At 66.4% G+C, this 49,750-nt stretch carries 39 protein-coding genes and 1 pseudogene; 24 read left to right on the forward strand and 16 right to left on the reverse strand.

Annotation, left to right across the window (positions count from 1 at the left end):
- The 5 genes from pks2 to A5733_RS19320 all read left to right on the forward strand — a co-directional run.
- Nucleotides 1–5,431: type I polyketide synthase (pks2, locus tag A5733_RS19300; RefSeq protein WP_076241293.1), on the forward strand; the 5,431-nt coding region annotated here is incomplete at its 5' end.
- A 34-nt stretch (nucleotides 5,432–5,465) separates the two neighbouring features.
- Nucleotides 5,466–6,881, forward strand: coding sequence for a condensation domain-containing protein (locus tag A5733_RS19305; protein ID WP_076241294.1), 1,416 nt, complete (start codon nucleotides 5,466–5,468; stop codon nucleotides 6,879–6,881).
- Nucleotides 6,882–6,917: 36 nt separating this feature from the next.
- Nucleotides 6,918–8,639: an AMP-binding protein gene (locus A5733_RS19310; RefSeq protein WP_076241295.1), complete on the forward strand. Its 1,722-nt coding sequence runs from the start codon at nucleotides 6,918–6,920 to the stop codon at nucleotides 8,637–8,639.
- 28 nt (nucleotides 8,640–8,667) lie between these two features.
- Nucleotides 8,668–9,378, forward strand: coding sequence for a GAP family protein (locus tag A5733_RS19315; protein ID WP_076241296.1), 711 nt, complete (start codon nucleotides 8,668–8,670; stop codon nucleotides 9,376–9,378).
- 47 nt (nucleotides 9,379–9,425) lie between these two features.
- Nucleotides 9,426–10,625, forward strand: a complete 1,200-nt coding sequence (locus A5733_RS19320) for a PE-PPE domain-containing protein (RefSeq protein ID WP_076241297.1) — start codon at nucleotides 9,426–9,428, stop codon at nucleotides 10,623–10,625.
- Nucleotides 10,626–10,635: 10 nt separating this feature from the next.
- Here A5733_RS19320 and A5733_RS19325 read toward each other — a convergent pair whose 3' ends face one another.
- The 3 genes from A5733_RS19325 to A5733_RS19335 form a co-directional block, all read right to left on the reverse strand.
- Nucleotides 10,636–13,662: an RND family transporter gene (locus tag A5733_RS19325; protein ID WP_198938882.1), complete on the reverse strand. Its 3,027-nt coding sequence runs from the start codon at nucleotides 13,660–13,662 to the stop codon at nucleotides 10,636–10,638.
- A gap of 110 nt (nucleotides 13,663–13,772) precedes the next feature.
- The gene (locus A5733_RS19330) at nucleotides 13,773–14,507 is read right to left on the reverse strand and encodes a hypothetical protein (protein WP_076241298.1); all 735 of its coding nucleotides are present in this window, start codon (nucleotides 14,505–14,507) and stop codon (nucleotides 13,773–13,775) included.
- Between the two features lie 11 nt (nucleotides 14,508–14,518).
- The gene (locus A5733_RS19335) at nucleotides 14,519–14,887 is read right to left on the reverse strand and encodes a transcriptional regulator (RefSeq protein WP_076241321.1); all 369 of its coding nucleotides are present in this window, start codon (nucleotides 14,885–14,887) and stop codon (nucleotides 14,519–14,521) included.
- 136 nt (nucleotides 14,888–15,023) lie between these two features.
- On the opposite strand from A5733_RS19335, the gene A5733_RS19340 reads away from it, so the two are divergent.
- Nucleotides 15,024–15,587 (forward strand): hypothetical protein, encoded by a 564-nt coding sequence (locus A5733_RS19340; RefSeq protein WP_076241299.1) that lies wholly within the window; start codon nucleotides 15,024–15,026, stop codon nucleotides 15,585–15,587.
- A gap of 244 nt (nucleotides 15,588–15,831) precedes the next feature.
- The gene (gene ileS / locus A5733_RS19345; RefSeq protein ID WP_076241300.1) at nucleotides 15,832–18,975 is read left to right on the forward strand and encodes an isoleucine--tRNA ligase; all 3,144 of its coding nucleotides are present in this window, start codon (nucleotides 15,832–15,834) and stop codon (nucleotides 18,973–18,975) included.
- 55 nt (nucleotides 18,976–19,030) lie between these two features.
- On the opposite strand, the gene A5733_RS19350 is transcribed toward ileS, so the two are convergent.
- On the reverse strand, nucleotides 19,031–19,252 hold the full coding sequence (locus tag A5733_RS19350; protein ID WP_076241301.1) for an RNA-binding S4 domain-containing protein: 222 nt from the start codon (nucleotides 19,250–19,252) through the stop codon (nucleotides 19,031–19,033).
- 33 nt (nucleotides 19,253–19,285) lie between these two features.
- Here A5733_RS19350 and A5733_RS19355 point away from each other — a divergent pair, with 33 nt between their 5' ends.
- Entirely contained in the window at nucleotides 19,286–20,656 is a 1,371-nt protein-coding gene (locus A5733_RS19355) for a DNA polymerase IV (protein WP_076241302.1), read from the forward strand.
- A 7-nt stretch (nucleotides 20,657–20,663) separates the two neighbouring features.
- Here the strand turns inward: A5733_RS19355 and A5733_RS19360 are convergent, their stop codons facing one another.
- Both A5733_RS19360 and A5733_RS19365 read right to left on the reverse strand, forming a co-directional pair.
- Entirely contained in the window at nucleotides 20,664–21,134 is a 471-nt protein-coding gene (locus A5733_RS19360) for a hypothetical protein (protein ID WP_369830957.1), read from the reverse strand.
- Between the two features lie 23 nt (nucleotides 21,135–21,157).
- The gene (locus A5733_RS19365) at nucleotides 21,158–22,129 is read right to left on the reverse strand and encodes an asparaginase (RefSeq protein WP_233152734.1); all 972 of its coding nucleotides are present in this window, start codon (nucleotides 22,127–22,129) and stop codon (nucleotides 21,158–21,160) included.
- Nucleotides 22,130–22,204: 75 nt separating this feature from the next.
- Here A5733_RS19365 and lspA point away from each other — a divergent pair, with 75 nt between their 5' ends.
- From lspA to dnaE, 5 genes are all read left to right on the forward strand, one after another.
- The gene (lspA, locus tag A5733_RS19370; RefSeq protein ID WP_233152735.1) at nucleotides 22,205–22,831 is read left to right on the forward strand and encodes a signal peptidase II; all 627 of its coding nucleotides are present in this window, start codon (nucleotides 22,205–22,207) and stop codon (nucleotides 22,829–22,831) included.
- Complete coding sequence (locus tag A5733_RS19375; protein WP_067776512.1) at nucleotides 22,831–23,754, forward strand: RluA family pseudouridine synthase; 924 nt, start codon at nucleotides 22,831–22,833, stop codon at nucleotides 23,752–23,754. The genes lspA and A5733_RS19375 overlap by 1 nt, the downstream gene beginning before the upstream one ends.
- A gap of 50 nt (nucleotides 23,755–23,804) precedes the next feature.
- Nucleotides 23,805–24,704 carry an EamA family transporter RarD gene (gene rarD / locus A5733_RS19380; RefSeq protein WP_076241323.1) on the forward strand — a complete coding sequence of 300 codons (900 nt, stop codon included), beginning with the start codon at nucleotides 23,805–23,807 and terminating at the stop codon, nucleotides 24,702–24,704.
- A 67-nt stretch (nucleotides 24,705–24,771) separates the two neighbouring features.
- Nucleotides 24,772–25,476 (forward strand): TetR/AcrR family transcriptional regulator, encoded by a 705-nt coding sequence (locus A5733_RS19385; protein ID WP_076241305.1) that lies wholly within the window; start codon nucleotides 24,772–24,774, stop codon nucleotides 25,474–25,476.
- Between the two features lie 12 nt (nucleotides 25,477–25,488).
- Nucleotides 25,489–29,037: a DNA polymerase III subunit alpha gene (gene dnaE / locus A5733_RS19390; RefSeq protein ID WP_076241306.1), complete on the forward strand. Its 3,549-nt coding sequence runs from the start codon at nucleotides 25,489–25,491 to the stop codon at nucleotides 29,035–29,037.
- Between the two features lie 20 nt (nucleotides 29,038–29,057).
- Here the strand turns inward: dnaE and A5733_RS19395 are convergent.
- Nucleotides 29,058–29,489, reverse strand: a pseudogene (locus A5733_RS19395) (PPOX class F420-dependent oxidoreductase); the annotation flags it as partial.
- A gap of 58 nt (nucleotides 29,490–29,547) precedes the next feature.
- Here A5733_RS19395 and A5733_RS19400 point away from each other — a divergent pair.
- Entirely contained in the window at nucleotides 29,548–29,937 is a 390-nt protein-coding gene (locus A5733_RS19400) for a MerR family transcriptional regulator (protein WP_076241308.1), read from the forward strand.
- Between the two features lie 12 nt (nucleotides 29,938–29,949).
- On the opposite strand, the gene A5733_RS19405 is transcribed toward A5733_RS19400, so the two are convergent.
- From A5733_RS19405 to A5733_RS19415, 3 genes are all read right to left on the reverse strand, one after another.
- Nucleotides 29,950–30,783, reverse strand: coding sequence for a class I SAM-dependent methyltransferase (locus A5733_RS19405; RefSeq protein WP_076241309.1), 834 nt, complete (start codon nucleotides 30,781–30,783; stop codon nucleotides 29,950–29,952).
- 80 nt (nucleotides 30,784–30,863) lie between these two features.
- The gene (locus A5733_RS19410; protein WP_076241310.1) at nucleotides 30,864–31,094 is read right to left on the reverse strand and encodes a hypothetical protein; all 231 of its coding nucleotides are present in this window, start codon (nucleotides 31,092–31,094) and stop codon (nucleotides 30,864–30,866) included.
- Between the two features lie 74 nt (nucleotides 31,095–31,168).
- Nucleotides 31,169–31,558: a lipoprotein LpqH gene (locus tag A5733_RS19415; protein WP_233152736.1), complete on the reverse strand. Its 390-nt coding sequence runs from the start codon at nucleotides 31,556–31,558 to the stop codon at nucleotides 31,169–31,171.
- A 136-nt stretch (nucleotides 31,559–31,694) separates the two neighbouring features.
- Here A5733_RS19415 and A5733_RS19420 point away from each other — a divergent pair, with 136 nt between their 5' ends.
- Together A5733_RS19420 and ilvA are read left to right on the forward strand one after the other, a co-directional pair.
- Nucleotides 31,695–32,132, forward strand: a complete 438-nt coding sequence (locus tag A5733_RS19420; RefSeq protein WP_067776531.1) for a nitroreductase family deazaflavin-dependent oxidoreductase — start codon at nucleotides 31,695–31,697, stop codon at nucleotides 32,130–32,132.
- A gap of 28 nt (nucleotides 32,133–32,160) precedes the next feature.
- The gene (gene ilvA / locus A5733_RS19425; protein WP_076241311.1) at nucleotides 32,161–33,453 is read left to right on the forward strand and encodes a threonine ammonia-lyase IlvA; all 1,293 of its coding nucleotides are present in this window, start codon (nucleotides 32,161–32,163) and stop codon (nucleotides 33,451–33,453) included.
- A 29-nt stretch (nucleotides 33,454–33,482) separates the two neighbouring features.
- Here ilvA and A5733_RS19430 read toward each other — a convergent pair whose 3' ends face one another.
- On the reverse strand, nucleotides 33,483–34,589 hold the full coding sequence (locus tag A5733_RS19430) for an MFS transporter (RefSeq protein WP_233152737.1): 1,107 nt from the start codon (nucleotides 34,587–34,589) through the stop codon (nucleotides 33,483–33,485).
- 132 nt (nucleotides 34,590–34,721) lie between these two features.
- Here A5733_RS19430 and A5733_RS19435 point away from each other — a divergent pair, with 132 nt between their 5' ends.
- Nucleotides 34,722–35,180, forward strand: coding sequence for a helix-turn-helix domain-containing protein (locus A5733_RS19435; RefSeq protein ID WP_076241326.1), 459 nt, complete (start codon nucleotides 34,722–34,724; stop codon nucleotides 35,178–35,180).
- Nucleotides 35,181–35,226: 46 nt separating this feature from the next.
- On the opposite strand, the gene treZ is transcribed toward A5733_RS19435, so the two are convergent.
- The 4 genes from treZ to A5733_RS19455 are packed head-to-tail and all read right to left on the reverse strand — an operon-like array spanning nucleotide 35,227 to nucleotide 43,568.
- On the reverse strand, nucleotides 35,227–36,969 hold the full coding sequence (treZ, locus tag A5733_RS19440; RefSeq protein ID WP_076241312.1) for a malto-oligosyltrehalose trehalohydrolase: 1,743 nt from the start codon (nucleotides 36,967–36,969) through the stop codon (nucleotides 35,227–35,229).
- Nucleotides 36,962–39,229 (reverse strand): malto-oligosyltrehalose synthase, encoded by a 2,268-nt coding sequence (gene treY, locus A5733_RS19445; protein WP_076241313.1) that lies wholly within the window; start codon nucleotides 39,227–39,229, stop codon nucleotides 36,962–36,964. Before treY ends, treZ begins: the two co-directional genes overlap by 8 nt.
- Nucleotide 39,230: 1 nt before the next feature.
- Nucleotides 39,231–41,399: a glycogen debranching protein GlgX gene (gene glgX, locus A5733_RS19450; RefSeq protein ID WP_076241314.1), complete on the reverse strand. Its 2,169-nt coding sequence runs from the start codon at nucleotides 41,397–41,399 to the stop codon at nucleotides 39,231–39,233.
- A 3-nt stretch (nucleotides 41,400–41,402) separates the two neighbouring features.
- Complete coding sequence (locus A5733_RS19455; protein WP_067776549.1) at nucleotides 41,403–43,568, reverse strand: acyltransferase family protein; 2,166 nt, start codon at nucleotides 43,566–43,568, stop codon at nucleotides 41,403–41,405.
- A gap of 160 nt (nucleotides 43,569–43,728) precedes the next feature.
- Here A5733_RS19455 and A5733_RS19460 point away from each other — a divergent pair, with 160 nt between their 5' ends.
- Genes A5733_RS19460 through A5733_RS19475 form a run of 4 tightly spaced genes read left to right on the forward strand, consistent with a single transcriptional unit; the run spans nucleotide 43,729 to nucleotide 47,338 of the window.
- The gene (locus A5733_RS19460) at nucleotides 43,729–44,967 is read left to right on the forward strand and encodes an adenosylmethionine--8-amino-7-oxononanoate transaminase (protein ID WP_369830958.1); all 1,239 of its coding nucleotides are present in this window, start codon (nucleotides 43,729–43,731) and stop codon (nucleotides 44,965–44,967) included.
- 39 nt (nucleotides 44,968–45,006) lie between these two features.
- Entirely contained in the window at nucleotides 45,007–46,155 is a 1,149-nt protein-coding gene (locus A5733_RS19465; RefSeq protein ID WP_076241316.1) for an 8-amino-7-oxononanoate synthase, read from the forward strand.
- A complete protein-coding gene (bioD, locus tag A5733_RS19470) occupies nucleotides 46,152–46,829 on the forward strand; it encodes a dethiobiotin synthase (RefSeq protein ID WP_076241317.1) in 678 nt (225 codons plus the stop codon). The genes A5733_RS19465 and bioD overlap by 4 nt, the downstream gene beginning before the upstream one ends.
- Nucleotides 46,829–47,338 carry a 2'-5' RNA ligase family protein gene (locus tag A5733_RS19475; protein ID WP_076241318.1) on the forward strand — a complete coding sequence of 170 codons (510 nt, stop codon included), beginning with the start codon at nucleotides 46,829–46,831 and terminating at the stop codon, nucleotides 47,336–47,338. The genes bioD and A5733_RS19475 overlap by 1 nt, the downstream gene beginning before the upstream one ends.
- 10 nt (nucleotides 47,339–47,348) lie before the next feature.
- Here A5733_RS19475 and A5733_RS19480 read toward each other — a convergent pair whose 3' ends face one another.
- Nucleotides 47,349–47,966 (reverse strand): TetR family transcriptional regulator, encoded by a 618-nt coding sequence (locus A5733_RS19480; RefSeq protein ID WP_076241319.1) that lies wholly within the window; start codon nucleotides 47,964–47,966, stop codon nucleotides 47,349–47,351.
- A gap of 146 nt (nucleotides 47,967–48,112) precedes the next feature.
- On the opposite strand from A5733_RS19480, the gene bioB reads away from it, so the two are divergent.
- The 3 genes from bioB to A5733_RS19495 form a co-directional block, all read left to right on the forward strand.
- Complete coding sequence (gene bioB, locus A5733_RS19485) at nucleotides 48,113–49,120, forward strand: biotin synthase BioB (RefSeq protein ID WP_067776566.1); 1,008 nt, start codon at nucleotides 48,113–48,115, stop codon at nucleotides 49,118–49,120.
- 25 nt (nucleotides 49,121–49,145) lie between these two features.
- Nucleotides 49,146–49,391 carry a hypothetical protein gene (locus tag A5733_RS19490; protein ID WP_067776665.1) on the forward strand — a complete coding sequence of 82 codons (246 nt, stop codon included), beginning with the start codon at nucleotides 49,146–49,148 and terminating at the stop codon, nucleotides 49,389–49,391.
- Nucleotides 49,388–49,750, forward strand: a 363-nt coding sequence (locus tag A5733_RS19495) for a DUF2567 domain-containing protein (protein ID WP_142254092.1), incomplete at its 3' end; no start/stop codon positions are given. The genes A5733_RS19490 and A5733_RS19495, both read left to right, overlap by 4 nt.

Consider the following 49,750-nt stretch of genomic DNA (forward strand, 5'->3'; position numbering starts at 1 on the left):
CCCGCCCCCGGCCGCGCAGAGCGCCGTCTATCGGGCGGCGCTGTCGGCCGGCGGGATCGATCCCGCCACGGTCGGCATGATCGAAGCGCACGGAACGGGCACGCCGGTCGGCGATCCCATCGAGTTCGCGAGTCTGGCCGCGGTGTACGGCACCGGCGGACCCTGCGCGCTGGGATCGGTCAAGACCAACATCGGCCACGCCCAGTCCGCATCCGGTGCGATCGGCCTGATCAAGGCGGTGCTCGCGCTGCAGCACGGCGCCGTTCCGGCCAATCTGCATTTCACCGAGCTGCCCGAGCCGATGGCCCGGCTCAAGAGCTCACTGATCGTGCCGACCGAACTGATGGCATGGCCGCTCGAGGCGATTCATCCGCGTCGCGCGGCGGTGTCCTCCTACGGGTTGTCGGGCACCAACGTGCATGCCGTGCTCGAGCAGGCGCCCGACGCCGCAGCGGATTCCGCCGCCGCAACGCGGGGCGGATCGGAGCCGATGATCTTCGCGGTGTCGTCGACGTCGCCCGACGAACTGCGCCGCACTGCCGGCCGGTTGGCCAACTGGCTGGCTCACGAGGCAGGTGATCAGCCGCTGCCGGATCTGGCCTACACCCTCGCCAGGCGTCGGGCCCACCGGCCGTTCCGCGCCACGGTGACGGCGGCGAGCGCCGAGGAACTCGGGGCAGCCCTGCGAGAGGTCGCCGAGGGGGACGCCGTCTACGAGGCAGCGGTCGGTACCGGGGACCGTGGCCCGGTCTGGTTGTTCTCGGGCCAAGGCTCACAGTGGGCCGGGATGGGCGCGCAGTTGCTGGCCACCGAGCCGGCTTTTGCCGCGGCCATCGCCGAGCTGGAACCCCTCATCGCGGCAGAGTCGAACTTCTCTGTGACAGAGGCGATTTCACAATCGGTGCCGGTCGAGGGCATCGACCGGGTCCAGCCCACGATCTTCGCGATGCAGGTGGCGCTCGCTGCGGCGATGAAGGCCAGGGGAGTGCAGCCCGGGGCGGTGATCGGCCACTCGATGGGTGAGGCGGCGGCCGCGGTGGTGGCCGGTGCGTTGTCCCTGCAGGATGGGGTGCGGGTGATCTGCCGGCGGTCGGCTCTCATGACGCGCCTCTCCGGCTCCGGTGCCATGGCATCGGTGGAACTGCCTGCGCAGCACGTGTTGTCCGAACTTGCCGCACGGGGCATCACCGACGTGGTGATCTCGGTGATCGCCTCACCTCGGTCGACCGTGGTCGGCGGCACCACCGAGCGCATCCGGGAACTCATCGCCGACTGGGAACAGCGCGACATCATGGCCCGCGAGGTGGCCGTCGATGTGGCGTCGCACTCGCCGCAGGTCGACCCCATCCTCGACGAACTCGCCGAGGTGCTCACCGACCTGACCCCGCTGACCCCGACGGTTCCGTACTACTCGTCGACCTCGTATGACCCGCGGGACGAGCCGTACCTCGACGCCGACTACTGGGTCGACAACCTGCGCCATGCCGTGCGGTTCTCCGCGGCGGTGCAGGCTGCCCTCGAAGACGGCTATCGGGTGTTCGGCGAGCTGGCCCCGCACCCACTGCTGGTGCACCCGGCCGAGCAGGTGGCCCGCAGTTTGGACATCAACATCGCCGCGCTGGCGAGCATGCGACGCGAAACGCAGCTGCCGAAGGGTCTGTTGGGCTTGGTCGGTGACCTGCACAGTGCCGGTGCGGCAGTCGATTTCGCGACGCTCTACCCGGCCGGCAGCCTCGTCGACGCACCGCTTCCCACCTGGACCCGGCTGCCTCTGACGGTCAGCCGAGATTCGCGCGAACCTCATCCCGGCGGGGGACATCTGCTCAGCGTTCATCCGCTGCTCGGCGCACACGTCGTGCTGCCGGAGGATCCTGAGCGGCACATCTGGCAGGCCGATGTCGGTGTCGGAGCCCAGCCCTGGCTGGCCGACCACCAGGTCCACAACGTGCCCGCGCTGCCCGGCGCCGCGTATTGCGAAATGGCGTTGGCCGCCGGGCGCTCGTTGCTCGGCGACGCCTGCGAGGTGCGTGACATCACCTTCGACCAGATGCTGCTGCTCGACGAGCAGACCCCGGTCTCAGCCGAGGCGACGGGCAATGGTGACGGCGCGGTGCAATTCGTGGTCGAGACCGCGAAGCAGGGTGAGAGCATCCGGCGTGCCACGGCGATGATCGTCGAGACCGACCCGTCCGATGTTGTGGACCGCCATGACCTGACCGCTCTCAAGTCGGCCCATCCCCGCCGCATCGAGGGAGATGGACTGCGAAAGTGGTTCGCCCATAGAGGTATTCAGTACGGTCCGGCGTTCTCCGGGCTGGCGGCCGCCTACACCGCCGAGGACGTTGTCGGCAGCGTCCTGGCCGAGGTCGCCCTGCCGAGCGCGATCCGTTCCCAACAGGGCGCCTACCAGATTCATCCGGCTCTGCTCGACGTGTGTTTCCAATCCGTGGCGGCGTACGCCGAAGGGGCGGAACCCGGTGGGTTGCTGCTGCCACTCGGCGTGAAGAGCCTGCGTGCATCCGGTTCAACCCGCGCGGCGCACTACTGCCTGCTGCGGGTCACCGCCGCCGACGCGATCGGGGTGGAGGCTGATCTCGACCTGCTCGATGAGGACGGGACGGTCCTGCTGGCCGTCCGAGGGCTGCGCCTGGGCAGCGGGATGTCCGAGAGTGGTCGACGGGAACACATCTTCAACGAGCGCCTGCTGGCCGTCGAATGGCATGAGCAGGAAGTGCCCGAGATGCGGGAGTCCGCAGCGGGTCGGTGGTTGTTGATCACTCCTGACGCGAATGATCTGCTCACCGTCGAATTGGCCGACGCGCTGAGCGTCGACGCAGGCGAGGTGTCGACGGTGGTGTGGTCCGGCATCGGGATCGGTTCCGGCGACGCCGAGCTCCTGCGTGATCAGCTGGAAGCCGACACGTACAGCGACGTCGTCGTGTTGCCTGCGGCGGCGACCTCCGTTGCGGGAGACCGGGAATCGGCGTCGGGCGGCCTGGAGGTCGTGCAGCGTGCCGTGCGTATCGTGCAGGAACTCGGCGACCTCGAGGACTTGGTGCCCCGGCTGCATCTCATCACCCGCGACGCGCAGTCGGTGCTCCCAGGGGATCCGATCAACCTCGACCAGGTCGGGCTGCGCGGACTGGTCCGCGTCATCGGCAACGAACAACCGGGGTTACACGCCACCCAAATCGACATCGATGCGCGCACCGCGGCCAAGGACATCGCCCGGCAACTGCTCGCCGGCAGTCCCGAGGACGAGACGGCCTGGCGTGACGGCACTTGGTACACCGCGCGTCTCGGTGCGAGTCCGCTTGATGCCGACGACCGCGTCACCACCACCGTCGACCTGACCAGTGACGCTGTGCGCGTGGGGGTTCGGACGCCCGGTGACTTCGGATCGGTGGAGCTCACGGCCGTCGACCGGACCGTGCCCGACGCAGGTTGTGTCGAGGTCAGGGTCAGTGCGTCGAGCCTGAACTTCGTCGACGTCCTGGCGGCCTCGGGCCGCCACCCGATGCCGGCAGAGCAATCCACAACGCTGGGCCTTGATTTCGCCGGCGTCATCACAGCCGTCGGACCGGATGTCACCGATCACCAGGTCGGCGACCGGGTTGCCGGTGTGGCGGCCGGTTGCTGGGGCACCTTCGTCACCTGCCGGTCCGAACTCGCGGTCGGACTGCCCGATCACCTGTCGACCGATGTGGCCGCGGCGGTGCCCACTTCGCACGTGACCGCCTGGTATGCGCTGCATGACCTGGCGCGGGTCTGCGCACACGACAAGGTGCTGATCCACTCCGCCACTGGCGGTCTCGGCATGGCGGCCATCACCATCGCGCGTGAGTGCGGTGCTGAGGTGTTCGCCACAGCCGGCAGCCCCGAGCGTCGGCAGCGGTTGCGTGACATGGGAATCCAGCACGTCTACGATTCCCGCTCACTGAGCTTTGTCGACGAGATTCGCCGCGATACCGACGGATACGGTGTCGACATCGTGCTCAACTCGTCGACCGGTCCGGTGCAGCGGGCCGGGCTGGAACTGCTCGCCTTCGGCGGTCGGTTCATCGAGACCGGCGCGGTTGAGCCTCGCGGCGACGCAACCCTCACCCCGGCGATGATCCGGCAAGGCGTCTCCTTCCACGCGGTCGATGTGTCGACGTTGAGCCAACGGCGTCCCGACATCATTCGGCGCGTGCTGGACACCGTGTTCGCCAAGATCGGGGATGGCACGCTGCCCGTGCCCGAGGTCAGCTGCTACCCGCTGAACGAATGGCCGGCGGCGATCGAACTGATGAGCACGGCCGGACACACCGGCAAGCTCGTGCTGGAGGTGCCCGCCTCGGGCACGGCAACGGCCGTGGTGCCGCCCGAGAACGCCCCGGCCTTCCGCGCCGACGGCGCCTACGTCATCACCGGTGGCCTCGGTGGGCTCGGTCTCTTCCTTGCCGACAAGATGGCATCTGCGGGCTGTGGCCGGATCGTGCTCAACGCCAGGTCCCAACCTTCTGCGGAGGCAGCCGAGGAGCTCGACCGGATGCGGAACCTCGGCACCGAGGTGGAGCTGGTCACCGGCGACATCGCCGATCCGGCCACCGCCGCGGCGCTGGTTTCGGCCGCGACCGCGACCGGGCTGGCCCTGCGAGGCGTGTTGCATGCCGCAGCCGTGGTCGAGGATGCCACCCTGGCCAACATCACCGACGATCTGCTGGCCCGGGATTGGACGCCAAAGGCGTTGGGGGCGTGGAACCTGCACGAGGCGACGAGGACGGAATCGCTGGACTGGTTCTGCTGCTTCTCCTCCGCTGCGGCACTGGTCGGTTCACCCGGACAGGGCGCGTATGCGGCGGCGAACAGTTGGCTCGACGGATTCACCGCGTGGCGGCGGGCCCACGGCCTGCCGTCGAACGCGATCGCCTGGGGCCCCTGGGCCCAGATCGGCAAAGGCGCCGGATTCGCCGAAATGTCGGAATCGGCAATCGCACCCGATGAAGGTGCACACGCCTTCGAGACGATGCTGCGGCATGACCGCGGATACGCCGGCTACACGCCGATCGCGGGGGTGTCGTGGCTCGCCGACTTCGCCAAGCGCGTCCCGTTCGCGGAATCATTCCGTCCGGCGGACGACGGCGATTCCGATGCCGGCGGGTTCCTGAGTGAACTGTCCGCCAGCCCACGGGACGAATGGCCGTCGCGGCTGCGTCGTCTGGTCTCGGATCAGATCAGCGTGTTGCTGCGTCGGTCGATCGATCCGGACCGTCCGCTGGCCGAGTACGGCATCGACTCGCTGGGCAACCTCGAGATACGGACCAGGATCGAAACCGAGACCGGCGTCCGGATCAGTCCGGCGGACATCACGACGGTTCGCGGTCTCGCCGACAAGCTGTGCGAGAAGTTGATCGCCAATGCCGACACGGAGCTGACACCGACGGCGTGAAGCCGAAATCGGTTGAGTGTATAGAGGAGTCACGTTGCTGTTAGGGTCCGTTGCGATCGGTTCGATCGAAGAGTGGGAAGCTCCGCCCGGTGCGGCCGTTTCGTGGCGCGCCTCTCCGGGATCGTGCGCGAAGGCGGCGCAAGCGCCGGTCAGTGAGATACCGGTCAGTTACATGCAGGCCCAGCACCTGCGCGGGTTCGTCGACCAGCGCGCCAAGGGCCTTGACTACTCGCGGTTGGTGATCGTCACATGTGATGTGCCCGGCCAGTGCGATATCCGGGCGATGACGTATGTGGTCAACGCCCATGTGCGCAGGCACGATACGTTCCGCAGCTGGTTCGAGTACCACGACATCCACAACATCGTTCGGCACACGATGCCCAATCCGGCCGACATCAAGTTCGTGCCCACCCGGCACGGCGACCTGACGTCAGAGGAGCTACGTCAGCTGACCTTGTCGACACCGGATCCGCTGCACTGGGACTGCTTCACCTATGGCATCGTTCAGTACCCGGATCGGTTCACGATCTACGTGAGCATCGACCACCTGCACATGGATGCGACGTTCGCCGGCGTCACGCTCATGGAATTCCACGCCATGTACAGCACGCTGGTCGGCGGCGGTGCTCCGCTGGCGCTGCCGGAGGCAGGTAGTTACGATGCCTTCTGCCTGCGCCAGAAGGAGCTTCTCGGTTCCTTGACGCCCGACTCTCCCGAGGTTCGGGCCTGGGCCGGCTTCGCCGCCAACAACAACGGGAGTCTGCCGGATTTCCCGTTGCCCCTTGGTGATCCACTTGAACCGTGCGGTGCAGAGGTGTGGGTCGAGACCATCATGGACGAGGAGCAGACCGCCGACTTCGAGGCTTTGTGCGTCGATGCCGGGGCGCGCTTCATCGGCGGCATGCTCGCCTGCACCGGCCTGGTCGAGCATGAGTTGACCGGTGCCGAGACGTACTACGGCCTGACCCCGAGCGACACCAGGAAGACCACCGCCGACCTGATGACGATGGGTTGGTTCACCGGTTTGATCCCGATCACCGTTCCGATCGCGGAGAGGTCGTTCGCCGAAGCCGCCGTCGCCGCGCAGGAATCCTTCGATGCGGGGCGCGAACTCGTGGACGTACCGTTCTACCGGGTGCTCGAACTGCGACCCGAACTGGATTGGCCGCGACCGAATTTCCAGGTGATCAACTTTCTGGATGCCGGAGCGGCACCGTTGTCGGTGCTCCTCACGACCGAGCTGGAATCGATGCGGATCGGAATGTTCAGCGACGGTGTGTACTCGTATCAGATGACCATCTTCTTGGTGCGGCTGAAGGACCGTACCGCCGTGTCGGTGGTGTATCCGAACAATCCCGAGGCACACGAGTCCGTCGGCCGGTACGTCAAGGTACTCAAATCGACCTGTGCTCGGGTCCTGGAAAGCCTCGGCGCAGGGTCGCGCAGGTGAGTCACGGCATGAAGTCGAAACAGGAAGGCACACTTGGTGACTGAATCAACACTCAACGGCGTGCTGCGGGAACGCGCAAGCTTCCAGCCCAACGACGTCGCCTATACCTTTGTCGACTACGAGCGGGACTCGGATGGCGTCGAGGAGACCCTGACCTGGGGGCAGCTCTACCGTCGCATCCGAAACCTGGCGGCCGAACTGCAGACTCACGCCGCAGCGGGGGACCGCGCGGTGGTGCTGGCGCCGCAGGGGCTCGATTATGTGGTGGCGTTCTTGGCTTCGTTGGAAGCCGGTGTGGTCTCGGTTCCGCTGTCGACGCCGATGATCGGCGCGCACGATGAGCGGGTCACCGCCGTGCTCAGCGATGCGTCACCCACCGTCATCCTGACCACCTCCGCGATTGCGGAGACGGTCAGACCGTACGCGGTGGCACAGGGCGGTGATTCGGCGCCGGTCGTGCTCGAGGTCGACAAGCTCGACCTCGACTCCCGCAAGTCGGTGCGGTTACGGCGTGAGACGGCTCCGCAGACCGCCTACCTGCAGTACACCTCCGGCTCGACGCGGACACCGGCGGGCGTGATGGTGTCGAATCGCAACCTCACGGCCAATTTCGAGCAGATGATGGCCAGTTTCTACCCGGATTACAACCGGGTGCCGCCATCCGACACCACGGTGGTGACCTGGCTACCGCTCTACCACGACATGGGCATGATGGCCGGAATCGTCGCCCCGATTCTCGGCGGCTGGCGCACCGTGATGATGAGCCCACTGGCCTTTCTCGCCCGCCCGGCCCGTTGGATGCAGCAACTGGGCAGCGTGACCACCGGGCTGACTGCCGGGCCGAACTTCGCTTTCGACCTGGCCGCTGCCAAGACCACAGATGACGACATGGCGGGCTGCGATCTGGGCAACGTGTTGAGCATCATCAGTGGTGCCGAGCGCGTACACGAAGCAACGGTCGAGCGCTTCAGCAAGCGATTCGCTTCTTTCAACCTGGCGCCGAAGGTGATTCGGCCTTCGTACGGTCTGGCTGAGGCCACGTTGTACGTCGCCACGCGAGAGCCGGGAAGGCCGCCGCACGTGGTCCACTTCGAGCCGGAGAAGTTGGCAGCCGGGCACGCCGAACGATGCACACGCGGAACAGCCTTGATCAGTTACGGCACCCCGCAGAGTCCGGCCGTGCGGATCGTCGATCCCGACACCCGTTCCGAAGTCCCGGCCGGGATGATCGGAGAGATCTGGGCCCAAGGGGAGAACATCTCGGTCGGGTACTGGAACCGCCCGGGCGAAACCGAGGAGACGTTCGGCGCGGAGGTCGCCGGGGTACTGGGGACCTGGTTGCGGACAGGCGATCTGGGCTTCATCTCCGAAGGCGAGTTGTTCATCATCGGCAGGGTCAAGGATCTGCTGATCGTTCGAGGCCGCAACCACTACCCGGATGACATCGAGGCCACGGTGTCGTCGATCTCGCGGGGCCGGGTGGCCGCGATCGCGGTGAACCAGGACGAGGAAGAGAAACTCGTCGCCGTCATCGAGGTCAAGAAACGGTCCGGCGAATCGCCTGAGGAGCTGACGGAGCGTCTGGCGGCCATGAAGCGCGAAGTGACGTCGGCGATCTCGACCACGCACGGTCTTAACCCGGCCGATCTGGCGCTTGTCCCACCCGGTTCGCTGCCGATCACCACCAGCGGGAAAGTTCGCCGCGCGGCGAGCGCCGAACTGTACCGGCGGAAGGAATTTGCGAGGTTGGACGCTTAGCGCGCCGACCTGAAGCGCTGAAAACACCATGTGGGCAACCCTTTTCCTGATGGCCGTCGCGGTCAGCCTCGAACCGGTGCGGATCGGGCTGACCGTGCTGATGCTGAACCGGCCGCGGCCGATCCGGCAGTTGCTCGCCTTCCTGGCCGGCGGGTTCCTGATGGGCATGATCGTCGGGACGACGGCGTTGCTCGTACTGCGTGCCGTCCCCTTGGCGGCTACGCTCACGGTGCCGAGGATGCAGATCGGGATAGGCATCCTCGCACTGGTGGTCGCCGCCGTGCTGGCGGTCAACGTGGGCGCGCGCGGGTCCAGGTTGCCGACGGCGATACCGACCGAGACGCCGGAGCTCACCACCGCGCAGGTGGCAGTGGCGGCGCCTCGCGTGGGCCTGCGATCCCGGATCCGCGCGGTGATGCAAGGCAATTCGTTGTGGGTGGCCGGCGTGAGCGGGCTGGGTATCGCGTTGCCTTCGGTCGACTACCTGGCCGCACTGGGCGTGATTCACGCCTCCGCGGTTGGACCGGGTACACAGATTGGCGCGGTGCTCGCCTTCAATCTTGTGGCGTTCTCGCTGGTGGAAATCCCACTCGTGAGTTATCTGATCGCCCCGGAACGTACGCTGGCGTGGATGGCACGGGTGCACACCTGGATTCGTTCATGCACACGCCGCGACGTGGCGATGATTCTGGCCGCGGCTGGGGCGTTGTTCATCGCGATCGGTCTGCTGGGGCTGTGAGCGCCAGCATGACGCCGCCGCGCGCGGCTCGGAAGGGAGACGGCAGGATGGCTGTAGGCGACGGGGAACTCCGTGGTCGCTCGCGTGGCGCTCTGCGGCGGGCACCGCAGACGCTGCTCGCCGGAGCGTTTGCCGTCGGACTGGTCGCGGCGGGAACGGTTTTCGGCGGCGGCACGGCATCGGCGGAGACGGCGCTGATTTTCGGCGGGGCCCGTGGGCCGGGAATTCCGTGGGATCAGATCACCAACAGAGTCGGCCGGGGCTATTACCCGCACGCCCAGCGACGCATCGTCGAGTATCCGGCCGGAATGGTGTACGGCCGGTTGCCGGACGCCTTGTGGCCCGGCAACACGATCTCGACCGACAGTGTCGGAGTGTCGGTGGACACCGGTGCCCGCAATCTGAAGACCGCCCTGAACAACACCCCGGGTGAGACGGTGGTGGTCGGCAACTCCGAAGGCGCGCTCGTGCTCAGTGAGGCCTTGGCGCGCCTGGCGCAGGATCGGAGTGCGCGCGCCCCAGAAGGGGTTTCGTTCACGCTGTTCGGCCCGCCGCAGGCGGTGACACCGTTCAGTCATTCGGTGTTGTCGTCGGTGACGCCGGGAACTTACATTCCGCTGATCGACTACACGGTGCGCCCTGTAGTGGAAAGCCAGTACGACACCACCATGGTGGTGGGGGAATACGATTTCATCGCCGATTTCCCCGACCGGCCGGACAACTGGCTGGCCCTGGCGAATTCGCTTGTCGCCCTGGAGTATCTGCACACCGAGACCTCTTACAGTTCTCGCGAGGACGTACCGCCGCAGAACGTCGTGGTCACCGTGAACTCCAAGGGAGCAACACAGACAACGTATTTCCTGCCGACGAAGGTCTTGCCGCTGACCAGGCCGCTTCGCGATCTCGGAGTCCCGAACGAATTGGTCGACCAACTCGATGGTGTGGTGCGGCCCATGGTGGATTCCGGATACTCCCGAAACGACTACCCGGGCGCCCCGGCGACCGGCATCGATCCAGTGGCCCGGGCCAACGTGGAGAACTGGCTGCGTCAGGCCGGCGCCGCTCTGCCACCGGCAGCATCGCCGGCACCGGAAAGTGTGGCTCCTCAGCCCACCATCAAACTGAGCCGCACCGACCAGGAGAACATCGACGAGGCTCTACAGGGCATCAAGCTGAGCCCGACCGATCAGGCCAACATCGACAACGCCGCTCAGCAGATGAAGAACCTGTTCCCCGGGCTCGGTTAGCCGGCCCGGCTCAATTCCCGGTCTCGGCCGCTCGCTTCGCCGATTTCGGCAGCCGGCTCCGGAGCCGGTCGAGCTGTTTGGTGACGAAATCGGACGGCCACCAGTTTGCCGTGCCGATCAGGGTGGCGATCGCCGGAACGGTCAAGGTGCGCACCAGGAACGTGTCCAGCAGGATCCCTACGCCCACCACGAATCCGGCCTGGACGACCGTGGTGATGCTGGCGAACAACAGCCCGAACATCGAGGCGGCGAAGATCAGCCCCGCCGCGGTGATCACACCGCCGGTGGATCCGACCGTCCGGATCACCCCTGACCGCACGCCGTGCGGTGACTCGTCCCGAATCCGTGAGATCAGCAGCAGGTTGTAGTCGGCGCCGACCGCCACCAGCACGATGAAGGTCAGTGCGGGCACGCTCCAGTGCAACTGCTGGCCAAGCACATACTGGAACATCACCACACCGATGCCCAGCGCCGACAGGTAGGAGATCACCACCGAGGCGATCAGGTACAAGGGTGCGATGAGGGCGCGCAACAGCAGAACCAGGATCAGGAGCACCACCGCGATCGTGACGGCGATGATGAGCCGGATGTCGTGGTTGTAGAAATCGCGGGTGTCGCGGAGCATCGCCGGATAACCGGCGACCGATACCGAGGAGCCTTCGAGCGCGGTGTTGGGCAGGGCGCTGCGGGCGGTGTCGCCGATCGAGTTGACGAGATCCATCGCCTCGACACTGAACGGATTGATGTCGGTCTGGATCAGATAGCGGGCAGTGTGGCCGTCGGGGGAGATGAATGTCGCTGCGGCCTTGCGGAACTCGTCCTGGGTGAGAACCTGTGCAGGTACGTAGAAACCGGACATCGGCGGGCTGGCCGCGTCGGTCTTCATGGTGAGCAGGAACGCCGAAGCCTCGTCGAGCCCCGATCCCATCCGTTTCGTCTCGCCGACCAGCTGCGAAACCCCGTCCGCGATCTGTCGGCTGGCGTCGGCGAGGGTATCGGCACCTTTCTGTAGGGTGCTCAGCTGCGATTGAGCCTGCGCCGGGTTGGCCAGTCCCATGGATTGCATGGCCTTGCTCGCCGTATCGATGGTGGCGCCGAGCTTCTTGACGGTGTCGTCCAGGGTTTGCATGGGTTCGGTGGCCCGCAGATCCCTTGCCAGCGCGGCGATTTGATCGAAGGTTCCGTCGGTGCGCGCCGCGGCCAGCCGACGCAGTGCCCCGCGGGCCTCCTGACAGGCCGGATCGGTAAGGCAGACCGGGCTGGTGTCCAGACCGCGCAGCACCGGATCGATCCACGGCATGCCGTTGGTCAGGTCGGCGAAATTGGCACCGAGTGAGTCCCCGAGGGCACGCATGCTGGTGACGAGCTTGGCTGCGCTGTCGATCTGCTGCAGTGTCGCGTCGCCGCCGACCTGTCTCTGCATCGCGGCCAGCGCATCGACCAGGCCTCGCGCTCCGGCCACGCCACGGGTGACCTGGGTGCGCACGTCCAGAAGGCTGGTGGCCAAGGAATCGGCCCCGTCGCTGAGCCGGTTGAGATCACTTGCCCGCCCGTTGATCTGAGTGGACGCGTCGTTCAGCTTGGTGCCGACCTCGCCGGCCTGGTAACTCAGCCGTGCCTGTTGGAGTGATTCTCCCGTCGGTCGGGTGATGCCGCGCACCGTCGCGATTCCGGGCAGCTGGCTCACCCGTTGAGCCATCTGCTCCAGATCGGCCAGCGCCTGGGGGGTACGCAGCTCGTTCGGCGACTGGATTATCAGGTACTGGGGGATCGCCGAGCTGATCGGGAAGTGGTTCTCCAGGGCCGCGTACCCCATCGAACTCTCGGCATGTGCCGGCAGTGCTTTGCGGTCGTCGTAGTTGTACTGGATCAGCGCCGCCGAACTGGCCAGTGCGGCGAGGATGACGAGGCTCACGGCCAGGTGCGACCACGGCCGGCGCACGATACGTATGCCGGAGCGTCGCCACATCCGGCTGGTCAGGTCACGACGCGGGGCGATCCAGCCGCGGCGGCCCACCAGGACCATCACCGCGGGTAGCAGGGTAAGTGCGGCCAGCAGGGCGATGCCGATGGCGACTGCGAGAGCAGTGCCGACCGTGGAGAACACGCCGAGTTGGGCGAACGTCATACCGAGGAAAGTGACGGCGACAGTGGCGGCAGACGCGGCGATGACCTTGCCGATCGAGCCGAGTGCCTGTTCGACTGCGTGATCGGACTCCAGTCCGTCCCGTAGGTAGTCGTGGTACCGACTGACCAGAAACACCGCGTAGTCGGTGCCGGCGCCGGCCATCATCGCGGTCAGGAAGACGACGGTCTGGTTCGATATGCCCATGCCGAGGTACGCCAGCCCGGCGATCACCGATTGTGCGGTGACCAGTGATGCCCCGATGGTGAGCAATGGCAGCAACATCGTGACCGGGTTGCGGTAGATGAGCAGCAGGATCACCAGAACCAGTCCAATGGTGGCAATCTCGATGGCGGTCGTGTCGCGTTCGCCGATGTCGGTGAGGTCGGCGACGGTTGCGGCCGGCCCGGTGAGACTTGCGGTGAGAGAGGCGTCATCGACGCTGTCTTTCACGATGCCGGCGACGCGGGTATAGGACGCGTAGGACTGGGGTGACCCGACCTCACCGGCGATGCCGACCGGCAGAATCCAGGCCTTGCCGTCCTTGCTGGCCATGAACTCCCGCAGGGGAGGGGCGCTGATGAAATCCTGCAGCATCACGACGTCCTTGTCGTTCTTGCGCAGGTTCTCGACCAGTGTGCGATAGGTCGCCTCGTCTGACGGACCGAGCCCCTTGTCGTTGGTCAAGACGACCAACAGGACGTTCTCCGAACCCGATTCGTGGAAGGCTTCGGTCATCTCGCGGGTGGCGAGGGTGACCGGTGCGTGCGACGGCAGGATCGCGACCGGCCGTTGTTGCACCATCAGCGTCAACGACGGGAATGTCAGCGGTAGAGCCGCCGCGATGACCAACCAGATTCCGATGACCACCCACGGCCATCGGACGATCAGCGAGCCGAGCCGGACGAACAGTGAGGAGTGTTCTGCGCCGCTGCTACGTTCGGTCTGCGTCGGCACTTTTCGATCCTACGGGCGGGCGCAACCGCAGCGGTCGGTACCTGCAATACGGTGAGCTCTCGACGTCACCGATTACTCGACTCCAACCATCGTGTCTTGATCCGCCAGGAGTGCGCCGAGGTCAGGGCGAAAATCGCACCGCAGCCGCACGCGAAAATCCATACCAGTCGGCCGTTTTCGATCGGTTGCAGGGACGGCACCAACGCTGTGACGATGCGGATCGTGCAGGCGAGCATCCCGCTGGCCGAGGCGAACAGATAGATGTTGGCGATCCGCCGGGACCGCGGGTCCTGGCGCAGCACCAGCATGGCGCGGGCACCGTAACCGAGCAGGTAGAGCAACGTGCCGCAGAGCAGGATCCAGTAGGCGCTCAGCCAGAAGTCGGTGGGCACCTGGAAGAAGTCCGGCCGGTACACCGCGGCTCCGTTGCCCAGTGAGAAGGTGGCCAGCAGCACCGGGATGCAGATCGTCGCCGGGCGTTCGACGTACTGCTTGAACGACCGCTGCATGGCGTTGTCGTCCTGGAGCCGGCCCAGTGAGTTGTAGACGATGGCCGACGCGGCGACGATGTAACAGTCGTGGCCGATGTAATCCTCAAGGTTCCACTTGCCGGTCAGGTCGTACAGGACAGGACCGATCGTGCTCGACGCCCACGGTGACATCAGCAGTACCGCCGCGCCTTGGAGCGCGATGTTGAGGGTGGCGGCCACTTCCCATCGGCAGGACCAAGTGACTCGTCGGATCCACAGGCTCCACAGGATGCAGCCGAGGGTGATGGCGATGAGCGTGGCGACGGACATCGAAACTCTGCTCAGAGCGGTGGCGCGTCGGGCCGCGGCGTGAGTTGGGACAGTTTCGGGCGTCGATGAACAGCGGGCCGGTGGCGGATGACCGTGTTGCCGGCTTCTACGGTGACGGGCGCTGATTCCATGTAGTGCCAGACTTCCTCATGGCTCATCAGCCCGAACCGGATCTGCAGGTCCGGATAGCTGAGGCGAAAGCGATCGGCGACGTGGCGCAGTTCTTCGGCGTTGGGATAGTCGGCTTCTTTGATCCGCCGGTAGTACGTGCTGCTCGACACGCCCAATGCGCTGTAGACGGCCTTGGCGTCGACTTCGCCATCCAGAAGGTAGTCGAGCAGGGCCTTGAGTTGCCTGCCGTTCTCGTCGGTTCGCGGCATTTGAACACCATAAACCTCGTCCCGGCATTTGGTCACCGTGAACCGCGGCGAAACAGCTGCCATCTTATTGACAGCAATGTCAGAGTTTTGGCACGGGTCTCCCATTTCTGGGACTCGCTGGTTTACCGTTACAGATATGTCTGTTTCCGTCTTGCGAGATGCACCCGGCGCGAGTTCGTGGATAGTCGACTACGGCATCCCCGGACGACCATGCCGTGCTGACCTGGCCACGGTGTCCAGTTCATTGGACGACGTGCTGACTGAGGAACTTCGCGGAGCCCAGGTGGCCATGGGATGCACTGCCGAGGAGTTGGTGCTGGCAGCGTTGGGCCGCGCGGTGGCCCGGACGATCGGTGAAGGCATGTTGAGCGTGGACATCGTCAGTGGCCCCGCAGGCACCGACGTTCGCCGGATCGGAGTGCCCTGTGTGTCCCGGCGCGGCCTTTCCGGCCCGGAACTGCTGGCGGCCGCTTACCCGACAAGTGACAGTGCCGCCCACCTGACGGCGGATGTCAGCGTTGCGTACGGCCAGGGCCTGACGGTCGACCAGGGCGGATCGCCACTGGCCGTCCACGTCGAACCCGGCGCCGCGGCCATGCGTCTGCACTGGCGATTCGACACCCGGGGATTCGACCGGTGCACAATCGAGGAATTGGCCGAACAGTTCCCGCTGGCGCTGATCGAGCTCACCTCGGGATAGGTGTGGCCGCATCGCGATTTGCGGTCCTCATTAGACTTGGTGCAGCGGCGTTGATCCGGCCATCACCGGGGAGCTTCCGGAAGAACGGCTTTGATGCCCAGTAGAACCGGACGGGTGGGCCCGTGATCGCCCGAGTTGAGCGGCGCGTTGCAGGACAACGCGTAAGCGGGGTGGTACCGCGGCGCTTGCGCACCCGTGCAACGTCGTCCCCGTGCCTGGAAGCGTCATAGGCACAGGAGACGACGTGACTGCCTCTTCCCAGCCGACCAACTCGAACCCGGCCTACCCCAAACCGGCCGCCCCGAATTTCCCCGAGCGGGAACTCGAGGTACTCGACTACTGGGCCGCCGACGACACCTTCCGGGCCAGCCTGGAAAGACGCGCCGGCGCGCCCGAATACGTCTTCTATGACGGCCCGCCCTTCGCCAACGGACTGCCGCACTACGGCCACCTGTTGACCGGCTATGTCAAAGACATCGTGCCCCGCTACCGCACCATGCGCGGCTACAAGGTGGAGCGCCGGTTCGGCTGGGACACCCACGGCCTGCCCGCCGAACTCGAGGTGCAACGCCAGCTGGGCATCGCCGACAAGGCCCAGATCGAAGAGATGGGCATCGAGACGTTCAACGCGGCCTGCCGCGCCTCGGTGCTGAAGTACACCGACGAGTGGCGGGCCTATGTCACCCGCCAGGCCCGCTGGGTGGACTTCGACAACGACTACAAAACCCTGGACCTGACCTTCATGGAGTCGGTGATCTGGGCCTTCAAACAGCTGTGGGACAAGGGGCTGGCCTACGAGGGCAACCGCGTCCTGCCGTACTGCTGGAACGACGAGACCCCGCTGTCCAACCATGAGCTCCGCATGGACGACGACGTCTACCAGAGCCGCCAGGATCCGGCGGTGACGGTGGGCTTCACCGTGACCGACGGCCCGCTCAAGGGTGCGCACCTGTTGATCTGGACGACGACGCCATGGACATTGCCGTCCAATCAGGCCGTGGCCGTCCACCCGGACATCGATTACGTGCAGGTACAGGGACCCGACGGCCGGCGTTATGTCCTGGCGCAGGCCCGGCTCGCCGCCTATGCCCGGGAGCTCGGCGAGGAACCCGAGGTGCTGGGCAGCTACGCCGGCCGGGATCTGCTGGGGACGCACTACCTGCCGCCGTTCACCTACTTCATGGACGCACCCAACTCTTTCCAGGTGCTGGCCGCCGACTTCGTCAGTACCGAGGACGGCACCGGCATCGTGCACATGGCCCCGGCCTATGGCGAGGACGACAAGGCCACCGCGGACACCGCCGACATCGTCGCGGTCACGCCGGTGGATTCGAAGGGACGCTTCGACAGCTCGGTGCCCGATTACGCGGGTCAGCAGGTCTTCGAGGCGAACTCTCAGATCATCCGGGATCTCAAGAACGGTGACGGGTCGGCCGCAGCCAACGGGGCGGTGCTATTGCGGCACGAGACCTACGAGCACTCCTACCCGCACTGCTGGCGGTGCCGTAATCCGTTGATCTACCGCGCGGTCTCGTCGTGGTTCATCAAGGTCACCGAGTTCCGGGACCGGATGGTCGAGCTCAACCAGCAGATCACCTGGTATCCCGAACACGTCAAGGATGGACAGTTCGGCAAATGGCTGGCCAATGCCCGCGACTGGTCGGTATCCCGAAATCGCTACTGGGGCAGCCCCATCCCGGTGTGGAAATCGGATGATCCGGCCTATCCGAGGATCGACGTCTACGGCAGCCTCGACGAGCTCGAGCGCGATTTCGGGGTGCGGCCGACCGATCTGCACCGGCCGTTCATCGACGAGCTGACCCGGCCCAACCCCGACGATCCGACTGGCAAGTCCACCATGCGCCGCATCGAGGATGTATTCGACGTGTGGTTCGACTCCGGGTCGATGCCCTATGCGCAGGTGCACTACCCGTTCGAGAACCAAGATTGGTTCGACACCCATTTCCCGGGCGATTTCATCGTCGAATACATCGGCCAGACCCGCGGCTGGTTCTACACCATGCATGTGCTGGCCACCGCACTCTTCGACAAGCCGGCCTTCAAAACCTGTGTGGCACACGGGATTGTCCTGGGCAACGACGGTCAAAAGATGAGCAAGTCGCTGCGCAACTACCCCGATGTGTCCGAGGTGTTCGACCGTGACGGGTCCGATGCCATGCGCTGGTTCCTGATGGCGTCGCCGATTCTGCGCGGTGGCAACCTGATCGTCACCGAACAGGGCATCCGTGAAGGCGTGCGACAGGTGCTGCTGCCGTTGTGGAATGCCTACAGCTTCCTGGCGCTGTACGCGCCGAAGAAGGGCTCGTGGCGCACCGATTCGGCCAACGTGCTGGATCGCTACATCCTGGCCAAGCTCGCCCAGCTGCGTGACGACCTCACCGTGTCGCTGGACACCTGCGACATCTCCGGGGCGTGTGACGAGCTGCGGCAGTTCACCGAGGCGTTGACGAACTGGTATGTGCGCCGGTCACGTTCGCGGTTCTGGGAAGAAGATGCCGACGCCATCGACACCCTGCACACCGTGCTGGAGGTGACCTGCCGACTGGCCGCGCCGCTGTTGCCGCTGGCCACCGAGGTGATCTGGCGCGGCCTGACCGGTGAGCGTTCGGTGCATCTGACCGACTGGCCGGAAGCCGACATCCTGCCCAAGGATGCCGATCTGGTGGCGGCGATGGACCAGGTGCGCGAGGTGTGCTCGGTGGGCTCCTCACTGCGCAAGGCCAAGAAGCTGCGGGTGCGGTTGCCGCTGCCCAAGTTGACTGTGGCTCTGGACAAGTCGGTGAACCCGGCCGCGCTGGCCCCGTTCGCCGACCTGATCGCCGACGAGCTCAACGTCAAGACCGTCGAGCTGACCGACGACATCGACACCTACGGCAAGTTCGACCTGGCGGTCAACGCCCGTGTCGCGGGTCCCCGCATCGGCAAGGACGTGCAGGCCGCGATCAAGGCGGTCAAGGCGGGGGAGGGCGTGGTCAACCCCGACGGCACGCTGACCGCCGGTCCGGTGGTGCTGCAGCCCGAGGAGTACACCGCCAAACTGGTTGCGGCTGATCCGGAGTGGACTGCGGCGCTGCCCGGTGGTGCGGGCCTGGTGGTCCTCGACGGCACGGTCACCGAGGAGCTCGAGGCCGAGGGCTGGGCCAAGGACCGCATCCGTGAACTACAGGAGCTGCGCAAGTCCACCGGTCTGGAGGTATCCGATCGGATCGTGGTGCAGATGTCGGTGCCGGCCCAGTTCGAGCCGTGGGCGCGTGCCCATCGTGATCTGATCGCCGGTGAGATCCTGGCCACCAGTTTCGATTTCGGTGACGTCGCCGATGGCACCGACATCGGCGACGGGGTGCGGGTCGCGATCGCCAAGGCGTGAATCGCGCCGAACGTGAACTTGATGGCGAGATTTCACGCTTTCTTCGAAATGAAGTTCACACTCGGCGTAGGACCCGGGCCATCCGACCGGCCAGGCTGACCTCGTCACCGTCGTGCAGCTGGCGGCCCCGGCGGTACTCGACCTCGCCGTTGACGCTGACCAGGCCATCGGCGATGACGGCTTTGGCGTCGGCACCGCTGTCGATCAGAGAGGCGAGCTTGAGGAACTGCCCGAGGCGAATCGAGTCGTCCCTGATCGATACGTCGTCCGGCGTCATGCACGTCAGGCTAGCGCCATAGCATCAGCAGCCATGGGTGGCGCCGAGAAAGCGGGCGGACGCTGGGTCCTGCACCTGGACATGGACGCGTTCTTCGCGTCGGTCGAGCAGCTGACCCGGCCCACCCTGCGTGGCCGGCCCGTCCTTGTCGGTGGTCTGGGTGGACGCGGCGTGGTGGCCGGCGCCAGTTATGAGGCGCGTCGCTACGGTGCGCGCTCGGCGATGCCGATGCATCAGGCCCGCCGGCTCGTCGGCGCACCGGCAGTGGTGTTGCCGCCGCGGGGTGCGGTGTACGGCGTGGCCAGTCGTCGAGCGCTGGACACCGTCCGCAGCGTCATACCGGTGCTCGAACAGTTGTCGTTCGACGAGGCATTTGGGGAACCCGAGGAGCTGGCCGGTGCGTCCGCGGCCGACGTCGAGTGGTTCTGTCAGCAGTTGCGGGCCAAGGTGCGTGAGCAGACCGGGTTGGTGGCCTCGGTGGGAGCCGGATCCGGAAAACAGATGGCCAAGATCGCGTCGGGTCTGGCCAAGCCCGACGGCATCCGGATCATCCGTCGCGACGAGGAAGCCCTGTTGCTCGACGGGCTGCCGGTGCGCAAGTTGTGGGGTATCGGGCCGGTGGCCGAGGAGAAGTTGCACCGGTTGGGCATCGAGACGGTCGGAGCATTGGCCGCGCTGTCGGATACCGAGGCGGCCAGCGTGCTGGGCACCACGGTGGGGCCGGCGCTGCACCGGCTGGCGCAGGGGATCGACGACCGCCCGGTGGCCGAGCGGGCCGAGGCCAAGCAGATCAGCGCGGAGTCGACGTTTCCCGAAGACCTCACCACGCTGCGTCAGTTGCAGGAAGCGATCGGCCCGATCGGCGAGCATGCCCACCGGCGCCTGGCCAAGGACGGACGGGGCGCGCGCACCGTGACGGTCAAGCTCAAGAAGTCCGACATGAGCACGCTGACCCGCTCGGCCACCCTGGCGTATGCCACCACCGAGGCTTCCACGTTGATCGGCACGGCCCATCGTCTGTTGCTCGACCCGGTCGAGGTCGGTCCGATCCGACTTGTCGGAGTGGGTTTTTCGGGCTTGTCTGAAATCCGGCAGGAGTCGTTGTTCCCAGATCTCGAGCGACTCGACGATGTGGTCGACATCCCCGAGCAGACAGTATCCGAGGCCGGGACAGCGGCTGGCTCGCCGGCCGGTTGGCGCATCGGTGATGATGTGGAGCACCCCGATCACGGCCACGGCTGGATTCAGGGCGCCGGACACGGCGTGATGACGGTGCGTTTCGAGACCCGCGCCAGCGGACCCGGTATCGCTCGAACGTTTCCCGCGGACACGCCGGGGCTCGCGCGCGCCAACCCGATCGACAGCTTGGACTGGGGCGATTATCTGGCCGGACTGACCGATTGAACCTCGCCTACCAGAGAAATCCAGTGTCGCGATCCAACGAAAAGCCGTGCCGGCCAGAGGTTTTACAGATCAGTGTGCCGTCATGGGTGACACCGCAGGCGGCTCCCCAGTTCTCCAGTCGGTGACCCGCGGGCAGCACGTCGACGTCACGGGTGAACAGCTTGGTCCCCGAATGGCGATAGGAAGCCGGTCCACCGGCCTCGACGAAGGTCTGGGTCATGCCCTCCGGCGCATCCGCGGGCACCGCGTCGCAGCCGACCGGACCGCGGTTGGGCAGGATTCCACAGAACCGACCGTCCGGGGTCTGGAAGTACAGCCCGTAAAAGTCGGTGGGCGAGGTGTAGTTACCCTCCGCGATCGGGTACGCGTCGATGTCCTCGACCCCCGGTGGCGGCGCCCACGGCCACGCCGCCGCGGTCGGGGCGGGTCCGAGCGCGAGGACGCTGACGGCCACCGCCGCCGCAATGTGGAATCGCACGTTCTCTATTTGAGCACAGGCCGTCAACCCCAGGCCTCGAAGACTTCGTCAACCGGCCGGCCCGCGGCCAACGCCGCCATCAGGAGTACCCGGGCCTGGGGCGTGCGCAGTCGGGGCGCCATCACCGCACCGGCGTCGACGAGCTGTTGTCCGGGCCCGTACTGCGCGGCGACCGGACCGTCGGGGACCCGGGTCGTTATCGCGACGAGCACGCCGTTTCGGCAGTGCCTACGCACCCCGTCGATCAACGCGGCGCCGGCATTCCCCGAACCCACCGCCTCGATGACGACGGCTGATGCCCCGGCGGCGACGCAGGCGTCCAGGGCGGCCGCGTCACCGCCGGGATAGGCGGCAACGATGTCGACGCGAGGGGCCGTCGCCGCGGACAGCTCGCCCAGGAATGCGCCGTGCTTGGCCGCGGACACGTCACAGGCGCCGGCGGTGATCGTGGCGAGTGCAGTGCCCGTGAACGCGTTCAACTCCCAGGTATGGCGCTTGCGCAGGCCCAGCGGTTGCCACACGGTCCCGGCGAAGCTCACCACGACGCCGAGTCCGCGGGCCTGGGAACTGGAGGCGACCGCGATCGCGTCACGCAGGTTGTCCGGTCCGTCGCTGTCCGGGGCATCGGCACTACGCTGCGACCCAGTCAGCACCACCGGCACATCACCGTGGTAGCCGAGTTCGAGCCAGAGCGCGGTTTCCTCCATGGTGTCGGTGCCGTGGGTCACCACGATGCCGTCCGCCCGGGTCGAGGCCGCCGCCACTGCGGCGGCGATCGCGTCCCAGTCGGCAGGGGTGAGCAGCGCGCTGTCCACCGTCATCAGGTCGATTACCTCGACCTCGAGGCCGGGCGCCAAACCGGCCGTCAATTCGGCTCCGGTACGCCTGGGATGTCGAATTCCGGCGTCGTCGGTGCTGGTGGAGATCGTGCCGCCGGTCGTGATGACGACGATGCGCTCGGCCGGCGGGGCGGGCACCGTCGAGGTCTGGGTCACGGTGCAGATTGTCGCGCATCAACTGTTTGGGATGATGGGAGAGTGACTGATGAATCGTCAGGCCCGGTAGAGCCGGTGACCGACGCAACCGGGGACACGAAATCGTCCTCAGCGGCCGTTGCCCGGCCTCGCCGGCGACTGCGCCTACTGCTCACCGTGGCGGCAGTGGTGCTGTTCGTCGACGTCGTGACCAAGGTGCTTGCGGTTCGGTTACTGACGCCGGGTCAACCGGTGTCGATCATCGGCGACACGGTCACCTGGACGTTGGTGCGCAACTCCGGCGCGGCGTTCTCGATGGCGACCGGATACACCTGGGTTCTGACGCTCATCGCGACGGGTGTGGTGATCGGCATCGTCTGGATGGGTCGTCGACTGGTGTCTCCGTGGTGGGCGCTCGGCCTCGGCATGATCCTGGGCGGCGCGACCGGAAACCTGATCGATCGTTTCTTCCGGGCGCCCGGTCCGCTGCGCGGCCACGTCGTCGATTTCTTCTCGGTCGGCTGGTGGCCGGTGTTCAACGTCGCCGATCCGGCGGTGGTCGGTGGCGCGATCCTGCTGGTGGCCTTGTCGTTGTTCGGCTTCGACTTCGACACCGTCGGTCGCCGACGCCCCGACACCAAGACCGACACCGAGGGCGACCGGGAGTCAGCGACCCCCTCCGACGAGTCGAGCGCAGTCGGCGGCCAGGCCGAGACGTCATAGTGACGACCCGATCGATGCCGGTGCCCGAGGGCCTGGCGGGAATGCGAGTCGACGCCGGGTTGGCCCGGCTGCTCGGGCTGTCCCGTACCGCGGTGGCCGCCCTGGCCGAGGACGGCGGCGTCGACCTCGACGGTGCCCCCGCAGCCAAGTCCGACAAACTCGTCGCGGGCGCCTGGTTGGAGGTCCGGTTGCCCGAGCCGCCGGCCCCCGTCGAGAACACCCCGGTCGACATCGAGGGCATGGACATCCTCTACTCCGACGCCGACATCGTCGCGGTGGACAAGCCGCCCGGTGTGGCCGCGCACGCCACGGTCGGCTGGCACGGGCCCACTGTGTTGGGCGGGCTGGCCGCGGCCGGGTTCCGGATCAGCACGTCGGGCATCCACGAGCGGCAGGGCATCGTGCACCGACTCGATGTCGGCACGTCCGGTGTCATGGTGGTGGCGCTGTCGGAACGGGCGTACACGGTGCTCAAGCGAGCGTTCAAGCAACGCACGGTCGACAAGCGGTACCACGCCCTCGTGCAGGGCCACCCCGACCCGTCGAGCGGGACCATCGATGCGCCGATCGGGCGGCACCGGGGCCATGACTGGAAGTTCGCGGTCGTCGACGGCGGCCGACACAGCATCACCCACTACGACACCCTGGAGGCGTTCCAGGCCGCCAGCCTGCTCGATATCGAGTTGGAGACGGGCCGGACCCACCAGATCCGCGTGCACTTCGCGGCGCTGCATCACCCCTGTTGTGGCGACATGACCTACGGAGCCGACCCGACGCTCGCCAAAAAGCTTGGGCTCGAACGGCAATGGTTGCATGCGCGGTCACTTGCCTTTGCGCATCCGGCCGACGGCCGGCGCATCGAGATCACCAGCCCGTACCCGGCTGACCTGCAGGCCGCGCTCGACGTGCTCCGTCGCCACTAGCCGTGGGTGGCGACGCGGGCCAGAAGCCGGCGGGCGCGGGGCGTTCCGGGGTGCTGTACGGCGCCGGGGCGTACATCTGGTGGGGATTGTGCCCCGGATTCTTCCTGCTCCTGCTGCCCGCGGGTGCGCTTGAGGTGCTGGCTCACCGCATCGTCTGGAGTGCCGTGTTCCTCGTGCTGGTGCTCGCGGCAGGCCGACGTCTCGGGGATCTGCGCCGGTTGCGGTGGCGGACCTGGTTGCAACTGGCCGCGGCAGCGGCTCTGATCTCGCTGAACTGGGGAACCTACATCTACGCCGTCACGACCGGTCACGTCGTGGATGCCGCTCTCGGGTACTTCATCAATCCTCTGGTCAGTGTGCTGTTGGGCGTATTGGTGTTCCGCGAGCGGATCACCCGATGGCAGGCGGTCGCGTTGCTGCTCGCGGTCGGCGCAGTGGTGATTCTGACCGTCGGCGTGGGAGCACCGCCCTACATTGCGGTCACGCTGGCGCTCTCGTTCGGCCTCTACGGCCTGGTCAAGAAAGTGGTCCAGGCCGATCCGAGAGTGAGCGTGGCCGTAGAGACGTTGCTGGCCCTTCCGCTGGCCGCCGGTTATCTGCTCGCGCTGGAACTGACCGGCGGTGCAAACTTCCTCGACCATGGCCCCGGGCACGCGGCATTGTTGCTCCTGGCCGGTCCGGTCACCGCCGTGCCGTTGCTCCTGTTCGCCGCCGCCGCGCAACGCCTTCCGATGGTGACGCTGGGGCTGCTGTTCTACCTCAACCCTGGCCTGCAGATGGCATGGGGTGTGTTCATCGGCCATGAGCCGATGCCGCCGGGCCGGTGGATCGGGTTCGCTTTGATCTGGCTCGCGCTGCTGATCATGACCATCGGTGTGCTGCCCAAACGGCCGGCCGAACCAGGGCGGGACGACACCGGCCGGGCCCGGGCCCAGCCACTGTCCTCCTGAATTCTGGCCCTGCCGTTTGCGAGTGGGACTTTTGACCTTGATTTAGCTATGCAATAGGGTTTGCTCGATGACTCCGCAAGGCGCACACCCGCGTGGCCGTCGAGGGCCCGGCCGACCGGTCGGTGCCGATGCCGCGCAAACCCGTGAACGCATCCTGCGAACGGCCTACGACGTCATGAACGAGCGCGGCTACGCCGCGACGACGTTCCAGGAGATCGCCAAGCGCAGCGGGCTGAGTCGTCCCACGCTGAACTACTACTTCTCGAGTCGCGACGAGCTCTACCGCGCCCTGCTCACGCGCGCGCACGAGGTGGTCGACGAGTGCATTCGTATCGCGAAAAAGCATGAATTAGCGATGGATCGGTTACGTGCGTATGTCGAGGCGGTGGTCGCGGTCTGGCAACACGACCGGGCGGTGGTCGGATTCCTGGTCAATGCCCGGCTGGAAGCGCTTCGCCACCCCGAGCTGCCCGCGGTCACCGTCGCGGCCACCCGTGACTTCCTGAGTGAGGTGATCGTCCAGGCCGTCGAGCGCCGCGAACTGCCGCCGCACACCGATCCGGCGGTTCTGGTGGAGCTGCTGTACGCGATGGTGTGGGGCGTGGGGGCCTACACCGGTTGGCAGCGCCGTTCGGTGGACCTTCCCGAGATTGCCAAGCAACTTCATCTCGTGATCGGAAACGGCTTGCTGTCCGAGTCTGGCGGATCGCGCCGGCCCGCCGCCAAAGACACGCGTTGCGACACGCGCGGCGGTGTCGGTGGGGCGCAATAGACTGGCAGCCCTATGAGCGGTTCATCTTCGGGCTCCTTTGTCCACCTGCACAACCACACCGAGTACTCGATGCTGGACGGCGCCGCGAAGATCACTCCGATGCTGGCCGAGGCGCAGCGTCTCGGCATGCCGGCCATCGGAATGACCGACCACGGCAACATGTTCGGGGCCAGCGAGTTCTACAACTCCGCGACCAAGGCCGGTATCAAGCCGATCATCGGTATCGAGGCGTACATCGCGCCCGCCTCTCGTTTCGAGACCAAACGTGTCCAGTGGGGTGACCCGAGTCAGAAGGGTGACGACGTCTCGGGTAGCGGTGCCTACACCCACATGACGATGGTCGCCGAGAACGCGACGGGTCTGCGCAACCTGTTCAAACTCTCGTCGCTGGCCTCCTTCGAGGGGCAGCTCGGCAAGTGGGCCCGCATGGACGCCGAGATCATCGCCGAGCACGCCGAGGGGATCATCGCCACGACGGGTTGTCCGTCGGGTGAGGTGCAGACCCGGCTGCGGCTCGGCCACCGCCAGGAGGCGCTGGAGGCGGCCGCCAAATGGCGCGAGATCTTCGGTCCCGACAACTTCTTCCTGGAGCTCATGGACCACGGCCTCGACATCGAGCGCCGGGTCCGTGAAGGCCTGCTGGAAATCGGGCAGAAGCTGGGCATCCCGCCACTGGCCACCAACGACTGCCACTACGTGACGCGGGAGGCCTCGCAGAACCACGAGGCGCTGCTGTGCATCCAGACCGGCAAGACCTTGTCGGATCCGAACCGCTTCAAGTTCGACGGCGACGGTTACTACCTCAAGTCGGCCGAGGAGATGCGGGCCCTGTGGGACTCCCAGGTGCCCGGCGCGTGTGATTCCACGGTGCTCATCGGCGAGCGGGTGCAGTCCTACGCCGACGTGTGGACGCCCACCGACCGGATGCCGGTGTTCCCGGTTCCCGACGGCCATGACCAGAACTCGTGGCTCACCCATGAGGTGCAGGCCGGCCTTGAGCGCCGATTTCGGGGCGCCACGGTGCCCACCGAATACACCGACCGCGCGGCCTACGAGATCAAGGTCATCTGCGAGAAGGGTTTTCCCTCCTACTTCCTGATCGTGGCCGACCTGATCAACTACGCCCGGTCGGTCGGGATCCGGGTGGGCCCGGGTCGTGGGTCGGCCGCCGGCTCACTCGTGGCCTACGCGCTGGGCATCACCAACATCGACCCCATCCCGCACGGTCTGCTGTTCGAGCGGTTCCTCAACCCGGAACGTCCGTCGGCCCCCGATATCGACATCGACTTCGACGACCGCCGCCGCGGCGAGATGCTGCGCTACGCCGCCAACAAGTGGGGTAGTGACCGGGTGGCCCAGGTCATCACCTTCGGTACCATCAAAACCAAGGCGGCGCTGAAGGATTCGGCCCGCGTGCATTACGGCCAGCCGGGTTTTGCGATCGCCGACCGGATCACCAAGGCGCTGCCGCCGCCCATCATGGCCAAGGACATCCCGGTCTCGGGGATCACCGATCCCAACCACGAGCGGTACAAGGAAGCCGCCGAGGTCCGGGCGCTGATCGACACCGATCCGGATGTCCGGACCATCTTCGAGACCGCGCGTGGTCTGGAAGGCCTGGTCCGCAACGCGGGTGTGCACGCGTGTGCGGTGATCATGAGCTCCGAGCCGCTTATCGACGCGATCCCGCTCTGGAAGCGGCCCCAGGACGGCGCGGTCATCACCGGTTGGGACTATCCGTCGTGCGAGGCCATCGGCCTGCTGAAGATGGACTTCCTCGGCCTGCGGAACCTGACGATCATCGGTGACTGCCTGGAGAACATCAAGGCCAACCGCGGGATCGACCTGGACCTGGACACGCTGCCGTTCGACGATCCGGCGGCCTACGAGCTGCTCGGCCGCGGTGACACCCTGGGCGTGTTCCAGCTCGACGGCAGTGCCATGCGCGACCTGCTGCGGCGCATGCAGCCCACCGGATTCAACGACATCGTGGCGGTGCTCGCGCTGTACCGTCCCGGTCCGATGGGCATGAACGCCCACAATGATTACGCCGACCGCAAGAACGGCCGACAGGCGATCAAACCCATCCACCCCGAGCTCGAGGAACCGCTCAAGGACATCCTCGCCGAGACCTACGGCCTGATCGTCTACCAAGAGCAGATCATGTTCATCGCGCAGAAGGTCGCCTCCTACACCATGGGTAAGGCCGACGCGCTCCGAAAGGCCATGGGCAAGAAGAAGCTTGAGGTGCTCGAAGCCGAGTACAAGGGCTTCAAGGAAGGGATGACCGCCAACGGGTTCTCCGAGGCCGCGGTGAAAGCCTTGTGGGACACCATCCTTCCGTTCGCCGGATACGCGTTCAACAAGTCCCACGCGGCCGGTTACGGTCTCGTGTCCTACTGGACGGCGTACCTGAAGGCGAACTACCCGGCCGAGTACATGGCCGGTCTGCTCACCTCCGTCGGTGACGACAAGGACAAGGCCGCGGTCTACCTCGCCGACTGCCGCCGGCTCGGCATCACCGTGCTGCCACCCGACGTCAACGAGTCGGTGCAGAACTTCGCCTCGGTGGGCGACGACATCCGGTTCGGTCTGGGCGCGATCCGCAACGTCGGCGCGAATGTCGTTGCCTCGCTCATCAATACCCGTACCGAGAAGGGCAAGTACGCCGACTTCTCCGACTACCTCAACAAGATCGACATCGCGGCCTGCAACAAGAAGGTCACCGAATCATTGGTGAAGGCAGGCGCGTTCGACTCGCTCGGCCATCCCCGCAAGGGGCTGTTCCTGGTGCACACCGATGCGGTCGATTCGGTGCTCGGCACCAAGAAGGCCGAAGCGATGGGCCAGTTCGACCTTTTCGGTGGCACCGATGACGGCGGCGGCACGGACGCTGTGTTCACCATCCGTGTGCCGGAAGAGGAGTGGGAGGACAAGCACAAGCTCGCCCTCGAACGCGAGATGCTGGGGCTGTACGTGTCCGGGCATCCGCTCAACGGCGTCGCGCATCTGTTGGCCAACCAGGTCGACACCCAGATTCCGGCGATCCTCGACGGCGATGTCGCCAACGATGCGCAGGTGGTGGTCGGCGGCATCCTGGCCTCGGTCAACCGTCGCGTGAACAAGAACGGCTTGCCTTGGGCGTCAGCTCAATTGGAAGACCTCACCGGTGGTATCGAGGTTCTGTTCTTCCCGCAGACCTATTCGCTGTTCGGTCACGAGATCGCCGACGACGTGGTGGTGCTGGTCAAGGCGAAGGTGGCCGCGCGCGACGACCGGATCTCGCTGATCGCCCACGAGCTCGTCGTGCCCGACTTCAGCAGCGCCCAGGCTGACCGTCCGCTGGCGGTCAGCCTGCCCACGAGGCAGTGCACGATCGACAAGGTCAGTGCGCTCAAGCAGGTGCTGGCCAACCACCCCGGCACGTCCCAGGTGCATCTGCGGCTGATCAGCGGTGAGCGGATCACCACGCTGGAGTTGGATCAGTCGCTGCGCGTCACTCCGTCGTCGGCCTTGATGGGTGACCTCAAGGCGCTGCTGGGCCCCGGTTGCCTGGGGTAGCCGGGGGAGTCCGGCGTCAACTCGACGCGAACGATGGCGCTGTCAGGCCACACTTCACGCATCCGCGCGCGGCGTAGCTTTTCGCGTAGCGGGAGGTCCCGGTGCACGTTGGTGACACCGGGGATCTTCAGCAGCGGCACGATGTTCCACTGCCAGCCGTAGCGCCGGTGCAGCGCACGGTTGGCCTGCTGTGCCGGCGCGCCCGACAGCATCGAAGCCCGGCCGTGCAGACGAATGCCGTCGGTGATGCGACCGCGATAGTCGCAGGCGATGAGCTCGACTTCTGGGTTTGCGCTCAGGCGTTTGGTCTTTGGGCCCCGCTTCGTCCGGAAGACGATGCTTCGGTCGTCCTCGACGGCGAACCAGATCGGGGTGTCGACGGGCGAACCGTCACGACGGAAGCTGCGTAGGACCGCGTAACGGGTTCGGTTCAAGGTGTCGGTGGATGACATGCCACGAGTCAACAACTTAGAGTTGACTCTAAGTCAAGTCCGCGGTGAGGAGTTCACGGTGAGCGAACGGCTGACCATCGGTGAGGTGGCCCGTCGGGCGGGCGTCGCGCAGACCGCGCTGCGTTATTACGAACAGCTGGGTCTGCTCCCGGCTCCGGAGCGCGTCGGTGGGCAGCGGCGTTACCAGGAGTCGGTGCTCGTGCGGCTGGAGGTGATCCGGCTCTGCAAGAGCGCAGGATTCACGCTCGACGACATCGTCGTGCTGATGGACGACGACGCCCCCGGGCGGCCGGCTGCGCGGGTCCTGGCTCAGGCCAAGCTCTCCCAGATCAATGAGCAGATGAGTGCGCTGGCGCAAGCCAGGGCGATCATCGAGTGGGGCATGCAGTGCACGTGCCCGTCCATCGATGCGTGTACCTGTGGCATTCACGCGGCGGTGCCGACCTGACGGAGCAAGCGGTCAGAACCGGTACCGCAGGATCCGCGCTTTGCGGGCTGTCGCCTTGCTGAGGGCTGAGGCTCGAGTGGCAATGCGCACCCAGCGGGGGAAGAGGTCGACCTCGGGCTGGCGGGTAAGGCTGGTCTCCTCGACCAGGTGCAGTCGTGGATTCCATGTTTCGGGATGGTGAGCATCCTTGAATCCGGGGTATCCCCACTGGCTCTCGACGTCTTTGAACATCTTGGCCGGAAACAGTTTGAGTGCCGCCCGGCTGATCCAACCGATGCGGCCGTAGTCGTTGAAGGCCACCTCGCCGGAGTCGAAGTGTTGGGTGATCTTTTGGAAGATGCCGATGATCACCGGCTCGGAAAGGAATGCGAACAGTCCGTCCGCCACCAAGATGGTGGGCCGATCGGACGGGATCGGATCGGTCCAGTCCGGGTCGTCCAGTGATGCGACGACGATGTGGGCCTGGGGGAGTGGCGGAATCACGCGCCCCCGCAGTTCGCTGACCCCAGGCAGGTCGACGCTGTACCAGTCGACCGTCGCCGGCGGCGCTACCCGGTGTACGCCACTGTCGAGGCCGCCTCCGAGGTCTACGACGACCGCGTCGGGATGCTCGGCCACGAACGCGCGGACCCGGGCATCGAGCATCTTGGCCCGCAACGCCGTCTGGCACACCATACTGGTCTGCACGCCCAAGCCGGCGAAGTCGTAGTCGAGTTCGCCGACCGCCCGATCTGCCAGTGCGTCGCCGAGGATCGGCCGGGCCCATCGGCTGTCGAGCGCCCTGGCGTACAGGGTCAAGAATGCGGTTTCTTCTACCGGCGCCAGGCCAGTCGTAGCGATTCCCACGAGTCCGACGGTACTCCTGGTCCGTGGCTGAACGATTCGCCGAAAAGGTTTACCGCACTTGCCATTACGCGGCTCGAACGTCAGTGACCCGAGGGGGACGAGTGGCCGAGGCCCAGCCACACCACAAGGGTGGCCGCGCTCGCAGCGAGAACGGCAGGTGCCGCGCTCATCGTGACCACGCCGACGCCCAGCAGCACCAGGGCACCGATCGACAGGGCGATCAATTTGTAGGCCGGCCAGGGCACCCCGGCGATGTCGACCTGGTGATCAGCCCGGAAGGTGGCGTTGCGAAAGTTCCCGGCCGCGGTCATACATTGACGATAGCTCGCAAGAAAGATTTCGGCTACCCGAAACACGGAATGAGGGGTATCCGGTTATCGGGGCCTCAGCAGTGGGCTTCCATCTCGAACTGAACCTCGGCCGGCTTGGTAGGACGATCGGCGAAGGCGCCATGCGCGGTGCCGCTGACCCGGATGGTCGTTCCCTCCATTTCCGCGCCGGCGAGGGCGTCGTCCGCCGCGCTACCGGTAAACCCCGCCAAGTCGTGGATCCGCATCACCTTGGGCTCGACAGCGCCGCCCGTCTCTACGATTGCCGTGAAGCCGGGTGTTTGCGGCAGGGTCTCGATGGTCCAGAGCCAGCCTCGCTGCGTGCAGTCGACCGGATACGTCGCGGATGTTTCCTTGTTATCGATCACCATCCGCGCGGTCAAGGCGCCGGCAGGGACTTCGGTGGGGCTCGCGCAGGCAGCCACGGCCACGGCCGGGGCCGTCACAGCGCAGACCGCCAACTGCCGAACACCGAGCCGCCACATGCGGGTTGTCTTCCCGCTTCGAAGCCAGGTCAACCACATTTCGGCCGTCTTGTGCGATTGGGCCTACCGCGTCGACGACGGCCTTAGGCTTAGTGGCATGCCGCTCACCGGAGATTACGAACCGAGCACATCCGACTGGGCTCGCGAGAACGCCGAGACGTACATGTCCTCTGGCGGCACGTCCGGCACCGAGCTCAACGGGCGACCGGTGATCCTGCTGACCACCATCGGTGCGAAAACCGGCAAGATCCGCAAGACACCACTCATGCGCGTCGAGCGCAACGGTGAATACGCGGTGGTCGCGTCACTGGGAGGGGCCCCGAAAAACCCGGTCTGGTACTACAACGTCAAGAAGAATCCCCACGTCGAACTCCAAGACGGCACCGCGTCGGGTGATTACACGGCGCGCGAAGTCACCGGTGACGAGAAGGCGCTGTGGTGGCAGCGCGCGGTGGAGGCATTCCCTGACTACGCCGAGTACCAGAAGAAGACCGAGCGTCAGATCCCGGTGTTTGTGCTCACCCCGGTGCCGTGAAACCGCTGGCCAGTGGCACCATTGAACGGTGACTGCCGAATTGAGCAAGAGCTCGCGAGTGCCTCCCACGACTGCGCCGCTGTCCGCGGCCGACATCGACGAGGCCGTTGAGCGAATTTCGGGCGTGGTCACACGCAGCCCGCTGCAATACAACGAACGCCTGTCGGAAGCCACCGGTGCCAACGTCTACCTCAAACGCGAGGATCTACAGGCCGTACGTTCGTACAAGGTTCGGGGGGCATTCAACCTGATGGCCCAGCTCTCGGCGGACGAATTGGCCGCCGGGGTGGTGTGTTCCTCGGCGGGCAATCACGCACAGGGTTTCGCCATGGCGTGCCGGTCGATGAAAACCCACGGCCGGGTCTACGTACCCGGCAAGACGCCGAAACAGAAACGGGACCGCATCCGCTACCACGGGCGGGAGTTCATCGACCTCATCGCCGTGGGGTCGACGTACGATCTCGCGGCGGCCGCCGCGCTGGACGACGTCGCGCGCACCGGGGCCACCCTGGTGCCCCCGTATGACGACGTACGCACCATCGCCGGTCAGGGCACCATCGCCGCCGAAATCCTCGACCAACTCGAGGAGGAACCGGACCTGGTGATCGTGCCGGTCGGCGGCGGCGGTTGTATCGCAGGCATCACCACCTATCTGGCGGAGCGCGCCTCGGATACCTCGATCCTCGGGGTCGAACCCGCGGGTGCGGCGTCCATGATCGCCGCACTGGCCGAGGGTGCTCCGGTGACGCTCGAGAACGTCGATCAGTTCGTCGACGGCGCGGCGGGGGCCCGCGCCGGGGCGCTGCCGTATGCCGCCCTGGCCGCGGCTGGAGACATGGTCACGCTCACCACGGTCGACGAGGGTGCGGTGTGTACCACGATGCTCGACCTGTACCAGAACGACGGGATCATCGCCGAACCGGCGGGCGCGTTGTCGGTGGCGGCGTTGTTGGAGGCCGACATCGAGCCGGGATCGACGGTGGTATGCCTGATCTCGGGCGGGAACAACGACGTCTCGCGCTACAGCGAGGTGGTCGAACGCTCGTTGGTGCATCTGGGGCTCAAGCACTACTTCCTGGTCGACTTTCCCCAGGAGCCCGGGGCGCTGCGCCGGTTCCTCGACGAGGTGCTGGGCCCGGGCGACGACATTACGTTGTTCGAGTACGTCAAACGCAACAACCGCGAGACCGGTGAGGCGTTCTGCGGCGTCGAGCTGAGTGCGGCGACGGATCTCGAAGGCCTGCTGGCCCGCATGGCGGGCTCCGACATCCACGTCGAATTGCTCGAACCGGGATCACCCACGTACCGCTATCTGACCTGAGCCGGCCTTCGCGGCCACCGTCATCACGGTCAGACCGCGGATCGGCTGACTGACCACACGACGAGTGCGCAGGCCGCGAAGGTCGCGCCGAGGATGCTCGATCCGATCCATCCCGCGACCGAGTACACCGCGGTCGTCGCGGTTGCGCCGGCAGCCGAGCCCAGCGAATAGAAGAACATGTAGCCGCCGATGACGCTGCTGGTGCGGTGTGGATAGGTCGTGGTGAGCGCATGCTGATTGCTCACGTGCGCTGCCTGCACGGCGAAATCGAGCACGATCACACCCGCGACGACGAGGACCAGCGACCAACAGGCCTGTCCGATGGCCAGCCACGACGCGACCAGGAGCCCGAGTGCCCCGCCGGTGACGGTGCCGGCGAGTCCGGTATCGGCCCAGCGTCCCGCCCGCGCGGCGCTGAGCGCGCCGGCGAGGCCCGCGATGCCGAACAGTCCGATCTGTGCTGCGCTCAGGTGCCACGGACCAGCTGTGAGCGGCAAAGCCAGGCCGCTCCACAGCGTGCCGAAGGAGGCGAACAGGAAGAACGCGATCAGTCCGCGCGAGATGAACAGAGGTTCGCCGAACAGCCGGCCAAACGATGCCAGCACCTGTGGATAGGTGCTCTGGTGGATTCGTGGGTCGGGCGGCAGCAGTCGCGCGCCCGCGGCTGCCAGCACGACCAGAACCAGGGCGAGTCCGGCGTAGATGCTGCGCCACCCCCACGCTGTGGCCAGAGCCCCCGCGGCCACGCGCGCGCCGAGGATGCCGACGACGACACCGGAGGTCACCACGCCGAGGGTCCGGCCGCGTTCGGCGGGTGTGGACAGGGCTGCGGCATAGGCGACAGTGGTCTGGACGACGGCCGCGAACAACCCGGCGATTGCCAATCCGGTCAGCAGTAGCCAGGTGCCGGGCGCCACCGCGGCTACGGTGACGCCGACGGCGGCCAGCGCCAGATGCGCACTGATGAGCCGACGACGGTCGAACACGTCACCGAACGGAACCAGCAGAATCAATCCCAGGAGATATCCGAGCTGTCCGGCTGTGACGATCCAGCCGAGCTCAGCCTCCGGCACGCCGAGTTCACCGCCGATCTGGGTCAGTACCGGCTGCGCGGCATAGACCGTGGAAACGGCCACTGCGCATACGGCAGCGAAGAGCGTCCGCATACCAAGGGTCAGTTTCACCACCACCTCCAATTGGTTGCATATTGCAACTCACTGAACGCTACGGCAGAATGGTTTCAATCAGCAACTCGTATGGGGGGTGTGATGAGGGATTCGACGGTCCGTCGCGACGACATGACCTGGACCGACCCCCGGTGTCCGGTGGCACGCACTCTCGACCTGATCGGGGATCGCTGGAGTCTGCTCATCGTCCGTGACGCAATGGACGGCGCGCGGGCGTTCACCGACTTCCAGCAGCGAACCGGCATTGCCCGCAACATCCTCACCGACCGGCTGCGCCGCCTCGTGGAACGGGGCATTCTCCATCGAGAGACGGCGCCGTCCGGCCGGCGGCAGGTGTACACGCTGACTGCGGCCGGACGTGATCTCTTCACGGTCGTACTGGCGCTTCGTCAATGGGGTGAGCGGCACGCGTTCGCTGCGGACGAGGCGCATTCGGTCCTGATCGATGAGCGCGGGCAGCCGGTTCCCGAACTACGACCCATCGGTGTGCGCGGTGCACCGGTCGGACTCGACACCACATCTGTGCTGAAGAATCGGTGAACGCCCGCAACGGGTCTCGACCACCTTCGCGGCAGCTGCGGCTGTATCAGCCGTCGGTAGACCGCCGGATGCCACGCAGAACGGCGAACGAATGCCCGGGCAGGGCCGTGGCGTCGGCCCCGACCTCCGGAACATCCCAGGCCGCGACCAATTCACCGGTCACCGGAACCGACACCGGATCAGCGCCGAGGTTGCAGGCGATGGACACGGTGCCTCGATGGAGCACGATCCAGCGCTGGTCCTCGTCGAAGTCGATGGTCAGGTGGTCCAGCCACGGATCGGCGAGATCGGGTTCGTTGCGGCGCAACGCGATCAGCTCGCGGTAGGTCCGGTGCAGCCGACCGTGCTCGCCTTCGCTGACCTCGTCCCAGTTCAACTTGGAGCGCTGGAATGTCGCCGGATCTTGCGGGTCGGGGATCTCGTCGGCGTCCCAGCCGTGCTCGGCGAACTCGGCCTTACGGCCTTCGGCGGTGGCGCGGGCCAGTTCCGGCTCCGGGTGCGAACTGAAGAACTGGAACGGTGAGGAGGATCCCCACTCCTCTCCCATGAAAAGCATTGCCGTATAAGGCGAACCGAGGGCCAACGCGGCTTTGACCGCGAGTTGGCCGAACGTCAGAACCTGTGACGGTCGGTCTCCGACCGCACGATTTCCCACCTGGTCGTGGGTCAGGGTATAGGCGAGCAACCGGGTTGCCGGGATGGTGGCCGTGTCCAACGGGCGGCCATGTCTGCGATGGCGGAACGAGGAATACGTGCCGGCGTGGAAGTATCCGTGCTTCAAGGTCTGCGCCAATGTGGCCAGCGACCCGAAATCGGCGTAGTAGCCCTGCCGTTCACCCGACACCGCGGTGTGGATGGCGTGGTGGATGTCGTCGTCCCACTGCGCGGTCAGTCCGTATCCACCGCGGTCGCGGTCGGTGATCAGGCGGGGGTCGTTGAGGTCGCTCTCGGCGATCAGCGACAGTGGCCTGCCGAGTTCTTCGGCCAGCGCGTCGGTGTCGGCGGCAAGTTCCTCGAGCAGGTGGATCGCGGTGTTGTCCATCAGCGCGTGCACCGCATCGAGGCGCAAACCGTCGACATGGAATTCGCGCATCCAGCGCAACGCACACTCGATGATGTAGCTGCGCACCTCGTCGGCATCGGCGTCGGACAAATTGATCGAGCTGCCCCACGGATTGCTACCGGCCGACAGATACGGCCCGAATCGCGGGAGGTAGTTCCCAGACGGTCCGAGGTGGTTGAACACCGCGTCGATGAGCACCCCGAGGCCACGGGCATGGCAGGCATCCACGAAGCGGACCAGGCCGTCGGGACCGCCGTAGGGTTCGTGGACGGCATACCAGAGCACGCCGTCGTAACCCCAGCCGTGGGTGCCGCTGAAGGCGTTGACCGGCATCACCTCCACGAAGCCGACCCCGAGATCCACCAGGTGATCCAGTTTTTCGATCGCGGCGTCGAATGTGCCTGCGGGCGTGAAGGTTCCGATGTGCAGTTCGTAGATCACATCACCCGAGATCGATTTTCCGGCCCAGTCCTGGTCCGTCCAGGCGTCTGCCGCGGGCTGCCAGTGCTGCGAGCGTTCGTGCACACCGTCGGGCTGGCGTGGGGAGCGGGGGTCGGGCAGGACCTTCGGGTCGTCGTCGAGCACGAACCCGTAGCGGGCGTCGGCGCGGCTGGGGACCTCGGCGCGCCACCAGCCATCGTCCGAGCGGGTCATCTCGTGCAGCGTCCCGTCGACGTCGACGCGCACCCGTTCCGGTTTGGGTGCCCACACCGTGAACTCAGTCATCGGCTCTCTCCAGCAGCGCGACGGGCGAGTCGGAGAGCAGCTCGGCGACCTCAACCCGGCCCGACCAGGTTCGGCCGCTGAGGCGATCTGTCCACAGGCCGTCCGGCAACGGCAATACCGTGTCGCCCCAGCCGGTTTCGGCGAGGCTCACGGTCCACCGGCTCACCGCCACCACGACATCCTCACCGCGGCCGAAGGCCACCAGATGCCGGGCCGCGCTGCCGGTGGCCGCCAGGGGAAGGTAGGCACCGGCCAGGAAGGTCTGCGGACGCGCGCGGCGCAACTTCAGTGCCGAGGTGGTCACCCGCTGTTTCGGATCGTCCCCACGTTCCAGGGAAGCCCGCAACGACGGGTAGTCGACCGGGCGGCGGTTGTCGGGGTCCACAAGGCTGTCCTCGGTGGTCTCCGTGCCCTGGTAGACGTCCGGGACGCCGGGGGCGGTGAGCTGGACGAGTTTCTGGCCGAGGCTGTCGTTTCGGGCGTGCACCTCAAGTCCGCTCACCAGCGCCGTCATCTCGGCGGCCACCTGTCCGTCGAGTATCCGGTCCAGCCAGGCGTGCACCTCGTCCTCGAAGTCTGCGCGGGGGTCGTGCCAGGACGTGTGGATGGCCGCCTCGCGGATCGCTTTCTCGGTGTAGGCGTGCAGCCGGTCGCGAAGCTGTTCGGTGACAATGCCATCCACGGGCCACACCCCGAAAATGTTCTGCCACAGGAACAGTGCGGTGGCACGGTCGGGGGGAGCGGTCAGCGTGGTCCATCGCTGAACCGAATCCGTCCAGGTTTCCGGCACCTGGGACAGCAGCCCGATGCGAGCGCGGACATCCTCGCCACGTTTCGTGTCGTGTGTCGACAGCGTGGTCATGGTCGACGGCCAAGCGTGTGCCCGCGTGGCGTTCCGTTGATGGAACTCGGCGGGGGTGACGCCGAACAGATCCGGGGCACCGCCGACCTCGTTGAGCGATACGAGCCTGGCGTCGCGGTAGAACAGGCAGTCCTCGACCGCTTTGGCGGTCGCGGCTCCGCACAGTTGGTTGAAGCGTGACACCACCTCGGCGCTGGTGGACATGGCCACGGAAAGGGCTGTCAGTGCATCGGCGAGTTCGGGCGCGGCAGAAGCGGTTTCGGCCAATGCCACGGGGAGGATCGGGGCCAGCGCCGGGTAGTCACTTCGGTAGACACCGATCCGGCCGGCCAGGGCCGCCACGGCGGTCGGAAGTTGCGGTTCGTGCTGTGCGGTCACGGCCGAGATGACCCGGCACAGTCGGTTGAGTTCGCTGGAGAGAGTGTCGGTGACGGTCGCTGATTTGAGTGTGCATTCGTCGTGTGGATCACGAGCACCGCACAGTGCGGTGAGCACATCCTTCCCGGCCGGATCGACGAAGATCCCGCCGATTTCGCGCAGCGCGTCGTATCCGGTGGTGCCGCCGACCGGCAGCGACGTATCAAGGCGCTCGTCGGTGGCCAGGATCTTTTCCACCACGATCCAGGCCTCCGGACCGGTCAACTCGCGCAGCCACCGCAGATACCCCGCCGGATCGGACAACCCGTCCGGGTGATCGATGCGTAGACCGTCCACCAGTCCCTCGTCGAACCAGCGTTTGACCTCGACATGGCTGGCATCGAACACCGCCCGGTCCTCCTGGCGCAACGCAGCCAGCGACGTGATCGAGAAGAACCGGCGGTAGCCACAGACCCCGTTGCGCCACCCCGTCAGCCGGTAATGCTGACGGTCGTGCACCTGCGTTCCGGGACCTTCGCCGGTCCCCGGCGCGATGGGGAAGACCAGATCCCCCAGGCGCAGGACGTCGCCGTCGACGGTGAGATCGGCGACATCGTCGTCGGAACCCAGGACCGGCAACACAATCCGGCCGTCGGCAAGATCCCAGTCGATGTCGAAGTAATCGGCATACCGCGAGACACGACCGTTTTGCAGCAGGTCCCACCACCACGGGTTCTGCTCGGCGTGGGCGACGCCGACGTGATTGGGCACGATGTCGACGACGAGGCCGATGTCCCTGGCCCGGGCGGCTTCGGAGAGTCGGCGCAGGCCGTCCGGGCCACCGAGATCGGCCGACACCGTCGTCGGGTCGGTGACGTCATAGCCGTGTGTGGACCCGGGTGCCGCGGTCAGGATGGGGGACAGGTACAGGTGTGAGACGCCGAGCTGGTCGAGATAGTCCAGCAGGTTCACCGCATCGTCGAACGTGCAGCAATCCGCGCGCATCTGGAGCCGATACGTCGAGACGATCGGGCGCGGCATGTCAGGCCGTCTTACGCAAGACGAGAAGTGAACGGGCTTGCAACGAGATGGTGTCGCCGGCCGCGACCACCAGGTCCGAATCTCCGGTCGGGTTCGCGGTGTCGATGTCGGCTGTCCACTCGGTCGCGTATTCACCGTCGGGGGTGACGAAATCCTGCTCGTGGTCATTGGCGTTGAAGCACAACAGGAACGTGTCGTCGACCACGCGTTCACCGCGGGCGTTCGGAGCCGGGATCGAGTCGCCGTTGAGAAACACCGCCACGCAGGTGCCCAAGCCGGCGCCCCAGTCCTGTGGGGTCATCTCGGTGCCGGCCGGGGTGAGCCAGGCGATGTCGCGGACCTGATCGCCGCTGCGGATCGGCTTGCCCTCGAAGAACCGGCGGCGCCGAAAAGCCGGATGGCGTTTGCGAAATGCCAGGACCTTGCGGGTGAACTCCAGGTGATCGGCGTTGGTCTCCAGCAACGACCAGTCCATCCAGGACAGTTCGGAATCCTGGCAGTAGACGTTGTTGTTACCCAACTGGGTTCGGCCGATCTCATCGCCATGGGCGATCATCGGAGTTCCTTGCGAGAGCATCAATGTCCCGATGATATTGCGCATCTGCTTGGCGCGCAGTGCCAGGATGTCCGGATCGTCCGTCGGTCCCTCGACACCGCAGTTCCACGACCGGTTGTGGCTCTCGCCGTCGCGGTTGTCTTCACCGTTGGCCTCGTTGTGCTTCTCGTTGTAGGACACGAGATCGTTGAGCGTGAACCCGTCATGGCAGGTGACGAAGTTGATGCTGGCGCTGGGCCGGCGGCCGGTCGCCTCGTAGAGGTCCGACGACCCGGTCAGCCGGGACGCGAACTCGCCGAGGGTTGCGGGCTCGCCCCGCCAATAGTCACGCACAGTGTCGCGATATTTCCCGTTCCACTCGGTCCACAAACCCGGGAAGTTGCCGACCTGATAGCCGCCCTCGCCGATATCCCACGGTTCGGCGATCAACTTGACCTGGCTGATCACCGGATCCTGCTGGACCAGATCGAAGAACGCCGAAAGCCGGTCCACGTCGTAGAACTCGCGGGCCAGGGTAGAGGCCAGGTCGAACCGGAAACCGTCGACATGCATCTCCAGCACCCAATAGCGCAAGGAGTCCATGATCAACTGCAGCGTGTGCGGATGCCGGGCGTTGAGGCTGTTGCCCGTGCCGGTGAAGTCCTTGTAGTACTCGGGCTGGCCGTCCAGCAACCGATAGTAGGCGGCGTTGTCGATGCCGCGGAAGTTGATGGTCGGACCGAGATGGTTGCCTTCGGCGGTGTGGTTGTAGACCACGTCGAGGATCACCTCGATACCCGCGTCATGGAACGCCTTGACCATGGATTTGAACTCGGCCACCGCCCCGCCGGCGTGCCGGGTGGCTGCGTACTGGAAATGCGGGGCGAAGAAGCCGACGGTGTTGTAGCCCCAGTAGTTCCTCAGCCCGAGGTCCAGCAGCCGGTGATCGTGCATGAACTGGTGTACCGGCATCAGCTCGATCGCGGTGATATTCAGCGATTGAAGATGCTCGATGATCACCGGATGACTCAGACCGGCATACGTGCCACGCAGCTCCTCGGGGATCCCCGGGTGCGTCTGGGTCATCCCTTTGACGTGCGCCTCGTAGATCACCGTGTCGTGATACGGGGTCTTGGGTGCCCGGTCGGAGCCCCATTGGAAGAACGGGTTGATCACCACGCTGGTCATGGTGTGGCCCAGCGAGTCGATCCGCGGCGGCGTTCCGGTGCCCGCCGGTTCGGCCGACATCTCATAGGAGAACAGGGCCTGGCTGAAATCGAAGTCGCCGTGAAACGACTTTCCGTACGGGTCCAGCAGGAGCTTGCTGGGGTCACACCGGTGACCGGCGCCCGGGTCCCAGGGGCCGTACACCCGGTAGCCGTAGCGCTGCCCCGGGGTCACCGTGGGTAGGTAGGCATGCCACACGTAGCCGTCGACCTCTTCGAGGTTGATCCGGTTCTCGGAACCGTCCTTGGCGATCAGGCACAGCTCGACGCGCTCGGCGACCTCGGAGAACAGCGAGAAGTTGGTGCCCGCACCGTCATAGGTTGCCCCCAGCGGGTAGGCCTCACCGGGCCAGACCATCGATATCGGCGTGGGTACTGGTCCGGACGGAACCGAAGAGGACGGCAGCATGGCTCACCACCAACCGGTGGCCGCCGCCATCTGACGGCCCAGCTCACCCGTCATCGTGCGCATGTAGGTCGTCGACAGGTGATGGGAATCGTGGTACAGCAAGACATTTCCCTCAACCACCCGGCAATAGTCCTTGCGGCACACCGCATCGCTCATGTCGAGCGGCTTGAGCCCCGGGAACCTCCCGATGAAGTCGAGCGTCGGGTTGTGGTCGGACAGCACCTTCGACCGCTCGATGCCGCACGAGACGGAATCACCACCGTTGGCCAGGCAGTCGTAGGGGAAGTAGGGCTTGCCGTTTCGGGTGAGCCAGGGCGTGTCGCGCATGGCCAGCACCGGGATGTTGTTCTGCGCGAACGCTTCCCAGATCCCGATATAGGTCCCGGGCATCACATCGCCGGGCTTGATGTTCCAGGGGCGGGTGGAGGTGGTGAACACATAGTCCGGGCGATCGGCGATGAGCTTCGCCATCACCTTTTCATTCCACTGGTGGCACTTCGGATACGGGCGATTGTCACCCATCACCAGCGGTGTCTCCTCGGTGGTCAGCGGACAACCCATTTTGAGGTAGGTGACCACCTTGAAATCGTGCAGCCGGCCCAGCAGATCCAGCGCGGTGATCCAGTGCTCGGCGTGCGAACCACCTGCCACGGCGATGGTGCGTGTCGCGTCCTTGTCACCGTAGGTGCAGTTGATCACGTCGGTGTTGCCGAAGTCGCTGATACAACCGTCCGTCGTGGAGACCGGAAGGTCGTCCTTGGCCTCGAGCACCGTCGGGCGCATCGGCAGCTTTGGTACCCGCGCGTGCTCGGTCAAGGCGCGCGCTCCCGGGTAATCACGGGCCGAGAGCCCGGACAGTTCTTTGCCGTTGGCGCGCTGAACGGTGACGTGCTCGCGCCAGGTGAACGAGGTGGCGGTCAGGGCCACACCCAGGAGACCGACGATGGAACCCAGAACAATGGTGGGTCGGCGCAGCCGGACCCGGATCGGGACCTGAACGGCCGGGGCCGTGGTGGTGGCCTTCGCCTTCTGCGGCCGCAGCGGATCCTCGATGTAGCGCGTGGTGAGCCAGGCCAGCACTCCGGAGATCAACAGCACGACCGTGCCCTCGAGGAAGTTGGCGTGGGCGTGGCCCGAGTAAGACAGCCAGAAGATCAGCAGCGGCCAGTGCCACAGGTACAGCGAGTAGGCCATCGAACCCAGTGACACGAACGGCTTGGTGGCCAACATCCGGTTGGGAGCCGGCAGTCGCTCGGTCTCCGGGTCGCGGTTGGCGGCGGAGAGGATGAAGATGATCGTGGCCCCGACCGGGACGAGCGTCCACGGGCCCGGGAATTCCTTGACGCCGTCGATCAACCAACCGCACGACAGGATCGCGGCCAGCGACACGGTGGCCAGGACGGTCCGCAGCCACATCGGCCATCGCACGGCAGGCACCAGCGCACCGGCGAGGGCGCCCACGAGCAGCTCCCATCCTCGCGCGAAGCTGTTGTAGTACGCCGTGGCCTGGTCGGTGTTGTGAGCGATGATCGCGTACACGAACGAGGCGATGGTCAGGGCGCCGAGTAACACAATGAACGCCGCCCGCAGGTGGCGTCCGAACAGCCGGCGTCCCAGGAAAGCGAACCCGAAAACCACCGCCAGGAACGCCACATAGAACTGCCCTTGGACCGACATGGACCAGATGTGCTGCAGCGGGCTGACCGCCTCACCGGCGCGAAGGTAGTCGGCGGCGGTGTTGGCCAGTTCCCAGTTCTGGTAGTAGCCCAGGCTTGACAGGCTTTGGTCAGCAAACGTTTCCCAGCGGGTCTCGGGCTGCACAAGGATGGTCAGCACCGCGGCCGCGGCAAGCACCACGACCAAGGCGGGCAGCAGGCGCCGCACCAGCCGGACCAATTCCGGCAGTGGCCTCAGCGGCACGTCCGGATTGAGTGCGATGCGCAGGATCTTGCCGCCGAAGAAAAAGCCGGACAACGCAAGGAAAACGTCGACACCACCGGAAACTCGACCGAACCAGATGTGGAAAACCGCCACCAGGGCAATCGCGATACCACGCAGTCCGTCGAGATCGTGGCGGTAGAAACCCGATGTGCGAGACCCCATCACGGCGCGCGAATCGGAACCGGATTCGGTGCCGGGCTCCGTCCGGGGGGCGTCAAGGGTTCTCATGATCGAGGCCAATTTACCTAACATCGGCCCGCTGCTCATATTTCGGATGCGTGCGTCCCAGTGTGTGAGCAAAGCGCTAGGCTGCCCGACTGTGGCTGAGCTGACACCAGCGCAGATCAATGCCATCGACGCGGCCCACATCTGGCATCCCTACAGCGCCATGGGCGCGCAGGTACTTCAGCCGGTGGTGGCAGTCGGTGCCAAAGGTGCGTGGCTGACTGTGATCGACCCTGGCGACGGCGCGCGAATCGAGGTGCTCGACGCGATGGCGTCCTGGTGGACGGCCGTGCACGGGCACGGGCATCCGGTGCTGGACCGGGCGATCGCCGACCAACTCGCGACCATGAATCACGTGATGTTCGGCGGCCTGACGCACGAACCGGCCGCGCGCCTGGCGCAGCTGCTGGTGGAGTTGACCCCGGCGGGTCTGGAGACCGTCTTCTTCAGCGATTCCGGTTCGGTCTCGGTCGAGGTGGCCGTCAAAATGGCGTTGCAGTATTGGCGCAGCCTGGGCCGCGGCGCCAAGCATCGCCTGATGACCTGGCGCGGCGGCTACCACGGCGACACCTTCACCCCGATGAGCGTGTGCGATCCCGATGGCGGGATGCATGCGCTGTGGACCGACGTGCTGGTAGCCCAGGAGTTCGCGCCGCCGGTGCCCGCCGACTATCAGTCGTCCTACATCGACGCCTTCGAACGCCAGTTGGCCGCGCATGCCCACGAGCTTGCCGCGGTGATCGTCGACGGCACAGGCCAATGCGTTGGCCATGAACGTCGGGCCGTGCATGAGTGCGCCGGGCTCCCCCGCGCTGATCGTGCCGGCGATCCGGGTGGTGCACAGCGTGGCGGCCAGAGTGATGTAGCCACCGGATTCGGTCGCACCGGAAAGCTTTTCGCGGCCGAGCACGCCGGCGTCACCCCGGACATCATGTGTGTCGGCAAGGCCCTGACCGGTGGCTACATCACTCTGGCCGCCACGCTGTGCACCACCCGGATCGCCGGCACGATCAGCGCGGGGGAGCCCGGCGCACTCATGCACGGCCCGACGTTCATGGCCAACGCATTGGCCTGTGCCGTCGGCGTCGCCGCGGTCGAACTGCTGATCGGCGACGACTGGCAGTCCCGGGTGGCCGCCATCGAGACGGGCCTGCGCCGCGGCCTGGAGCCGGCGCGCGATCTGCCGGGCGTCGCCGACGTGCGGGTGCTCGGGGCCATCGGCGTGATCGAGATGTGCGAGCCCGTGGACATGAAGGTGGCCACCCTGGCGGCCTTGCGTCATCGCGTCTGGCTGCGTCCGTTCGGCAAGTTGATCTACGCGATGCCGCCGTTCATCTGCACCCCGCAGGAGGTCGACCAGATCACCGCGGGAATGGTCGGCGTCGCCCGTGCATTAACCTGAACGGTGTTCAACTGCCGGCGCCGGCACCGAAGGAGCACCGTGACGCGCACTGATCTTTCCCCGCTGGCGTGGCTGGCCGATGTCGAGCAACAGCGCCGTCATGCCGGGCTGCGACGCGAACTGCGCACCCGCCTCGCTGTCGCCACCGAATTGGACCTGGCGTCCAACGACTATCTCGGGCTGTCGCAGCATCCCGATGTCCTCGAAGGTGGCGTCGAAGCGCTGCGCACCTGGGGCGCAGGGGCCGGTGGTTCGCGGCTGGTCACCGGAAACACCGAGCTGCACGAGGGGTTCGAGGACGCCCTGGCGACGTTCGTCGGCGCCGAGTCGGCCCTGGTCTTCTCGTCGGGCTACACCGCCAACCTGGGCGCTGTCGTCGCGTTGTCCGGACCCGGCTCGCTGCTGGTCTCGGACGCCCTTACCCACGCGTCCCTGGTCGACGCCTGCCGGCTGTCACGCGCTCGCGTGACCGTCACCCCGCACCGCGACATCGAGGCGATCGAGGCCGCGCTGTCCGCGCGCACCGAAGAGCGTGCGGTGGTGTTGACCGAGTCGGTGTTCAGTGCCGACGGGGTGCTGGCCCCGCTGCGTGAGCTGCACGAGGTCTGCCGTCGGCACGGCGCGCTCTTGCTCGTGGACGAGGCACACGGGCTCGGCGTGCGGGGTGTGGGCGGTCAGGGTCTGCTGTACGAGGCGGGGTTGGCGGGCGCGGCGGATGTCGTGATGACCACGACGTTGTCGAAGGCGTTGGGTAGCCAGGGCGGCGTGGTGCTCGGCCCCGCAGCGGTGCGTGCCCACCTGATCGATGCGGCGCGGCCGTTCATCTTCGACACCGGCCTGGCGCCCGCCGCCGTCGGTGCGGCCTGGGCGGCGCTGCGCGTGTTGGTCGCCGAACCGCAGCGGGCGGGCGCCGTGCTCGACCATGCCGCCGAACTCGCCCGGATTTCCGGGGTGACGGCGGTACCGGACTCCGCGGTCGTCTCGGTGATCCTCGGCGCGCCCGAGGTTGCCGTGGCCGCCGCCGCGGCCTGCCTGGACCGCGGTGTGCGGGTGGGCTGCTTCCGACCGCCGACGGTTCCTGCGGGTACGTCGCGGTTGCGTCTGACTGCCCGGGCCTCGTTGACCTCTGACGAGATGGGGTTGGCGCGGCAGGTGCTGACCGAGGTGCTGGCAGAGGCTCGCTCATGAGCACTCTGGTTGTCACCGGAACCGACACCGGCGTCGGGAAGACGGTGACGACGGCGGCCTTGGCCTGTGCGGCGCGGCTGGCCGGCGTGGACGTCGCAGTCTGCAAACCGGTGCAGACCGGAACCATCGACGGTGACAACGACCTCGGCGAGGTGGGACGGCTGTCCGGCGTGACCAACCTGCACGGCGGATGGCGCTACCCCGAGCCGCTGGCCCCGGTGGCCGCGGCGCATCGGGCCGGGCTGCCGTTGCCGACGCGCTCCGACCTGGTTGCCGCTGTCCGGGACGCGCAGATTGCCGGTGGGCTGACCCTGGTGGAAGGGGCCGGCGGTCTGCTCGTCGAGCTGGGGGCCGACGGCGTCACGGTGCGCGATCTGGCGGCCGAGCTTGCTGCGGCCGTCCTGGTGGTGGTTTCGCCAGGGTTGGGAACCCTCAACCACACCGCTTTGACGTTGGAATCCCTTGCTGGGCAAGGGATTACCTGTGCTGGGCTGGTGATCGGCACCTGGCCGGAAGACCCCGGTGTCGCCGAATCCGGCAATCGGGACGCACTGGCGGAACTGGCGCCCGTACGCGCGGTGCTCCCGTCGGGCGCAGGTGGCGTGAGCGCCGAGGAGTTCGAGAAGCTGTGTGTCGACGCCTTCGATCAGGAGTGGCTGACTAGCCTGAGCTGATGGTGCACTCCGTCGAGCTGGTCTTCGACCCGGACACCGAAGCCGCGGTTCGCGGGATCTGGGATACGTTGCGGGACAACGAAATTCCCAGCCAGGCGCCGGCCAGTCGGCCCCACGCGACGCTGACGGTCGCCCAGCGCATCGACTCGCAGGTTGACGAAGCGCTGCAGGCGCTCACCGATCGATTTCCGCTGAAATGCAGCTTGGGCGCGACTCTCGTCTTCGGACGTTCCGCCGGAGTGCTGGCACGGCTGTTGATCCCGACCGAGGAGCTGCTCGGCATACAGGCCGATGTTTACCGACTCTGTCTGCCGTTCATGGATCCAGCCCCGATGCCGCACGCCGAACCGGGGCAGTGGACCCCACATGTGACGCTCGCCCGACGGATCGCTCCGGTCAGGTTGACCACCGCCGTGCGGATCGCGGGACGGCCGGCGGAAATCACCGGCCGCGTGACAGGGCTACGGCATTGGGACGGCGACAAGCGCCTCGAGCACCTGATCGGCTGACTCGCCGCGGTCAATCCTGGCTGTGCTGGGGAACATCGCGTCCGGAGCTCAGTGTGCTGGCGGCGCGCACCGCCAACCCGTCGACGAGTAGCTGCAGACCGAAGGCGAACTGCCGCGAGGTGTCCCGGTTGAGCACCGACTGCCCGTCGGTGAGCGCGCCCGCGGCGTCCCACTGCAGTCGAGACTGCTCATCTGCGGTGAATCCGAGCACGTAATAGAGCACCGTGCGAGCGGCCAACTCGTCATCGGGCGAGGACACTCCGGCCCGCTGGGCCGCCCCGGCCAACTGCGCGACGATCTCGGTGGCGATCTCCGACTGGCCGGCCGCGAAGCTGGACGAGACCAGCTCGGCGCCGTCGGTGTGTGACAGCAGTGCGTCGCGCAACGCCACGCAGGTCTGCTGGATCTGTCCCGGCCAGGTCGTCGCGGTGGACTCGGCTCGTACGGGTTGCAGGATGCGGTCGGCGACGGCGCCGAGCAGCTCCTGCTTGTTGGCGAAATGCCAGTACAGCGCGCCCGGGCTGACATTGAGCTCACGCCCCAGGCGCCGCATCGTCAGGTCGGCGATGCCGTAGTTGTCGAGGATGGCCGTCGCCGCATCCACCACGTCGGGTTTGTGGAGTTGCACACCGTTACCCTAGCCTGAACGGTGTTCAATTGTCGGCTCGCCGACGTGTTCAAGTGTCGGCACCGCCGACGTGTTCAAGTGTCGGCCCCGCCGACGTGTTCAAGTGTCGGCCCCGACCGGCCACATGATCCACAGGAGGACATTCGGTGACGCAGGCGGCCGTAGATGTGTTGGGCGTAGCACGTGAGCAGGTTCTGGAGCGGGGCGTGGGCCTCGACAAGGACCAGACGTTGCAGGTGCTGCAGCTGCCCGACGACAAGCTCGAGGAGCTGCTCGCCCTGGCCCATGAGGTCCGGATGAAGTGGTGTGGCCCCGAGGTCGAGGTCGAGGGCATCATCAGCCTCAAGACCGGCGGCTGCCCGGAGGACTGCCACTTCTGCTCGCAGTCGGGTCTGTTCGCCTCCCCGGTGCGTAGCGCCTGGCTCGATATCCCGAGCCTGGTCGAGGCCGCCAAGCAGACCGCCAAGACCGGTGCCACCGAGTTCTGCATCGTCGCGGCAGTGCGCGGGCCGGACGAGCGCCTGCTGGCCCAGGTCGCCGCCGGCATCGAAGCGATCCGCAACGAGGTGGACATCCAGATCGCCTGCTCACTGGGCATGCTGACCCAGGAGCAGGTGGACCGCCTCAAGGACATGGGCGTGCACCGCTACAACCACAACCTGGAGACGGCCCAGTCGTTCTTCCCCAACGTGGTCACCACGCATACCTGGGAAGAGCGCTGGGGCACCCTGGAGATGGTCCGCGAGGCCGGCATGGAGGTGTGTTGCGGCGGCATCCTCGGCATGGGGGAGACGCTGGAGCAGCGGGCCGAGTTCGCCGCCAATCTGGCCGAGTTGAATCCACACGAGGTGCCGTTGAACTTCCTCAACCCGCGCCCGGGCACGCCATTCGGCGATCTCGAGGTGCTGCCCGCTTCCGAGGCGCTCAAGGCCGTCGCGGCATTCCGCCTCGCGCTCCCGCGCACGATGCTGCGTTTCGCCGGTGGCCGCGAGATCACGCTCGGTGACCTCGGTGCCAAGCAGGGCATCCTGGGCGGCATCAACGCCGTCATCGTCGGCAACTACCTGACCACGCTGGGACGGCCGGCCGAGTCGGACCTGGAACTGCTCGACGATCTGCAGATGCCGATCAAGGCTCTCAACGCCAGCCTGTAGAACTACGGGTGTGGTGATCTCCGAGATGGCAGCAACGCCGGCTCTGCCCGCGCCCGTCGGCGCCGGCCTCTACAACGTCTACACCGGGGTCCAGGCCGACGCGGCGAACGGAGCAGCGCTGCCCACTGCGGCGCAGCTCGGTCTGGAACCGCCGCGCTTCTGCGCCGAATGTGGCCGCCGGATGATTGTCCAGGTGCGCCCCACCGGATGGTGGGCCAAGTGTTCGAGGCATGGGCAGGTGGATTCGACGGACCTGGATACCAGGCGATGAGCCTTTCGGGCGAGGCCGGCGCGCCGCGGGTTTCGCGCGGGCGCGCGGCGCTTCTCGTCATGGCTGTGTTGGCAGTTGCCGGTGGTCTTCTCGGTGCCCTGTGGGCATGGTTGGCGCCCGAGGTGCATGGCGTGGTGGCCTTGTCGCGCAGCGGTGAGCGGGTGCACGCCTACCTGGGCGGTGAGGCCGACCATTTCTTCACCGCGGCGTTCATGTTCGTCGGTCTGCTCGTCGTGCTGGCAGTCGTGGCGGCGGTGGCGGTGTGGCAGTGGGCCGCGCCTCGCGGTCCACTGCTGGTGGGCGCGTTGACCGTCGGGTGTGCGGTGGCCACCGGAGTGGCAGCCGCGGTCGGCACCGCC

This window comes from Mycobacterium sp. NS-7484, from assembly GCF_001953975.1.
In the GTDB taxonomy this organism is placed as follows: domain Bacteria; phylum Actinomycetota; class Actinomycetes; order Mycobacteriales; family Mycobacteriaceae; genus Mycobacterium.

What these genes read in the sequence shown, in the direction of transcription:
- A5733_RS19385 (WP_076241305.1), top strand. Translation starts at nt 24,772, where the DNA reads ATGACTCCGCAAGGCGCACACCCGCGTGGCCGTCGAGGGCCCGGCCGA.
- A5733_RS19340 (WP_076241299.1), top strand. Translation starts at nt 15,024, where the DNA reads ATGTCTGTTTCCGTCTTGCGAGATGCACCCGGCGCGAGTTCGTGGATA.
- A5733_RS19335 (WP_076241321.1), bottom strand. Translation starts at nt 14,887, where the DNA reads ATGCCGCGAACCGACGAGAACGGCAGGCAACTCAAGGCCCTGCTCGAC.
- A5733_RS19315 (WP_076241296.1), top strand. Translation starts at nt 8,668, where the DNA reads ATGTGGGCAACCCTTTTCCTGATGGCCGTCGCGGTCAGCCTCGAACCG.
- A5733_RS19475 (WP_076241318.1), top strand. Translation starts at nt 46,829, where the DNA reads ATGGTGCACTCCGTCGAGCTGGTCTTCGACCCGGACACCGAAGCCGCG.
- bioD (WP_076241317.1), top strand. Translation starts at nt 46,152, where the DNA reads ATGAGCACTCTGGTTGTCACCGGAACCGACACCGGCGTCGGGAAGACG.
- treZ (WP_076241312.1), bottom strand. Translation starts at nt 36,969, where the DNA reads ATGACTGAGTTCACGGTGTGGGCACCCAAACCGGAACGGGTGCGCGTC.
- A5733_RS19455 (WP_067776549.1), bottom strand. Translation starts at nt 43,568, where the DNA reads ATGAGAACCCTTGACGCCCCCCGGACGGAGCCCGGCACCGAATCCGGT.
- glgX (WP_076241314.1), bottom strand. Translation starts at nt 41,399, where the DNA reads ATGCTGCCGTCCTCTTCGGTTCCGTCCGGACCAGTACCCACGCCGATA.
- A5733_RS19410 (WP_076241310.1), bottom strand. Translation starts at nt 31,094, where the DNA reads ATGACCGCGGCCGGGAACTTTCGCAACGCCACCTTCCGGGCTGATCAC.
- dnaE (WP_076241306.1), top strand. Translation starts at nt 25,489, where the DNA reads ATGAGCGGTTCATCTTCGGGCTCCTTTGTCCACCTGCACAACCACACC.
- A5733_RS19420 (WP_067776531.1), top strand. Translation starts at nt 31,695, where the DNA reads ATGCCGCTCACCGGAGATTACGAACCGAGCACATCCGACTGGGCTCGC.
- A5733_RS19320 (WP_076241297.1), top strand. Translation starts at nt 9,426, where the DNA reads ATGGCTGTAGGCGACGGGGAACTCCGTGGTCGCTCGCGTGGCGCTCTG.
- A5733_RS19490 (WP_067776665.1), top strand. Translation starts at nt 49,146, where the DNA reads ATGGCAGCAACGCCGGCTCTGCCCGCGCCCGTCGGCGCCGGCCTCTAC.
- A5733_RS19350 (WP_076241301.1), bottom strand. Translation starts at nt 19,252, where the DNA reads ATGACGCCGGACGACGTATCGATCAGGGACGACTCGATTCGCCTCGGG.
- A5733_RS19330 (WP_076241298.1), bottom strand. Translation starts at nt 14,507, where the DNA reads ATGTCCGTCGCCACGCTCATCGCCATCACCCTCGGCTGCATCCTGTGG.
- A5733_RS19460 (WP_369830958.1), top strand. Translation starts at nt 43,729, where the DNA reads ATGGGCGCGCAGGTACTTCAGCCGGTGGTGGCAGTCGGTGCCAAAGGT.
- A5733_RS19435 (WP_076241326.1), top strand. Translation starts at nt 34,722, where the DNA reads ATGAGGGATTCGACGGTCCGTCGCGACGACATGACCTGGACCGACCCC.
- A5733_RS19355 (WP_076241302.1), top strand. Translation starts at nt 19,286, where the DNA reads ATGGGTGGCGCCGAGAAAGCGGGCGGACGCTGGGTCCTGCACCTGGAC.
- treY (WP_076241313.1), bottom strand. Translation starts at nt 39,229, where the DNA reads ATGCCGCGCCCGATCGTCTCGACGTATCGGCTCCAGATGCGCGCGGAT.